Origin of the sequence: Sulfuricurvum sp. (assembly GCF_030691015.1) — a bacterium.
Classification (GTDB): domain Bacteria; phylum Campylobacterota; class Campylobacteria; order Campylobacterales; family Sulfurimonadaceae; genus Sulfuricurvum.
Map to the genome: position 1 here is coordinate 57517 of NZ_JAUYFF010000014.1, position 56101 is coordinate 113617.

Below are 56101 nucleotides of genomic sequence, written 5' to 3' on the forward strand. Positions count from 1 at the left end.
GCGGCACTCAAAGATGCGGTTGAGAAAAATGTCGTCGCGATTATCGATGTTGTCGTTAACCGATTCGAAAACGTTTTACCGATGGTTCCGGCGGGCGGATCGTTGTTTAATATGATGTTAGAGTACAAGGAGAAATAATGATGGAACAAACAGAACGTCGCGTTATTTCCGTAATTGTTATGAATGAAGCAAGCGTACTCTCACGCATCGCAGGATTATTCTCAGGTCGCGGCTACAATATCGAGTCTTTGACGGTAGCACCGATCCCTGAATCAAAATATTCTCGAATCACCATTGTTACGGCGGGTTCCGTTCGTGTGGTGGAACAGATTACCAAACAGCTGCATAAGTTGATTCCGGTACTCAGAGTGTATGAACATGCCGATTTGGTCGAAACAGAGATGGCATTAGTGAAAATTCCTATGAATGAATCTCTGGGTGATATTGAAGCGCTGACCCATGCATATAACGGACGTATCGTGAATGTCGGTAGTGATACGATGATTGTTATGATCTCAGATGAGCCGATGAGAGTGAATCACTTTCTCGAAGCGATTAAACGTTTTCATCCGAAAGAGATCGTTCGAAGCGGTTCTGTCGCGTTAGAGAGATAAGTGGATATGAAACTTTATGAAATAGCGGCATTCCTTGGATGCAAAGAGATCACTGACACTATCGAAATCAGCGGATTAAATACACTTCGTGAGGCAGTGGAGGGGCAAATATCGTTTCTCTCCGATTCCAAATACGAAAAAGAACTTTCAGATACGCGTGCCTCAGCCGTTGTTCTTCCTTTATCTAAAGCACATCTTCTTCCCAAAGGTGTTATCGCATTGGAATCGGATGAGCCGTATATGTCGGTAGCGCTCCTTTCTAAACATTTTGCGAAGCCGATACGCAGCAGTGACAGTGCTCCTGTGATCGGAGAGGGAACACATATTTATCCCACAGCGTATATCGAAAACGGAGCACGAATCGGTGCAAACTGTACGATTATGAGCGGTGTCTATATCGGCGCAGAGAGCGTTATAGGGGATAACGTTATACTCTATCCCAACGTCACGGTTTATCGCGATTGTGTGATCGGAAGTCGTGTCATGATTCACGCCGGAACGGTTATCGGAAGTGACGGGTTCGGATATGCACACACGAAAATGGGTGAGCATATCAAGCTTTACCAAAACGGTAACGTCCTCATCGAAGATGATGTGGAAATAGGGGCAAACTCAACGGTTGATTGTGCGGTATTCGGTTCAACGATTATCAAACAAGGCTCTAAAATAGATAATTTGGTTCAAATCGGGCATAACTGTGTGGTCGGAGAACACTCTATTTTAGTTTCACAATCCGGGCTTGCAGGCTCTACAACATTGGGTCGAAATGTTGTCATGGGAGGGCAAAGTGCTACGGCAGGTCATCTTAGTATAGCTCCGTTTACGACCCTTGCCGCACGCTCAGGTGTTACTAAAAGTATCACAAATAAAGGTGTCTATAGCGGCTTCCCGTTGATGGAACATAAATTGTGGCTGAGAATGCAGGCTAAATTGGCTAAAATAGTAGAATCTTAAACTAAGGGATAAGAAATGAGAATTATCATTGTAAGTTTATTTCTTGCTGTGTCACTGCTTCGTGCAGAGGGAGAGCTTACAACTGATATTCGAATGCCTGATATTGTTCTCGATGCGATTAAGCATTGTGAATGTCTCAAAGAAGAGGGGCAATGTATCCCTCATGTTATTCGTATCAATGCTATTGAAGAAGCGGAGCGAGCGAAAGCGGCAGGTTTTGCCGTTAACGGACACTTGATCAAATGCGGATCAACCGAACAATGCAGTGCTCAAGCTCAAGCCTTAATCGAAGGCGGGATTGTTAATCTCGATCTCGGACCCTACCAAATCAATTACAAATATCATCCTAATCCTATGGTCCATGAATATTTTGAAGAGAATTCCGCACGAGAAAAAGCCAATGCTATTTTAACCCGTTTGGTCAAAAGTTTTGGATATTCGTGGGAAACGTTAGGTCGTTACCACCATTTCAGCGCGGTTGATCGAACACGAAACGAGCGCTATTATCGTAAAATGTACGCGTATATTTACGGAAACAATGCGAGCGCTCAATAAAGGACTTTTTTAAGATTACTTTAGCCAAAATCGGCTAAACTCTTTACTATACAGTCAAATAGGAGAGAATATGAGTTCTGGTGTAACGGTAATAAAAGAGATCCCTTTGGATGGGACAAAAAAAGGGATTATTTCTATCAGTAAAGTAGATGAGCCTTATGGGACAGGAAGCGATAGTGTTGCGAGTATCGGAATTTCACTGGCAGGTGATGCTAAAAATCCTGAATGGAAAGTTCATTTACCGATGGGAAATATTGACGCTGTTATTGAAGCGTTAAAAAGCATTAAAAAGTAGTTTGTTTTTTTCCCCGCATAGCGGGGAAACGTCTAGAATCATTATTTTTTTGAAGCTACGAAAAGAGCAATACGTTTAATACCTTCACGAATACTCTCGATATCCGTTGCAAAACTAAATCTAAAATATCCCTCAGAACCGAATCCTACGCCCGGAACGACTGCAATCCCTTGCTCTTCAAGTAACTCTTTACAAAATTGCATTGAATCGTTGCTTACCTCTTTGATATTGACGAAGAGGTAAAAAGCACCTGCAGGGGAAAGTACGGAGAGACCGTCAATCTCATTAAACAATTTTACCGCTTCGTCTCGTCGAGCTTTGAATGCGACTCTCATTGCTTCGATGTCAGCATCTGCAGAGCCGTTAAGCCCTGCAATTGCCGCTTTTTGGGTAATACTATTGATGTTTGACGTACTTTGACTTTGTAGTTTTTTGGTTGCTTGGATGATTTCGGTATTGGCCGCGGCCATATACCCAAAACGCCATCCTGTCATGGCTACCGATTTTGAAAGGCCGTTGATGGTAATAGTGCGTTGGAACATATCATCACTGACCGCGGCTGCAGAGGTAAACTCACCGTCATAAATCAGTTTTTCATACATCTCATCACTGGCAACGATAACATTGCTCCCTTCCAGCACTTTACCAAGAGCGATAAGCTCTTCACGTGAGTAGACGGCACCTGTCGGATTAGACGGTGAAGTGAGGATTAACATTTTTGTTTTAGGCGTCAATGCCGCTTTGAGCTGCTCAGGGGTAATTTTAAACCCGCTTGCATCGTCTGTCATGATCTCTACTACCGTTCCGCCACAGTACATGACGAGTTCCGGGTAAGTGACCCAATAGGGTGCGGGAATGATCACTTCATCACCACCTTGGATGGTACATGCAAAAAGGTTGTACAACGAGTGCTTCGCACCGTTGTTTGTAATAATTTGGTTTGCTTTGTATTCAAGAGAGTTGTCACGTTTGAGTTTCAAAGCAATAGCAGCTTTTAGTTCAGGAATACCGTCAACGGCAGTATATTTGGTAAATCCCTCATTGATTGCTTTGATCGCAGCATCTTTGATCACTTGAGGAGTGTCAAAATCAGGTTCACCGGCGGAGAAGCTGAGGATGTTTTTTCCTTGTGCTTTAAGCTCTTGTGCTAACGTTGAGATAGCGATGGTAATCGATTCGGAGAGTATATTGACGCGATCGGTTAACATGGGTGTACCCTTATAAAAAATTTCGGAATTATAACATGCAAGGCTTTAAATTTTACATCAGTTGTTGATTTAAAAACTGTGGTTTTCCCGTATGAAATCCTTGGGCATAGGTAATGCCCAAATCGGTTACATTTTGTAAAATTTCTTCAGAAGATACAAACTCGGCTACCGTGTCGATTCCGATGCGGTGAGCAAAATCGACAATAGCCTCAACAACAATACGATTACGAGGATTTTCATTTATGGATTTAATGAGTGAACCGTCAATTTTTAGGATATCGACGTTCAGTTTGAGAATATTTTCAAAGTTAGAGTAGCCGGTTCCGAAATCATCGATGGCAAATTTTACTCCAAGGGCTTTCATTCGGGCTATAAACGATGCAGCTTCGTCAAAATTTTCAATCCCTTCCGATTCCAAAATTTCAAAAATAACTCGATTGGCCGTTCCGGTTTGACGGAGTATATTTTCAATAGTAGTAACGGTACGACCATCTAACATATCACTGATGGATAGATTGATCGAAAATTGTTCATTCCGTGTTATGAAGAGGTGGCAGGCCTGATAGACAACTTCTTGGGTAATGTGGTGATAGAGTTTGGTTTTTTGTGCAATTGGTAAAAAATCATAGGGTGCGATCAGCGAGCCGTCTTCATTTTGGATACGCACCAGCGTCTCATATTTTGCAATTTTCCCGCTTTCACATGAGACAATCGGTTGATATTGGCAGACAATACGGTGCTCAACTAAGGCTTGACGGATTTGAGCCGACATAGCAATATTGGTTTGGTATTGTTGTTCAATTCCTTCTGAGCGATCGTAAACAGAGTAGGGATGTTTGGCACTTCGTGCTTTGTTCAATGCAACATCGGCATGGATCAGCGGTTTGTCACTGTCTATCGCGATTCCTACGGTTGCCCTTACATGGACTGTCTCCTCTGCGATCATGAAGAACTTCTCGCTTAGTAAGGCGAGAAGCATTTCGATGTCATGACGAAATTCGGCGTGGCTGCTCTCTTCTCTCATCCGAAATGCGAATTCATCTCCGCCGATACGGTATGGTTTGAGTTTCATTTCACTGAGCCAATGGGCAATCTGGGTCAAGAGCCAATCTCCGGCATCAATACCGAAGAAATCATTGATCTCTTTAAAATCATCAATATTTAAAATTGCAACGGTATTTATATCTTTTAGCTGTAAATCTTCTTGGAGTTTGATTCGATTTGGGAGGGCGGTAAGATTGTCGTAATACAAATGGCGTATTGCTTCTCGGGTTTGTTCCGTAATTTTAATTTCAAGATTTTTGTTAATAGATTCAATTTCCTCTGCGTAGGTAATAACGCTCTCTTGCATGGCTTCAAATGAATGAATGATTTGGGTAAATTCTCGCTGAGTATAGGGGATATCAAAGATTATTTTTTTTCCGGGTTTAAAGTTTCGTACTTTTTGAGCAATCAATTTAATTGGCAATAAAAGACGATTTATCCATAGCATCATAAGCCAAAGAACCGTGAATACACTTAAAGTTATCCAGCCGTATAACGTATAGAAGCGATTCATTGTTTTAGTGAATTCTTCTCCGGAATAGGTGAGCGTGATGGTTCCGATTACTTTAAGGGAGGAAGGTTCCATAAGGTTTTCGGTAATTTGAATGGTATCATACGAGGAAGAGGCATCATATTGCTGATAGTTAAGAATTACTTTGCCTTTTGCATCGGAAACTTTTAATGCAATAACTTCATTTCGCTGAGTAATAGTTGAGAGTTTCTCTCCCAAGTCGTGTATTCCCAAGAACAAAGCAAGAGAAACCGTAGGATTAACCGTATCAATCAGGAGAGTAGCTTTCTCTTTTTGTGAAGTTATGGTCAAATCTCGAACAATAAAAAAAGTTACTAAGGTTATTGTCGTGAAAATAATGAGGGTTACAAGGGTAAGTGCCGCAAAAAGTTTAGTGGAAAGGCGGGCATTTTTAAAACGGTTCATTCGACAAGTCTCGCAATCTGAAATAAGGTATCATTAAAACGAAATTTACCCTCTTTTAGGGTGTTTTTATTGATATAAACAATGGTAGAGCGCTCAACGCTAATCGAGCCTAAAATACCGAATTCTAAATCATTGACATCATAGGAAAAGGTGGGAACGGTGTTAGCGATTCCCCAAGCAGCGACTTTTTTAACCGATTGAGAATTACATTGTTGAATGAGGTAAACAAATGCGGTCTCTTTACGAACCATCAGCTCTTCGACGGAAAGTGCGACGGCAGTAAAAGAGATAGTTGAAATTTTTCCGTTATGAACTCTATTCATTTCATCTGCTATTGATTGCGCATTAGCTTTTTTATTTGAATCGTATACAATCGCAAATATGATTTTAGAAGAAGCTGCTTTGGATGCTAAATGTGTATCCAGTGCCATAATTTTAGGGAGCATCCGAATATGGGTATTTACTAAAAAGGATTGATCGGCTTCCGCGATAAAAAATCCGATGAAGAAAAGAAACAAAATCCGCATCAAAATTTCCAACCGCTTCTTATCCAAAAAGTTCGACCCTCAATTGGATAGTCATCGGGATACGTAGCCGGAGTTGAGGGGTAACGGTAGGTGGCATTCGTAATATTTTTTAGGGCGCCTTGGAGATACAATCCGCTACTATCTTCCCACCCTAAAATCAAATCAAGAGCTGCGAAGGATTCCATTGCTTTTTTACGTGAATCATTAGGCCGTCGATCTTTTTCACTGCTGTAGCGCCCGACAACTCCTGCATTGATCTCGGGAGTAAGGGCATAGGAAAACGCCCCTTTAAGCATATGGGATGATGCGTAAGGGAGATAGTCGGTTATTTCAGAACCTTTGTATGTTTTCCCTCTGATATAGCTATAGGATAGGGCTATAAGATCATTTTCACCGATACTTCCTCGGAATTCCGTTTCAAATCCCAAGATATCGCGTTTACCGATGTTTTGATAGAGTTTAGTGGTCGTATTTGGGGCAATTTGATCTTTATTTTGAAGATAAAACAGATTGATCCCTAACGTAGTAGCCATTGTAGGTTTATAGAGGTACTGTGTTTCGTACGACATGACATGCTCGGGTTCTAAATTTGGATTTCCGATTTTTGCAGGATGATTTTGAGTATACATCTCTCTAAATGAGGGGAGTCTGAAGTTATTACCTACCATGAGTTTTAGGATATGTTGGCGATGGGGCTGATAGACTAATGCCCCTCTGGCATAAGATTGAAAATCGATATGGGAGGCTTTTGTCCCACCGAGATAAAGAGAAAAGGCTAATTGATCACTGATATCCATGGTATCATTGATGTAGACGTCATCCGTATGTCGGCATGCTGATCCGGCATCAATAAAGGGGGCAAGTTTCGTATAATCAACCAGTACCGTGCCGCCGGTTTTATTTGTCGTTACAGTCGACATATCAATAACATCTTCGTACTTAGCACTGTAACCGACAGTAATTTTATGATTTTTTATCCCGCTGTAGATGGCTGAAACATTGCCATAGAGTAAACGGGTATTAAAATCTAAATAGGCCCAAAAACCATCTGGAAAAGTAATGAGTCCGTACGTTCCGGGGGGAAGTAAACGGGACTCTTCATCCCATCCGTCTTCCATAATTCCCGCTTTGGCTTGAAGTGTTAAAGTGTCGGTGATTTTATGGCTATAAGCGCTTTCTAGGTACCAAGAAGGGAGTGACTGTTTTCCATCAATGTTAGGCAATGCATTCAAATTACCAAAGGCACTTCCTGTCGCAAATTCGTTGACTCTCCCTTTGAGAGAGAAAGCTCCATACACATAAGAGAGTCCAAATCCCACTTGGCGGCTCTTAAGTGACGCTAATCCGGTATTTCCGTATTTATCGGTGACATTAATGGGTGAGGTTGCATCATTGCTTTGATAAAAAAGATCCGTAGAGAGTTTCCAATTGGATGAGCGATGGGTATACCAAAATCCAGCTTGTTGTGAAGAGCTGCTTCCGAAGCTACCGAAAATAACGCCCTCAAGGGGTTCCCCTTCATCTTTGGCGTACGTGATGACATTGATAGATCCTGAATAACCGTTTACCCCTTCGATAAAACTTCCTGAACCGCGAACGACTTCGATTCGTTGTATAAGCTCAATAGGAAAATCCAAGTAAGCGCTATAGCTGTCAAAGCTGCGATCGTTGACGACGACACCGTCAATAGCCAATTTGGTTTGACCGAAAGCAAGCGGATTTGAGCCGCGTATAACGGGTGTACGATTATTGGTCGTATCTCCCATCATATCAATTCCGGGTATAAGCATAAGAGAATCTTTTAGAGTATGTGCTCCAAAAGAGACGAGATCTTTATGCTCCCATACCGATAAGATAAAAGGTTGATAATCGATGTTGCGGTTGGTTTGGGTTGCCACCTGTTCTGCATACGCCATCTCCTCTGTTAAAGAGGTTGTGAGGGGTGGTTCAGTCGCTAGAAGTGTAATGGGAATAAGTGAAAAGGAAACGACAAGGGGTAAAAAGTTCACAAATATCCTAAAATTTAAGTTTGCTATTTTGCAGAGAAAATGAATATGACATTTCTATTAGTCAAATAAAACCGTTCGGTTTTTACCCTCTTTTTTAGCACGATACAACGCATTGTCAGCCCGACCGACGAAATCATCATAGGTATCACCCGCGTGATGCATGGTAGCTCCCACACTGACAGTCATTTTAATCGTTTTTCCTGAGTAGATAAGATGGCTTTGTTCGATTTTAGAGCGAATCTTATCGGCAACCTCAAAAGCCTGTTCTCTGTCACATCGGCTTAATACTACGGTAAACTCTTCACCGCCGTAGCGATAGACTTTATCGCCGCCTCGAATGACGGATTTAATACTTTGTGCAAAGAAATAGAGGACTTTATCTCCTGCCAAATGTCCATGCTCATCATTAATACGTTTAAAATTATCGGCATCAATCATGAGCAATACCATCGGCAACGATTTATTTTCACCGGCTTCGATTGCGCCGTTCAAATCATCGATTAGCCCTTTACGATTGGTGACACGGGTGAGAGGATCGGTCGTGAGCTGTAAAACGGTTTCTTGCAACTCTGAGGTTAGATCATCTATTTTTTGCTGAGCTTTTTTTAGTTCAAGTGACATGTTTTTACCAAGTTCACTGAGCCCATCGACAAAATTAGCGCATCGTACGATTCCATCTTCCGATACTTTACTGATGTAACGTTCTTGCATCTCGGCAACGTGGGAAATATCGGCATGAGTTTCGATAAAAGAGGCAATTGATTTATGGGCAATATCGAGATAACGGCTTAAATCTTCATGTGTTTCAAGGGATGCTGAATTTTTTTCTTGTGCTTTTATTAGGGAAGTATCTGCTTGTGCAGTAAAAATTTCATCAAAATATTTTTTATAATTGTTGGGAAAAGGGGGAATATGCAAAGACCTAAGTGTACCAATGGTTTGATCATGAATCGAAAAGATTTTTTCATAAACTTTGGTATCAACCATTTTGCATCCCTATATTCATATAGGTAGATTGTAACATTTTAGTTTGAAGATTATACTAAGATTGGTGGATTTCAAGAGTACAGCTACACGCTTTTGAATAAATTCGGTACAGTTGATCGGCGGTTAGATTGATTTTAGGTGCTAAATGTTCGATAAGGGCTTGAATATGATTCGCTTTTTCGAGCTTTTCAGTAATCAACAATAATTTCCCAAAATACCCTTCACGTTTTAGTAAAGCATCCAGAAGAGGCTGCCCTAGGTGAATTTTTAGGATAATATCTTCCATCTTGACATGCAGATAGGTATCGATCAGAGAGAGACTGCCCGCGAGGAAAGCTTCATCGGAAAGTTCAGGCTTACCTAAAGCACTGACCAGTTCTCGCATCATATTGGCCCTAAATTTTGCAGCTTCAATAATGGCTTCTTGAAATCTTTCTTCATGATGTCCGGAATATAAAAAGAGCCCCAGCCATGAACGCAGTCGTGAAGGACCTAAAAGGTTGAGGATTTGTTTAATACTCGTTATTTCATGTCTAAAAGAAAATTCTGCAGAGTTAATGTAGCGTAGAAGATTAAAAGTGAGTTCGGGATAGTATGAAAATTTTTCACTGATGAGATTCATATCTGTCGTTGAATACAACGTGTTAATGACATCAATAGCATTGATAACGGACGGTTCAATCTTTACACCGCTGATGACGGTAGGTTTTTCGAAAAAATAGCCTTGGAAATAGTCAAATCCGGCTTTAATACATTGCTCAAATATCTCGATACTCTCCACTTTTTCAGCTAATAATTTAATATCATAAGAGGAAAATTTTGCAATAATTTCTTCTAATGTCATATTGTTGAGTGCAAGCAAATCTATTTTTATAACATCAATATAGGGGAAAAGTAATTTGAAATATTCGATGTTGTCATTTTCACACGAGAAATCATCCAGTGCAAATTTATAACCGAGTTCATGCAAATGACGTACTTTTTCGATCACTTCAGGGGTAACTTTAGTATATTCTAAGATTTCAAAAACAAATTGGGATTTTGGGAGGGATAAAAAGACATCACTGAGAATGATTTGCTCATCCACATTAACATAACCGATCTTATTGCCGAGAATGGATGAAAGTCCGATATTGTGGATGAGATTGATAATAACACGTGCGGTAGCATTGGCATTATTCGAAAAGACGGCTTCACTTGACTCATAGGTACTTCGATAAAGAAGTTCATACGAGACACATTTCCCATTTCTATCGAATATGGGTTGTCTTCCGATAAAAATGTCTGTTTCTAACATAGCAATGCCTACTATAAGTGTTTTAGAGTGTTCTATATTGTACGTTAGATATTATATATTTAATCTTATTCAAGTAAATTTTAATGAATTATATTTATTTTAATCCTTGTGAGCTGTAAACATTACGCGGATTCCAAAGTATCCATCCGCAGCTGCCGAACGCTTCACTGGCGGCGATCTGTTCTCGAATCTCTTTGGCTCCGTAAATACGGCGATCAAATGCATAATCTCGAAATGCTTGCAGCCATGGGCGGTAGGCGAGAGGAGATGTCCCCGATTTTTCAAGTGCTTTATCGAGAGATTGTTTGACCACTTCATAATTGGCTTTCACAGGATCGGGATGTCCGGGAATACCCGCATTAAAACCTGATGGGTAGAGCATCGGTGAGAGATAATCGACGTAAGGAGAGAGGGCATCGACCCGTTGACCGATCTCGATATCGGCGTTATGCCAGCTGACGTATCCGAAAATATCGGCAGAGATAAAGACGTTGTACGGAGTGAGACGGGTACGAGCTGCTTCTAAAAAACCTGAAATGGCTTTTACCCGTTCCGCTTGGGTGTTCTCGACAGAAAATTTGACCCCTTTGGCATCAGGAAAACGGACATAATCGAATTGGATTTCATCAAAACCCGCTTTGGCCGTCTCTTCGGCAATGGAGATCATATAGTCCCACGACTTTTTTTGTGAAGGATCAATCCAGTAAAGTCCCTCTTTGTCCTTAAACAGGCTACCGTCACTTTTACGAACACCCCATTGAGGGTAAGCCGTGATAAGTGGAGTATCTTTAAACGTAACGATGCGTGCTATGGAATAGATTCCCTCTTTACGAAGATCCGAAGTGAACTTTTTAATGTCCTTAAACAAAATCAACTCTTGGGCACCGATTTTATTGGCGATAGGATTGGTTGTGGCAAAAGCAATTTGACCGCGATCCATTTTAATATCGATTACCAGAGCATTAATCTCGGTATTTTTGATAATTTCTTTGGCATTACCCATGATTTTTCCATGAGTAGCTCCGAAGCTGGAAAGATAGAGTGCTTTTGGTTGAAACGGCTGAAGATACATTCTTCCGCCGCTTTTATAAAATTTTCGTTCATACCCGATTGCACGTGCCCCGATAATGGGGGATGATGGTACTTTAAAAGCACCGTTGCAATCGGTACGGTACTCTTTTGAACCGGAGATAATGATAGCGTTTGGAATAGGTTTTTGGGTTGTTTTATCGAATACGGTACCGATTGTGCTCGCTCCCCATGTTAGCGTAGCTAATGTTACTAAAAGCGTCAATGCTTTCACTCTGTTCTCCCTGTTGAATCAATTGCCGTATCGTAGCAAAAAATAGTCCAAAATGGGGAGGTTTGAAGCGATTAAATGTTAAAATGTATTAATACAATACCAAAAAGGTAATATCCATATGTCATTTACGACTTTAGGGCTTAGTGCCCACCTTCTAGATACCCTTGCAGAATTAGGGTACACGGAGCCGACACCTATTCAAACACAGATCATCCCGCTCGTTTTACGTGGACGTGATGTTCTCGGAGCGGCACAAACGGGAACCGGAAAAACAGCGGCATTTGCCCTCCCTATCCTCCATAAACTCATTAGTGCAACCGATGCCAAACAATCGAGTGCACGCGCGCTCGTAATTGTTCCGACGCGCGAACTCGCTTCTCAAGTCGCATCCGCGATTGAAACCTATGCCGAGGGTCTTGAAATTACGTGTATCGCCCTCTATGGCGGAGCCAATATGGCACGTCAGGCAAAAGAGCTAGGGGAGGGGGTTGATATCATCGTCGCCACGCCGGGACGTCTTATCGAACTCAACAAACAAGGGCATGTTCCCCTCTCACGCATTGAATATCTGGTTTTTGATGAAGCCGATACGATTTTTGACATGGGATTTATCCGTGAAGTGGGACAGATCATCGATCTTCTCCCGCTGAATCGTCAAAATATGCTTTTTTCGGCAACGATGACCCCTGCTGTAAAACAACTAAGCGAAAAGATTCTCAAAAAACCGCTATTGATTGAGATCGACAACCTCAAAGCGGCCGATATGACCCTTCGTCAAGTGGTTCATCCGGTTGAGAAAGAGCGCAAAAAAGAGTTGTTGTCATTCCTGATCGGCTCAAACAACTATCCGCAAGTCCTCGTCTTTACCCGAACCAAGGCTGAAGCGGATGAAGTGAGCAACGATCTCACCGCCAGCGGTTTGAAAAATGTCGTGATCCACGGTGACAAAAAACACGGTGCACGCGATCGCGCCCTCACAGAATTTCGAGAAGGCTCTGCCCGTATCCTCGTAGCGACCGACATCGCGGCACGCGGACTGGATATCGAGGGGCTGGATGTCGTGATCAACTACGATATTCCTCACATCAGTACCGATTATCTCCACCGTATAGGACGTACGGGACGTGCGGGAAATGACGGTCTTGCTATCACGCTTCTCTCCTCCGCTGAGCATATTTCGTGGTCAAAAATCATCACGATGCTCGGCAAAAACGTCGAGACGATCTTGGTTCCGGGATTTGAACCCCCAGCCGATAACGCACTGGTAAAAACACGCGGCAAAAGTCTTTCCAAAGAGGGTGAGAAGAAAGAAAAAACGGCAGGTGCATTCGGCAATAAGCGTAAAAAAGCTCCCGTTCAGCCGAAATTTGTCGGTAAACGCGGCCCTCGTGTCGCACGCGAAGAACTCCCCGGAAAAAGTAATTCGGCCAGAGACAGCGCCTTTGGCAATACGAAAAAGCCTTCCCCTAAAAAATCGGGCGGACGGGGGAGATAATTTCTCTCCTAGAAATCTGACATGCTGCAAATCTCCCACACCGTTAGTATTCCCGACTCTGAAATCGAGATAACTGCTATCCGTTCTCAGGGTTCTGGTGGGCAAAATGTCAACAAAGTCTCCACAGCGATCCATCTGCGCTTCGATATCAACGCCTCATCACTCCCCGATTTTTACAAAGAACGCCTCCTTGAGATCACCGACCACCGTATTACGAAAGATGGCGTTATCAACATCAAATCCCAAGAATCACGCTCTCAAGAAGAGAACAAAGAAGCGGCGATAGAGAGGCTCAAAGAACTCATCAAAAGCGTCACCATCGTTCAAAAAAAGCGCAGACCGACCAAACCGACCCGCAACTCACAGAAACGGCGGATGGACAGTAAGACGAAGCATGGGAATACTAAGAAGATGCGGGGGAAAGTGGATAAAGGGGAGGGGTGAATTAGGATGCGAAATAACTCTATGCTACAATCACACGAATAAAACCACCTCTACAGGATTTCTTATGAGCACTATCGATTTCTCTCTTTTACCCCATACTCCGTGTTATATCTGCGAAGAGGCTCTTTTAGAGAAAAACCTCCAAGTGATGGAGCGGGTACAGAGGGAATCGGGTGCGAAGATCATCCTTGCCCTCAAAGGGTTTGCGATGTGGTCGACGTTTCCCCTCGTGGCTCAATACCTTCAAGGGTGTACCGCCAGCGGATTGCATGAGGCCAAGCTTGCCCGTGAGAAGATGAACAAAGAGGTTCATACGTATTCACCTGCGTTTAAAGATGAAGATATTGACGAAATCGCTCGAATCTCCGATGATATCGTATTTAACTCGCCTGCGCAGTTTCACCGCTATTATGAGCGTGTTAAATCAATCAATCCGAATATTTCGGTATCACTCCGTATCAACCCTGAATATTCTTCTTCCCCTGTCGATCTCTACAACCCGTGCGGTCTTTATAGCCGTTTAGGAACAACCCTCGCAAATTTTGATGATTCGATTGTCTCAAAACTTGACGGGCTTAACTTTCATGCCCTTTGTGAACAAAACGTTGATGCGTTGGAAGGGGTACTCGAAGCATTTGAAGCGAAGTTCGGCCAGTATATCGATGGGATGAAGTATGTCAATTTCGGAGGAGGGCATCATATTACCCGCGTCGATTATGATGTGGATCGTTTGATCGAAGTGATTCGCACCTTCAAAAACCGCCATAATAATATCACCGTCTATCTCGAACCGGGTGAAGCGATAGGATGGCAAACGGGACCTTTGGTCGCATCGGTACTCGATATTGTCCATAACGGGATGGCTATTGCGATCCTCGATACCTCTGCGGAAGCGCACATGCCCGATACACTCGCGATGCCGTACCGTGCTATGATACGCGGTTCGGGTGAAGCGGGAGAGAAAGCGTATACCTATCGATTCGGCGGCAATACGTGTCTCGCTGGGGATATTATGGGGGATTATTCGTTCGATGAACCGCTCAACGTGGGGGATAAGATTATCTTCGAAGATCAGATTCATTATACGTTTGTTAAAAACACGACATTCAACGGAATTAAGCTCCCATCACTCGCGATCTGGACGAAAGAGGGAAAACTCGATATTGTCCATGAATTCGGCTACGAGGATTATCGTAACCGCCTCTCTTAGCGTTTGGTTAAGACTGTCGCTAAGGCTTCTGCAACGTTTTCATAGGTTTCTAAAATGGTAGCCATCTGCTCCAGCAATGTTTGCATAGATTTTTTCTCATAATCGAGCTTTCGCTGCCGTCGTGTAAGTTCGCTGATTTTATTGGCGATCTTGTTTTTACTGAGTTCAAGTTGATTGAGGGTCTTTTTTTTCAACTCAAAAAGCTCGGTTTGATGGTAATTAAGTCTATTAATCTGTGATTTCAAGGAGACGGTCTCTTCCGGCGTTGCTCCTGTTTTATTTTTGAGTCGTAGAATTGCCGCATCATTTTCAGAGATAGTTTCTTGAAAATCAGTCACTTTATCTGTGATGATGTCCTTATTGTTCTTTTCGACGGTTAACTCATTTTGAGCATCGTTGAACTCTTTTTCTGCGATAATTATGGCCTCTTTTTGGGTTGCAATTTTCAGTTTTACCTGTTTATATTGCATCATAATAGAGACGACAGCGCTAAAATTCCATTTTTGTTGTTTAGAATCGGTTATAGCATATTTTTGAATTTTGTTACCGTTGGCATCTATGACGATTTCATCCGAAAAATATTTGATAAAAGCTTCCGCATTTTTATCACGGTTTTCGACAAACTGCAAAAGATTTTTGGCCGTATAGAGAAAAATTCGGTGAAAATGCTCCCGTAATACATAGCCGGTAAACCCTTCGATTTTATTTCTATCCTCTTTTTTCAGAAATTCAAGCAAAAGAATTTCAATCATAGAACGAAAGACGGGTATGAATGTTTTAGTGAAAGTGAGATTGTCTATGATGCTAAAATTCAGTTTTTCTGCGATAACTTCACCCAAAATTGGTTCGATATGTTCCCATGCCCCTGTGGGGAAATAGGCATGATACATAGCCTCCATATCTTCCACCGATTCACCGCCGAAGCGTTTGTCAGCACCTTCAGCAAATTTTTTAGGGGGAGTGTAATGGCGTATAGTAATTCGTCCCCGTAAGAAAAAGATTATATCCCGCATGTCCAGAGTGAAGATTTGCTCAATTTGCCGTCTCGTCATTTGCCGCGCATTATCGAGGTCTTCATCAAATTTAAGAAAATTTTCTAATATAGGTTTTCGCATCTCTTCAGGTATGGAGATGAGATAGGGAAGCGGTGAAAAATCGGCTTTACGCTCAAAAATATCGATTAATAGGACATTGTTTTTATGGAGCATCCGATCATACGCTTCGGGTTTTGAAGGGTCGATAAATTGTTTTTTAAGGGCGAAAGATACTAAGGTAACCTGTACCTCTATTTCTTGAAAACTTTTAGCAAAATATTTGATAATCGCCTTTTGAATAGCCCCTTTTTTATCATTGAAAAGAGTTTCATTGTTGGTGATTGTGAGCTTTTCAAGCAGTGCTCTATACTGCTCGGTTGTGAAGTCGAGAGCATAGAGGTGTTTTGGTAAACTTTCTTCCAGCATAGTGACAATATCTAAAATAATACGGGGATTCAAGACTCACCCCTGTCTGTCGAAGTAAATCCTACCGCGGCTGTAACGGCATTTTTATAACTTAACAGTGACGCTTTATTTTGGTAAGCAATGTCAAAGGCGGTTCCATGATCAACAGAGGTACGAATAATCGGCAGACCTAAGGAAATATTGATCCCTTCATCGAAATAGAGGGCTTTGAGCGGAGCAAGACCTTGATCGTGATACATTGCCGCAATCATCGAGTAGCGTTCACGAAAACGGGGAGTAAAAGCAATGTCAGGGACGATAGGACCGACAAAAATCTCTTTGCCGATGGTCTGATTGGCTTGATTGATAGCGATTTCGATAAATCGTTCTTCATCTCCCAGCACACCATGATCTCCTGCGTGGGGATTGAGTCCCAGTACGGCAATAGGTTCATGGGCAGTTGTCTGATAGAGTTTGAGTAAAAAGGGGAGTAATGTGGCAGATGCGATATGAGAAGCCACTTCGCGCAGCGGGATATGTTCGGTATAGAGTGCGACATAAAGCTTCTCGCATCCGAGCATCATAATCGCATCGCTTTTGAAAATATCGCGTAGAGCATCCGTATGCCCTACATAGTTAATTCCCGCCATCATCCATGCTTCTTTATGGATGGGGAGGGTGACTATCCCATCGACATGATTGTTTTTTGCAAGTTCTACAGCGGCGATAAAGGAGTCATAACTGTATTGACCGCTTTGTGCAGATACTTTTCCGGCTTCAATGACAAATTCGCCGGAAACATTGAATATGTGAAAGTCGTTTGGAATTTGAGTATGCAATAAATTAGCTGCTTGATGTGCCATTGTATAACTAATACAATACAGTGGAACACAGAGCTGTTTAATGGTATTGTGGGCTTTTAGGATAATTTCGAACCCTACACCGTTAAGATCACCGACACTGATGGCTAGTCGTTTTAGCGCTGACATAATGCTTTCATATCACTTACTGCGGTAGCTAATCCGGTAAATACGGATCGGGCAATGATACTTTGACCGATATTGAGCTCTTCGATAGTATCGATGTTAACAATAGGTGCTATGTTTTGATAATTCAAACCATGCCCTGCTGCAACTTTGAGTCCGAGTGAACGGGCATAATTAGCCGCATCGACAAGTGCACCGTACGCATTTTCCAATAGACTGTCCAACTCACGTCGTGATAGGTTTAATGATTCAATCGCATGGTGGGTGTGTGGCAAGGCACTGTGGCGCATGGCATAGAGGTTTGCATAGCTTCCGGTATGGAGTTCCACCCACTGTGCACCTAGACGCTCTGAAGCTTCTATTGCTTCACGGGTTGGATCGATGAAGAGAGAAACCTCAACTTCAGCGGTGTTTAATTTCTTAATAGCATCTAATATTGATTGGTAATTCCCTGTAACGTCGAGTCCCCCTTCGGTGGTCACTTCTTCCCTTTTCTCAGGAACAAGTGTCGCACGATGAGGACGCAGAGCACAGACGATGTCGATAATGGAAGGTTCAATCGCACACTCTAGATTGACAGGAAGAGCCGATGCGGCAACGATACGGCGGGCATCTTCATCGTGGATGTGGCGGCGATCTTCTCGTAAGTGGATTGTGATTTGATCCGCACCGCTTTGGGCACAGATCGCGAGTGCCATAAGGGGATCGGGATCGTTGATTTTTCGAGCTTCCCGCAAGACCGCGATATGATCGATATTGACTCCAAGGGTCATTTTAGCTTTGGCGACGTGCATAAAAGTCCTTTTTGAATTCTACAAATTTCCCCGCAAGGATCGCTTCACGTGCTTGGCGTACCAGCCAGAGATAATAGTGAAGGTTATGGAGTGATGCGAGGCGAAAATAGGTAAGCTCTCGTGAACGGAACAAATGGTTCAGATAAGCACGGCTATAGCGACGGCATGTGTAGCATGTACACGCAGGATCGATCGGTTCCGAGTCAAATTTATAGCGAGCCCCTTTGATGTTCACTTTTCCAAACGTCGTAAACAATGTTCCGTTACGAGCATTACGAGTCGGCATAACGCAGTCGAACATATCGACGCCCCGTTCGATGTTCTCGACCAAATCCTCAGGCGTACCGACCCCCATCAAATAGCGGGGTTTGTCGCTCGGCATGAGCGGTGTCGTGTGCTCTACGGTATCGTACATCAGATTATTCGCTTCTCCGACGGAGAGTCCTCCGATGGCAAATCCGTCATAGTCCATTGCGCACAGCTCTTCAGCCGATTGGGTACGGAAATTAAAGTCCGTCCCCCCTTGGATGATGGCAAAGATATTTTGGTTGACACCGATCCCTTTGGTTTGGTTATTGCGATGGTAGTCGATCGACTGTTGCGCCCACTGGGTAGTTCTCTGAATCGAGGTTTTGATACGCTCCTGCGTTGCGGGCAACGCCACGAGATCATCGAGGATCATCATAATGTCGCTGTTCAGATTGTTTTGGATGTCGATCACTTTTTCAGGGGTGAAAAAGTGTTTGCTACCGTCGATGTGGCTGCGAAATTCGATCCCCGTCTCTGTCGGTTTGGAGATGTCGCTGAGACTAAATGCCTGAAAGCCGCCGCTGTCGGTCAAAAAGCTGTTAGGATAGGTGGTAAATTCGTGCAATCCCCCAAGCTTTGCGATGGTTTCATCACCGGGACGCAAATAGGTATGGTAAGTATTGGCTAAAATAATTTGGGTATCCAAAAGCTCTGTCATATCGGCCATATCGAGTGATTTGACACTTCCCACGGTTCCCACAGGCATAAAAATAGGGGTTTGTATCGTTGAATGAGCCGTGGTAATGGTGCACGCTCTGGCATTGCCGCACGTAGCATCGACATGAAATTGCATAAATGACCTTGCTTAATTGTTTTTGCTATTTTAGCGCATTACGAGCCGTTTGAACAACCCAATCTTTGCTATAATTGCGTAAAGATTATAAATTAGGATTATGAATGAGCATTGAACACTCCCTAGCAGCCTTTGAAAAAGCCCAACATCTTATCCCAGGGGGTGTAAACTCTCCCGTACGTGCCTTTAAAAGTGTCGGTGGAATTCCCCGTTTTATCGCACGGGGCGAGGGTGGATACTTGGTCGATATCGATGAGAACCGTTACGTCGATTATGTTCAGAGCTGGGGGCCGTTGATTTTCGGGCATCGTGATGAGTCTATCGAAAATGCGGTGATTGAAGCGGTTAAACACGGTCTTAGTTTCGGTGCGCCGACCGAAGCGGAATCGGAGCTTGCGGAGTTGATTATTTCTATTTATGACTCGATTGAAAAGATCCGTTTTGTCAGCAGCGGAACGGAAGCGGTGATGAGCGCGATCCGCCTTGCTCGTGGATTTACGGGTCGTGATGACATCGTTAAATTCACCGGATGCTACCACGGACACAGTGACGCACTTCTCGTTCAAGCGGGTTCGGGTGCGGCTACATTCGGAACTCCTAGCTCTCCGGGGGTACCTGCCGATTTTACGAAACATACGTTGCTGGCGGAATACAACAATATCGAGAGTGTAAAAGCGTGCTTCAAAGATAGTCCGGGGATCGCGTGTGTGATTATCGAGCCGATTGCGGGAAATATGGGACTCGTTCCCGCGACCAAAGATTTTCTCGCCGAATTACGCGCCGTGTGTGACGAATACGGCGCATTGCTGATTTTCGACGAAGTGATGAGCGGTTTTCGTGCCTGTTTGCATGGGGCGGAGAGCATTACGGGAACCAAACCCGACCTTGTAACCTTGGGTAAAGTGATCGGTGGCGGTATGCCTGTCGGTGCTTTCGGCGGTCGTCGTGAGATTATGGCACACCTCTCTCCTGAGGGGGGAGTCTATCAAGCGGGAACCCTCAGCGGGAATCCTGTCGCAATGGCTGCTGGTCTTGCTTCGATCAATAAACTCAAAACCAACGCACGTGTATTTAGTGTTCTCGAAGCACGTGCTGTACGTTTGATGAGTGGTTTTGCTGAAGCGGCAAAAAAACATAATATCGGATTACAAACCGATGTACGCGGTTCGATGTTCGGATTTTTCTTCTCAAACGAGTCAGTCGGTAATTTTGCGGAAGCGTTGAAAAGTGATACGGCACGCTTTGCCCGTTTTCATGCGGCAATGTTGGATGCGGGATTCTATTTTGCGTGCTCGCAGTTTGAGACAGGCTTTATCTCTACCGCTACGACCGATGCGATGATCGAAGAGACCATTGCTGCGGCGGATAAAATTTTTGGAGAGATACAATGAGTGCAGAAGAGGAAAAACCGAGACTAAAACCGATCATCGAGGGGGCTGAAACTCTTTCTCTCGGTATTTCGATGGTGGTTGCTATCTTGATCGGTGTCGCTATCGGATTGGGGCTTAAAAAACTTACAGGAATCACGTGGTTGCTGTGGATTGGTGTTGCTATAGGTATTTTAGCGGCAATTTTAAATGTCTATAAAGCCTACAGTAAGCAATACAAAGAGTTCGAAAAGTTAGCGAAAGACCCACGTTATAACATGGGAAAATCCCAAAAAGATGACGATGATGAGGATGAAGATTGATGGTCAGCAGTTTTCTAGTTGCGATGCTCTCGTCGATGCTTATCGTTACGGGATCACTCTATTCGTATCGAAACATGATCCAAAGCCGTGTCGAAAACAGCGAAATTGATGATTTCAAAGATGTAATTGATGAGATGGATGATCCGTATGATTTGTACGAAGAGGAACGTGAATCTGAGATCACTGATATCAAGCAGATGATCAAAGAGGAAAAAGCGCGTCAAAAGAGCAATATTATCGAAAATACGACCAAAAATGCATCGGCCATGGTTTCGCTCTATCGCTTACTACCGTACGCTTTTTTAATACTCGGCTTTATTGGATTGGAAAACAGCCGTACATTAGAAATTTTGCCGTATTTGGTAGGGCTTGCAGTGGGAATGCCGATGGGGTATCTAATCGCTAAAAAATTGTTTATTTCACAATCATAAGATATTGAATGTATTAACTGTGTGTTAACGCAAATAGATTTACAATGCGTATGTTATATTTATTAAAAAAAGTGATAAAAGGGTTAACATGCAGATTTCAAAATTAATCGTATCATCGGTACTTAGCGTAACACTGTTTGCTCAAGTGTCATGGGGGCAAATCGCTTCGACAGAATTGGTTTTAGGCTCTCCTTCGACGGTATCTTCACAAGCTAAAGTGTCTCAATTTGTTGCACGAGAGGATGTCGCTAAAGCATTTGAAGAGATGGGAGTAGACCCTAAAACGGTCGAACTGAAACTTGCATCATTGAGTGATGATGAAGTAAATACCATTGCATCAAATATTGATACGTTACCGGCCGGCGGTGACGGTGGAAGCATCATCGGTGCGATTGTCTTTATCTTTATCGTTTTATTGATTACCGATATTCTCGGATTAACAAAAGTGTTTAATTTTACCCGTTCAGTACGTTAGAAGTGGCAACGAGAGACTACCTTTTCTTTTTATGTGCAACTGCCGCTTTATTTATATTAAGCGGTTGTGTTGCTAAAGATCCTCTCCCTCAGGGGAAAGTGTATCCTTCAACTTCTATAAATGTCCCTTTTATTTCCCCACGTCAAGATTTATGCGGTTCAACATCCATTCAAATGGTTGCGCAGTATTGGCAGGCTAACAGCAATTATTCCCCTAAATTATCTCTGCAGGAACTTGATCAACGGACATTGCTTCCCCTCAAAGGAGGGACGTTGCAACTAGAACTGGTGAGTGCCGCGCGTGCAAACGGACTTATAGCCTATCCACTGGAGCCGAATTTTGATGCTTTATTGAGTGAGCTTGCCGCTCATCATCCGGTTATTGTTTTGATCAATCGGAGTTATTCGTGGTATCCCCTGTGGCATTATATTCCTGTGAACGGATACGACATAACGAGGAAGGAATTTTTAACCCATTTTTCAGATCAGCCGAACGAGCCGATAGGGATTAAAACTTTTGCCGAGTTGTGGAAACGGAGTGAGTATTGGGGGATTGTCCTTCTTCCTCCGGGAGAGATACCTGCATCGGCTACGTCAAAAAAATTCTTGCGATCCGTGTATGAATTGGAAAAAGTAGGTATGGTTGAGGAAGCAATCCGAAGCTATCAAAGTGCTCTTATACGGTGGCCGGAAGATTCGGATATCCATTTTATTTTAGGCAACAGTTATTACCGTGTGGATCGTCTTAGCGAAGCAGAGGAGAGTTATCGCCGTTTTTTGTTGAGTCATCCTACTCATCCGCTTGCTCTCAATAATTTGGCACTGCTTTTATCGAAAACAGGGAGAAAAACAGAAGGGTTAGCGTTGTTGGATAATGCAGCAAGCAAAGATCCTGAAATTCAAAAAATACTCCGAGATACACGTGAAGAAATTATGAAAAAATAATTATTTCACAATCATCGGAACATTGATTATTATTTTATTCTCTTTTATATCGACGAAGAGATTATTTTCTTCGGATAAATGAGTGATCTCAGGGAGAAACTTACGTATCATTTTATCGGATGATATTTCGATGGAAAAAAGTGAATATTTTTCCCCCTCAAATTTGATATGCTCTCCGACACGGAAAAATAACCGAGTTAGAATTTTTTCGTTTCCACCCATTGAGATGTAAATTTTATTGAGAAGTTTGATAAATATCTCAGTTTGGAGGCGAATTTCAGGGATAGTCGGATCGAGTTCTTTGAGATATTTTGTGGATGATCCGATTGAGTTGGAACTAATACATAAATCGATCAGAGTATAAACATTAATCAGCTGACCGTCCGGCTTTTGTGCTGTAAACTGAAAAGAGGGGAGTTGATAGAGTCGAATCCCGATTTGTTCTTCATCTTCATAGCCTACGGTGATACCGAAAAATTTAAAACGTCCGAATTCGAGTTCTAAAAAAGTGGTTTTGAATCCAAAGGATGAGTTCGCGTAGGTAGTAGCTATTTTATAGATAGCAGAGGCCTCTATCGCACCGAGAAGATATTGTGCCTCGGTGTTGAGAGATACGATTTTCCCTCCGGAATTAAAAAGGATAAATGGATTAAAGTCGTATTCAATCCACTGCTGATCAAACGTCATCAGTCCTCGATATAGTTTTTAAGTTTACGACCCACTTTAGGGTGTTTTAGTTTTTTGATCGCACTGCTTTCAATCTGACGGACACGCTCACGGGTAACATTGAGTTCTTTACCGATCTCTTCAAGGGTACGGTCACTCTCATCGTCCATAATTCCGAAACGCATTTTGATAACCGCTTTTTCACGCTCATTGAGCTGTTCTAAGACACTTTCGATTTGAACTTTTAAATCGTCTTTTAAAATGGCATCACTTGGGGAGAGTGACATTTTATCTTCGATGAAATCACCGAAACGACCATCCTCTTCATTCCCGATAGGGGCTTCAAGAGAGATAGGCTCTTTGGTAATTTTAATAACGTTTTTAACTTTCTCAACCGACAAGCCCACTTCTTCTGCGATGGTTTCGACATCCGGCTCTTTTCCGTGTTCTTGGAGATGTTTACGCATAATTTTATTAATACGGTTGATCGTCTCGATCATATGGATCGGAATACGGATGGTACGTGCCTGATCGGCAATTGCTCGGCTGATCGCCTGACGGATCCACCATGTCGCATAGGTCGAAAATTTATACCCTTTTTGGTATTCGAATTTATCGACTGCTTTCATCAACCCGATATTTCCCTCTTGGATCAAATCGAGGAATGGGAGACCACGGTTGGTATAGCGTTTCGCGATGGAGACAACGAGACGGAGGTTCGATTTCGCCATACGGGTTTTAGAAACTTCGGAGATGTTTTTACCCCGTTTGATCTGTTCCAAGATATCGGCAAGTTTATCGGGTTCCATGTTGAACCCACCTTTGGAAGCCTCTTTGGTCTGGATCAGTTTTTTGATCTCCATATAGGTGCTGACCATCGTTGCCTCAGGAACTTTGGTCGCAATCTCTTCTTTGGTCAAATCGCAAATTTTGTTCAAAATCAACGTGTGATTCTTTTTAAGCTGATCGTTGAAAAGGGGAAGTTTGTACTCAAGACGTTTCAACTCGCGATCAAATCCCTCATCACTGCGCAATGCCGTTTCCATTGAACGGACAAGCTCATTGATAAGTTTAGAGGTTGGCCCGAGATCCAACAATGCTTCTTTGAGCATTTTTTTCTTGAAGCTGACATTGAGGAAGAAAAGGACGTAATCGGCATCCATCTCTTCAATCGAGCACTCTTCCAACATTTTTTCAGTTGCTTTTACCCACTCTTTTTTCGCTTTTTCAAGCGCTTTAAAAGAGGTTACGACTTTTTCAACCCGTTTTTTATCTTTTACAGAAGGGGCTTTTTCATTTGTTTCCTCTTCATCAGCATCATCATCGCTATCGTCATCGCTCTCTTCTTCTTCTGCCTCTTCAAAACTTTTGAAAAGTTCTTTTACGCGGCGTTCACGGTTGATAAGCGGGTCTTTATAATCAAGGATAAAATCGATCAAATAAGGGACGGAACAGATTGCATCGATAATAATCCCTTCCCCCATCTCCATACGTTTGGAGATTTCAACTTCTTCTTCTTTGGTAAGAAGGGGAATTTGACCCATTTCACGAAGGTACATACGTACCGGTGAATCAGAACGTGACCACTCAAGAAGTTCGTGTTGTTTGAGAATATCAAACTCATCACCGCTTGCTTCTTCGATGTATTTAAGCTGAGCGGCACGTTTGGCGGCAGCTTCTTGTTGATTGAGCATTTTGGCATGTTCAGAAGAGGTAAAGAGGCAGATTTTATGTTTCTGAGCCAATTTAAGGATGTTTTTTGCTTGCGCAAGGGTAGGTTGCTTGTCAAATGGATCGACAATTGTTTCATAAGTGAGACAATTTTTAGATTTATGTTCGGCAAATAGGGTTTCGAGATGTTTATTTAGATCTTTGACACTCATACGAGGAGGACTCCCTTAACGTTAAAAAGAGGTGGATTATACCGAAATTTTTCTTAAATAGCTTTCCACTATTTTTATATTTCCTACTTTTACAGTATGGAACACTTGTTGCTCACTAAGTCTCAATACTCCACAAGGATGATAAATGCAGACCGGATATTATGCGGCAACAGGGGGAATGGTAGCGCAGTTTAATCGTATGGATACGATCGCTTCCAACCTTGCCAATGCCAATACTGCGGGATACAAACGGGATCAGTTGATAACGGGAGATTTTGCGCGTCTCTATAAAACGGTGCAAAGCGAGCTTCCGATTGCGAACAATACGGAAGAAGCGGCGCAGTACTTTAACCGTTCCCTTTCACGTGTCCCGCAAATAACCGATGCCTATACCGATCACAGTCTGGGTTCAATGCAGCGAACCGATAATACCTTTGATATGGCACTCTCAAAAGAGGGGCAGTTTTTTGCGGTTCGTACGCCGCAAGGGGTTCGTTTGACCCGTGATGGGATTTTCACCATTAATGATGAGGGGAAATTGGTCAACAAGCAAGGGCATGAAGTTCTCTCTGCCGATAAAACCCCGATTACATTCACCCCGCAAGACAGTGTTATCACCATTGATAAAAACGGCCAAGTTTCTACCAATGTCCCCGGAACCACTCAAATGGTAGCCAATAAGAAACTTTTGGTAATTGAACCGCAAAATATCCGAGCACTGAATAAAGAGGGTGAAAATCTCTATATTCCAGATCCTGCCGATCCGCTAGTGCCGTTAGCCGAAAGCGGAAGCGTTATGCAAGGGTTCGTAGAAAAAAGCAATGTGAACGCCGTCAATGAAATGATTGCTCTTGTTGAAGCAAACCGTCTTGTCGGTATGTATCAAAAAGCGATGGATTCACAAATGAACGATCTAAATAAAGACGCGATTGAAAAACTCGCAGTAACTCGTCGATAAGTTAAGGAGATAAAACTATGATGCAATCACTCTATACCAGCTCTACCGGGATGCTGGCTATGCAAACTCAGATCGATACGACGGCGAATAATATTGCCAACGTTAACACCATGGGATATAAAAAGTCCCGTGCCGAATTTGCCGATTTGATGTACAAGGTTATGACTTATGCGGGAACTTCTACCAGTGATACAACGAAGTCTCCGACAGGGATTGAAGTGGGTCTTGGGGTACGTCCGACCGCGATCAATAAAATCTTTACCGAGGGGAGTTTGAAGCAAACCGATAACACTCTCGATACGGCGATTACAGGAAAAGGTTTTTACAAACTTGAACTTCCAAACGGAACCGAAGTGTATACCCGTAACGGCTCTTTTAAAATTGATGAAAACGGTACAATCGTCAATTCAGACGGCTATAAATTGGTTCCGGAAGTCGTTATCCCTGAAGACGCTATCAATATCAGTATCGGAACCGACGGTATCGTCAGTGTTACCCAATCAGGTCAGGCACAAGCAACTCAAGTGGGACAGATTTCATTGACTAACTTTATTAATCCGGCGGGATTGCATGCGATGGGAGATAACCTTTTTGTGGAGACCGACAGTTCGGGTCAGCCGGTTGAGGGGACTCCTGGTGTTGATGGATTAGGGAATATCCGCCAAGGTTTTGTAGAGCTTTCAAACGTTCAATTGGTTGTCGAGCTTACCGATTTGATTACGGGTCAGCGCGCGTATGATGCCAACTCCAAAGTTATTACGACCAGTGATGAAATGTTGGCAACAACGAACAGCTTGAAACGTTAAATAGCACGTACTCTTAAATCCTTTTTCGGGGATTTAAAACTCTTTCAACACATCTTTGCTATAATCCAACCAATTTTACGTACCATAGGATTTTTGATGCAAAAAATTGAAGGGAAAGTTTGGAATTTCGGTAAAGATATCGATACAGACTTGATTATTGCTGCCCGCTATCTCAACACTTCAGACCCAAAAGAGCTTGCTAAGCACGTTATGGAGGATGCCGATCCGTCATTTGTAACTAAAATGACTCCGGGTGATATCATCGTCGCGGATGAAAACTTCGGATGCGGTTCGTCTCGCGAACACGCCCCGATCGCCCTTAAAGCGGCGGGAGTTGCAGCGGTTATCGCACCCACATTTGCCCGTATTTTTTACCGTAACGCTTTTAACATGGGACTACCGATTTTGGAACTTCCCGAAAGCTTAGAGATCAAAGAGGGTGAGTCCGTTAGCATCGATATGGATGCGGGAACGATTACCAATACAACCAACGGTAAAGTCTATAACTTTATCCCCATTCCGCCGTTTATGCAAGAACTTATTGCCGCAGGCGGTTTGATGAATTATGCAGAAGCGGAAATTGCCGCACAGGAGAAATAAGTGATGAAAAGTTACAACATTGCCTTGATAAAAGGGGACGGAATCGGTCCTGAGATTATTGATGAAGCGGTAAAAGTACTCGATGCGGTCGCAGCGTGTGAGAATTTAGAGTTTAACTACCAAGAAGCCCTTATGGGGGGATGCGCTTACGATGTGACAGGCGATCCGTTGCCGCAAGAGACGATTAATATCTCTTTAGCGAGCGATGCCGTACTTTTCGGTGCTATCGGCGGAACCAAATGGGATACCCTCCCGAGAGAAAAACGCCCTGAGAGCGGATTACTCCGTTTCCGTAAAGAACTCGGTGTATTCGCCAATCTCCGTCCTGCAAACGTCTATGATGAACTTGTCAATGCCAGCTCTCTCAAACCTGAAATCGTCAAAGGGGTCGATTTGATGGTCGTCCGTGAACTTATCGGCGGTATCTATTTCGGTGAACCGAAAGGGCGTGATGAGAATCGCGGATGGAACACGATGGTCTACACTCGTGATGAAGTGGTTCGTATCGCTCACGTCGCGTTTAAAATCGCGATGGATCGCTCAAAAAAAGTATGTTCGGTTGATAAAGCGAATGTTCTTGATGTCAGTCAGTTGTGGCGTGAAGTGGTCGAAGAGGTGGCAAAGGAATATCCTGAAGTAGAACTTTCCCATATGTATGTCGACAATGCGGCAATGCAGTTGATTCGTGATCCGAAACAATTTGACGTTATTTTGACCGGAAATATTTTCGGAGATATCCTCAGTGATGAAGCAAGTATGCTCTCAGGTTCTATCGGTTTGCTCCCTTCTGCTTCTGTCGGCGCTAAAATCGGCGTATATGAGCCGATTCACGGTTCGGCTCCTGACATCGCAGGGCAAGGGATTGCCAACCCGATTGCTACCATCGCAAGCGCATCTATGATGCTCCGATTTGCATTGGGCGAACACAAAGCGGCGGATCGTATTGATTACGGCATCAAGCAAGCACTTGCTGAAGGGTATCGAACTAAAGATATCGCCGGATTTGATGCAAAAGAAGTGTGTTCAACCAGCGAGATGGGTTCCATCATCGCTAATTTTGCTGCCAAATGCAAACTCTAACTCTCGCCAATATTTATGAACTTCAAGGGCTCAAAGAAGATGCTCTTGAAATCTATAAAGAGATTTTGAAAAAAGACCCTTCCAATGCAGATGCAAAAATCGCGATTCGACGCCTCTCCGGAATGCGAAAAAAGTTTTTAGGGGTTAATAACGAAATGAAAACTTTTTTTATACAGATGGAAGAAGAGGCAGAATTTATTCAATTTGAAAGGTGGTTGTTGCGCGCATGGAACTAAAAGATGTCATTTTATCCACATTAGCCGAAATTGAAGAGTTGTCGATACCTTCTGAAAGTGCAGAACAGGTTGCAGTGGTTAGAGAAGAAAAATTTATTTCTAAAGAAGAACCGCTCACTCATAAAGAACCGCTTATTGAGAGCGTTCAAACCGTGATAGAGACGGTTCATGCAGTTCGTGATGACGAAGCTCGGATGTTGGAGGGGATTAGAGAGCGTTTACTTGTCCTTTTTGAAGGATTTCAATCCCCTAATAATACGCAAATAGAAGCTAAAGTCGATTTGACACTTAATTTCTTCGAATATCTTTTAGCAACCATCGACAATCGCTTAGAGACGATTAAAGAGTCTTAAGCGCTCTCAAACAGAGGAAATAGAATGAATGAACACTATAGGGTATTAATCCATTGCAATGATGAAAAAGGGCTTGTATACAAAGTATCAAGTATCTTTTTTCATCGCAATCTTAATATTATTTCCAATAATGAATTTGTAGACAAAGCACACAATAAATTTTTTATGCGCAGTGTCGTCGCCGGTGAGATCGCTCCGGATGTACTTAAAAGTGAATTGGCTGCGATATTGCCTCATCATGCGCATCTCGAAGTGATAGCTCCCCGTAAAAAACGGGTTGTCTTAATGGCAACAAAAGAGTCTCATGCCTTGGGCGATATTTTAATTCGATACGAAGCGGGTGAACTGGATTGTCATATCGTCGGGGTAGTTTCCAACTATAACTTGCTTGAACCGTTAGTTTCAAAATTTGATATCCCTTTTTATACTGTATCGCATGAGGGGTGTGATCGGGATGAACATGAAAAGCGTGTTCTTGCACAGCTCTCAGAACTCGGTGACATCGACTATATCGTCCTTGCCAAATACATGCGTATTTTGACACCGCGATTTGTTGAGGCATACGAAGACAAAATTATTAATATCCACCATTCATTTTTACCTGCCTTTATCGGAGCAAATCCCTATAAGCAAGCATACGAACGTGGTGTGAAGATTATCGGTGCAACAGCCCATTTTGTCAACAATCATCTTGATGAAGGGCCGATTATAGCTCAGGATGTTATCCACGTCAATCATGCCTTCGGATGGGAAGAGATGCAACGATTGGGACGGGATGTGGAGAAAATCGTTTTATCTAAAGCATTAAAACTTGCATTGGAAGATCGAATATTTGTTCATACCAATAAAACGATCATTTTTTAAATGTTTAACATGGTTTTAGTTCATCCGCAAATTCCCAATAATACCGGTGCTATCGGGCGGCTTTGTGTGAATACAGGTTCCTCTCTTCATCTTATCAAACCGATCGGATTTGATATTGACGAGAAAGCGGTTCGCCGTGCAGGGCTCGATTATTGGCATAAAATCGATTTGCACGTTTGGGAGAGTCTGGAAGAGTTTATGGAAGCTCATCCGGATAGGAAGCGTTTTTTCTTTGCCACGACAAAAACCGATCATCCCTATTTTGAACACGAGTTTCAAGAGGGGGACTACCTCTTTTTCGGAAGTGAAACGGCAGGAATACCTTCTGAAGTTTTGGAAGCGTATCCAAATCAGACAATGACTATCCCTATGACAAAAGAGGGACGGAGTCTCAATCTTGCGATTAGTAGCGGAATAATCCTCTACGAGGCAATCAAACAAAATTTTAATTCGTACCGAAAGATGATGTAATGATGATGCAAATACTTGATACGGCAGTTATTGTACTGTTGGTTCTCTTTTTAGTTTATATCTTCCGTGGATATCATCTCTCACGACTTGAACGGGATAATAAAGAGGACTAAAACAGTCTCTCTGCCCACTCTCCCATTTTTGTCTCTAATTTATCCATCCAACCGTTTGCTTGAGTAATTACCTTTGCCATTGTCAACTCCTTGAATTATATTAGGCAAATAGTAAGTTATTTTAATGAATCTTCTAAAAAATATTTCATTTTGTCATATATTCTGAAAAACTATGTCATAATTCCTACAATACGCTATCGATATATCAAAAGGATTTCATAATGAAAACATTCAGTGATATTGTTGAGACGATTAAAGATATTGTCTCTTCCGACTTTCCAGAAAAAAAAGTATTTGATAAAGACGTAGCCGATTTGTTGGATATTACGCAGATGAATTTTGCTACAATGAAAAAACGGAATAAAATTCCCTTTAATGAATTACTCGATTTTTGTGCAAAACGCTCAATAGCAATCAACTGGCTTTTATATAATCAATCGCCCGAAAGTTTGATTGAACCGACCAACCGCTTTTACATGGTACGTTATTTCTCTTCGGTTAACGCCTCTGCAGGGGGAGGCGCCGATAATGAAGAGTTAGAATTTGAACCTCTGATGCTAGAAGATAATTTTGTCCTCTCTTTGGGTGGTGAAAAAGAGTTGCGTCACATTGAAGCGATTAATGTATCAGGTGATTCTATGGAACCCTCTTTTAGCTATAACGACATCATTTTTATAAATCGATCTAAAACCGATATTAGTCGTGGCGGTATATTTACTATTCGAACCGAACATGGCCTTTTTATCAAACGATTGCAAGTTCGGATTGATGGTAAACTTGATATTATTTCAGATAATAAAGACTATCCGACCTATGTTGCCCCTAAAGATGAAGTCGAAATCATCGGAAGAGTTGTCGGGCGCTTTGGCGGAGTTGAATAATATTGGATTGAATATGAATACGACAGTATGGATGGGTGGATTGTTATTGGTGTTGGGAGGGTGTAGTACCCATACACCAATCGCTGCACCTTCCTCTAAACCTCTTAACGTTATTCCGCAATTAGAGACAAATCAGAGTCAATTAGCCGATCCTTTTTGTTGTATGCTTCCTCAAGATCTTGGATTTAAACTTCCTGAATACGGTCCGAAAGTCAATGATTTAGAGCGATTTGAGCAATCTATAGCTCCTTATGTAGCGCGAAACGGATTGGATCGTGAGGATTTGCTTGAAGTACAAACGACCTTTGAAGGGCGTTATTTTTCTCCGTGGAACTACAGGGCTCCTCCTCAAAAAGTTCAGGAGGTGACATGGCCGCTTCGTGCCTACAAAGGTGGATATGGAAGCAATCTCAGACCGGTAGTTCCGGCATGGTTTGAATCCATAAAAAACACCAGCAATTTTGAGGCTTACGGATCACTAAACCAAAAAGCGATTGCCCTTAAACGGATGGATATACGTGCACTTCCAACCGATAAGCCTCTATACAAAGATCCTTCCCTTCCGGGTGAGGGGTATCCGTTCGATCTTCTCCAAAATAGCAGTGTCAATTACAATGAACCGATATTTGTTTCCCATAGAACTAAAGATGGTGCGTGGAGTTATATTTTTACAAACAATGCCTCAGGTTGGGTTCCATCTGATGGAATTACCTTAATCGATGATTCGACGGCTTTGTCGATCCAAAAGTCAGAAAAAGTTTTTATTATTGAAGATAACATTGCTTTAACCGACAGTGTAAAAGGATTTGTAGCCTATTCACGAATAGGGATGGTTTTACCATTGGATCGCGTGGAGGGTGATTATTATTATGTTAAAACGGTTGATAGCAATAGTTCAATCAAAACTTTATCCATACCCAAGCGTTCAGCACACGTCGGTGTGAGCCGATTAAATAAAAATGATATGATCGCTATCGGAACGGATATGCTCAAAAATACCTACGGTTGGGGCGGTATGTATGGAGAACGTGATTGCTCTTCTATGATACGTGACATGATGACCCCTTTTGGTATTTGGCTTCCTCGAAACTCTTCGTCGCAATCGAAAAAAGGGGAAGTTATCTCTTTTCTAGGACTTAACGATGATGAAAAACTCTCTCTGATCAAAGAAAAAGGGGTTCCTTTTGAGACAATTATTTATCTCAAAGGGCATGTTCTTCTTTATGTAGGAAGCTATCAAGAAAGTGTTATGGTGATGCATAATATTTGGGGTATTCGTACCATTGATAAAGCGGGAAACAAAGGAAGACATATTATAGGAAAAGCGGTTATCAGTACTCTGGAATTGGGTGCAGACCTAGAAAATTATGATCCTGAAATGAAACTACTGACGCGCGTTGAGAGTATGAATATTTTTACAAAAATTCCTCTAACTCTGGCGCGGGAAAATAAGAATAAGTCAAAGAAAAAACCTCTTTAAGGCTTTCTTATCCTCGAATGTCGAGAAGCGAACCGTACATTTCATCCTGCGTTTTGATAGCTTGAACATTGGTTTGTGTCGCTTTTTCAATAATCATTTGATCGGTCAGCTCTTTTGAAAGATCGGTTTGAGATTTTTCACTGCCGTTAGATGAAGACATTGAGGTATTGGCTTTTGTCCCGCCATTGCTTGTTTCACTGATTGTCGTATCTTGCGGAACAAACTTATCCGTATTTACATTTGCGACATTATTCGCATTATTATTCATCCACGTTTGGTGAGAAGCGATTGAAGAGACATTTGAGCTTATCATAGAGAGCTCCTTTGTTTAAATACCATCAGTATAGGTTCCATCACCTTAAACGGTGATAGAAAATAGAGATTAGTGCAGATCAGCATTAAGTTTGACTTCACGGGTTGAACGGCGGATGAGCAATTGACCCGTTGTTGAGTCTTGACGATAGTGAATTCCGTTCAGCGCTACAAGGTCTTTTCCTTTGAAACTTGTTCCGTTGAGTGTTTTTGACGGGTTGGCTTCTTGGATTTTGGAAAGTTCCTCAGCACTGACCGCAAACTTGGTTCCCGCCAATACGGCGATCCCTGCATCGACGATACATCCATCACCCAAAGCGATACCGGTAACTGAGTTTGCACCTAAAAGGGTGTTTTTTCCGATCGTAACAGGGATTCCGTCTGTTCCGCTGAGAACACCGAGGATCGAAGCCCCTCCGCCGACGTCTGAACCATCACCTACAACCGCAGAGCTAGAGATGCGTCCCTCAACCATGCTAACACCCGTAGTTCCCGCATTGAAGTTGACATAACTTGCGCCCGGCATGATGGTTGTCCCTGCATGGAGCTGTGCACCGAAGCGGACTTTTGAATCGTCCAATACGCGGGTATTGTTAGCAGGAATGATGTGTTGGAGGTAGCGAGGGAATTTATCGACGAAATCGACTTTCGGATATTCGTTGGCAAATTTGAGTTCGATCTCGTTTTCACGGAGCCATTCGAGCTCGATCGGCTGGCCGTCTGACCATGCGACGTTGTGCAATGCACCGAACGCACCGTTAAGATTGAGGGAGCGAAGAGCCGCTTTGGAGGTAGAGAGGGCGTAGAGTTTGAGGTAGGTTCCCTCGACGCTCGTGCAGGCAACATCGTTGAAAAGGATGACAAGTCGGAACTCGCCATCACGCATACCGCGCTCTTTAATTTGGTTATAGAGGGCGGAGATCACTTGGATATTTTTATGTGCATCACCGAATGCTTCATCAGAATAAGGGGTAAATGCGTTTAAACACCCTTCTAAAAATTTGAGGGTTACAGGGATAATTACTTCATCGGCGTTAAAATCGATTACAAATCCTTGCTCTTGTGCACTTTTGATAAAGATTGCCGCGCTGCCGAAGTTTTCGTTCCAGTTAATATGCGGATAGGTCGCTTGCAGGATTTTAGAACCATCAAGCTGACCGAAATCAACACGGCAGATACCGAATCCAAGAGGATTTTTATATCCTGAGGTGTTTTGAATCTCTTGAACACATGCTTTAAAAGCGGCTTCGGTCTCTAAAATTTCCATATTTTCTCTCTTGGTGTAAAATTAATAGAGAATTTTACCATAAGAGCCTATGTATGGGTTGAATGTTGCGTGTTATACTACGATCATATTTTTAAATGGATTTATTATGGAACAGTGGATTACCTTATTAAAAGCAAATGACTATCTCGGAATAAAAAAATACCTCGCAAGCGGGGGGAATCCGAATGCGGTAGAAGAGAACGGTGAATCGGTTATTTGTTTCGCGATGCGTTACCATTGTGACGGGGAGATTTTAGATATTTTGATCGAGAACGGTGCCGATTTGTATCAAATAGATAATGAGGGGGTGAGTGTTTTTGATGTAGCGGTCACCTATAATAATCTCTCTATCATTGAGCGACTGATTGAGAGCGGATTTGATGTCAATCATCCGACACGCCGTAGCGGATTTACTCCGTTGATGGGGGCTGTTTGTTATGGGCGAGTTGAAGTGATACAAAAACTGCTGGATAAAGGGGTGGATGTAACGGCCAGAGATCAACACGGGCTTAGTGCCATAGATTTTGCCCGTAAAATGCATAAAAAATCGATTTTAGCTCTGTTAGAAGGAGAAAAGAGTGGAACAGATTAAAACCTTTTTATTACTTGGTTCTCTCTCCGTTTTATTGGTATTTATCGGAGGCTATTTTGGGGGGCAGGGGGGAATGCTCATCGCTCTACTCATAGCGGGGGGGATGAATTTTTACGCCTACTATTTTTCGGATACGATGATATTGAAACATTATAATGCACAGGAAGTTGACCCGCGTGAGGCACCGATGCTCTATCGTGTTGTAGAGCGATTGGTTGAGCGTGCCGATATACCGATGCCGAAAGTCTATATTATTCACGATCATATCCCCAATGCGTTTGCGACAGGGCGCAATCCCTCTCATGCGGCGGTAGCGATAACGACGGGATTGCTTGAATTGCTGAATGAGGATGAAGTGGAGGGGGTAATGGCACATGAACTCTCTCACGTAGCCCATCGCGATATTCTGATTGCTACGGTTGCCGCAACAATCGCAGGTGCGGTAGCGTTTATCGCCAATATGTTGCAGTTTGGGGCAATGTTCGGCAGTCGTAATAATCGTGGAAATCCGATTTTGATGATCGCGATGGCTATTTTATTACCGATTGCGGCGAGTGTCATTCAAATGACTATCAGCCGTTCACGAGAGTTTATGGCGGATGCGGGGGCGGCACATCTTACGGGGCATCCGGAGTGGCTTCAAAATGCGCTAATTAAGCTCTCGAACTATAATACGCGAGGAGAAGTGCATGGGGCTACACCTGAGAATGCGCATATGTTTATTATTAGTCCGTTTGACGGCAAAAACTTTTCATTTTCCAATCTTTTTCGTACACATCCTACGACAGAACAGAGATTGGAGCGTTTGGAAGCTTTAAAAGAAGAATTATCAACTGCGAATGAACAAAATAAACTTTACGACCGCCATTACGTTTAATGTGCGTTATTATTCCGGCTCTATTTTAAGGGTAAAATGCGGTTTACGAGGCAACTTTTTCTTCGGTGTTTTCAAAAAAGTATGACGATAAACAATATAAACAATCAAACTGATTCCCAATCCGATAATTAAGAAACTCATTTTGCCCATCCCCTCTCCTTATTCCTTTATGCGAGTAAAATCGGCAGTTTTAAAAAAATGTTTATTTTTAATTATTTTTGATCATCTCGTAGGAAATTGATTTTGCTTTTAATGCCTCTATAAAGAGGTGAAAACTGTACTCACAAAGTTCCTCTTCCTCAGAGGCAACCGATATTTCAACCATAGGATTTCCTCCGTTTATCATCGGCAAGGAAGAGAAATCAACACGCGTATCCATTTTTTCCATGACATCAATCAGTGTATTTTCTGACGTTTGGGCGATTAGGGTGCGGCGATAGGTTTTAGTGGCTTGGGGGTAAAATTTTGTTAATGCCTCTTCCACCATCGGATGGGACATTTCGGGAAATCCCGGCATAAAAAAGTAGCGATCCTCTAGATAAAATCCTGACATATTATTGACAACATTAGGGAGGAGGAGAGAATTTTTTGGAAGATCAGCCATGTGGATACGGTGGGGATAGGCCGCGTCACCGAATCGTTCCATAATATCACGTGTAAATTGCTCATGGGGGACTAAAATCCCATCGCTAAAAACGTCGGCGGCGATTTGGCGTGTCAGATCATCAGGGGTGGAGCCGATTCCACCGAAGCTGAACATGACTGCATCGGAATCGTTTTTGATCATTGTAAAGGTATTATGGATCAAAAGAGGATCATCTTTGATTGTAAAAGAGGAGAAGAGGGTGTGTCCAAGACGCAGCAGTGCATCGCGAATATAGAGAAAGTGTTTGTCTTCACGACGGCCGTTTAGTATCTCAGAACCGATGATGACGGCATAAAAGTGGGGAGTTTTCATAAGAGGATTATAACACGAGATTCCCCGCTAAGGGGAGAAGGAAAATTATTTGAGTTTTTCCAAAATTTCTTTTTCAACTGCATCGATTTTTTGGGTTCCGTCGATGGTGATGTATTTGACGGTGCTATCAGCAGCGGCTACACCTTGGTAGTAGTTGACAAGCGGAGCGGTTTGCTCGTGGTAGACACGGAGACGGTCAAGTACCACTTCGGCTTTATCATCAGCACGTTGCACGAGTTCTTCACCCGTTTCGTCATCTTTATCTTCCACTTTCGGCGGATTGAAAACGACGTGATAGGTTCGGCCTGATGCAAGGTGGGCACGACGTCCTGACATACGCTCAACGATAACGCTGTCGGCTACATCGATTTCGATGACGGCATCGATAGCAACACCCGCTTCTTTGAGTGCGTCGGCTTGAGGAACGGTACGAGGGAAGCCGTCAAGGAGAAAACCGTTGCGGCAGTCATCTTCCAAAATCCGCTCTTTAACAAGACCGATAATGATCTCATCGGTAACAAGTTTGCCTGAATCCATAAACGATTTCGCCAATGTCCCCAGCTCAGTTCCCGCTTTAATTGCGGCACGGAGCATATCACCCGTAGAGATTTGCGGGATATCAAACGTTTTTGTCAAAAACTGTGCTTGTGTCCCTTTTCCGGCACCCGGAGCGCCTAAAAGAATAATTTTCATATTAATTCCTATTAATTAGATTTTGGATTCGATATAGAGCTCTAACTCATCCACAATAGCGTCGATGGAGCGTTCGCCGTCGATTTTTTTGAGAAGGTTTTTACCCTCATAAAAGCTTTGGATCACCGCTAACGGCTCTGTATAGACACTCATACGGTTGTTAAACACTTCGACTTTGTCATCGGCTCCGCGAGAGCGTCCGAGAACACGATCACGTGCTACCTCTTCACTCACAACGACCTCGATGACACTCACAAGTTCTACCTCGGTATCGGTAGCGAGAAATTTCTCGAGTTCATTCATTTGCTCAAATGAGCGAGGATAGCCGTCGAACAAAATAACATCAGCAGGGGCTGATTTGATTGCGCTAGTAATCGTGTCGATTGCGATCTCAATCGGAACAATAAGCCCTTTACTGATAAAGCTATCAATCAAATGACCCCGTTCACTGCCGCTGGAGACTTCTGCGCGGAGGAGATCACCGGTCGAGTAGTGGACGATTGCATCGTCGTTGCGTTCGGCTATAATCTCCGCATCAGTCGTTTTTCCTGAACCGGGAGCACCAATAATAAGGAAAAGTTTCTTCATTGCTTACTTGGCACTTTCGCGTAGGCGGATGTGAAGCTCGCGGAGTTGTGTCAACTCAACCGGACTTGGCGCCTGCGTCATAATACAAGAGGCTTTTTGGGTTTTCGGGAACGCGATAACGTCACGAATGGAATCTTTTTTAGATAACAACATCATGAAACGGTCAAACCCGATAGCGAATCCGCCGTGCGGCGGTGCTCCGAATTTGAGCGCATCGAGTAGAAAGCCGAATTTCTCCTGAGCCTCCTCTTCACCGATACCGAGAAGGGTGAAGATTTGCTCTTGGAGTGCTTGTTTGTGGATACGGATCGATCCGCCGCCGAGCTCAGTTCCGTTGAGAACGATATCGTAGGCAATCGATTCGATGTCTTCGAGATGCTCATGGTTCAAATCACGCGGCATCGTAAACGGATGGTGAAGTGCTTTGACACGTCCCTCTTCGATTTCGAACATCGGGAAGTCAACAACCCAGACAAATTCGAAGCGATCTTTGTCGATCAGGTTCATTTTTTCATGTTCGGCGATGAAGATACGGAAACGTCCCATATAATCCCACACGGTTTTTTTATCTCCCGCACCGAAGAAGACGACGTCGCCCACTTCCATTCCGGTACGTTCTATCAGGAGCTGTAAATCTTCAGGGGCGAAGAATTTTTCCAATGGTCCTTTGAGGCCGTCCTCTTTCATTTGGAAGTAACCGAGGCCTTTTGCCCCGAATTTGCGAACATAATCTTCGAAGCTTTTCATTTCACGTTTAGAGAATGCCAAATCGGCACCCGGAACGCGAAGCGCTTTGATACGGTTCATTTTAGGGTTAGCGGCGATCCCTGTGAAAATTTCGTTGTCACAGCGTGCGAAGATGTCGATCACATCAACCATCTTAAGATCATAACGGAGGTCGGGCTTGTCAGAGCCGTACCATTCCATTGCATCGGAGTATTTGATACGGTTGAACGGAGTGTGGACTTCGTGACCTGCGGCAGCAAACATTCCCGTAATCAACTCTTCGGCGACACGGATAACATCTTCTTGGTTACAGAAGCTCATTTCGACGTCGATTTGGGTGAATTCGGGTTGACGATCAGCACGCAAGTCTTCATCACGGAAACATTTCGCGATTTGGAAATAACGATCAAATCCTCCCACCATCAAGAGCTGTTTGAAAAGCTGAGGCGATTGAGGGAGGGCGTAGAATTCACCTTCGTGTACACGGCTCGGTACGAGATAGTCACGTGCACCCTCAGGGGTCGATTTGGTCAAAATCGGGGTTTCAACTTCCAAAAATCCAAGTTTGTCGAGTACGTTACGTGCTGCAATCGCCGCTTTTGAGCGGAGCATAAAGGTGTTGTACATCAATGGATTACGTAAATCGAGGTAGCGGTATTTCAGACGGATCTCTTCTCCGACATTGTTGTCGCCGATACCGAAAGGGACAGGCTCGGAGCGGTTTTCGATGATCAACTCTTCGACGACTACTTCGATAGCACCTGTTTTGAGACGCGGATTAACGAGACCTTCGCCACGGCTACGAACACGTCCGTGTGCGATCAAGACGAATTCGTCACGCACTTCGCTGGCAAGTTTATGCGCATGGGCATTGTCGGCAGGGTCACAAACGAGTTGAATCAGGCCGCTTTTATCGCGCAAGTCGATGAAAACAATTCCTCCGTGGTCGCGGTAGCTGTTCGACCAACCGCATAGGACGACGTTATCGCCTACGTTTGCTTCACTTAAATCGGTACAAAAATGACTTCTCAATGCAAAGTCCTTAGGTTATATTTTTCGCAATTATAGCGGGTAGAAACTTTTGGTTTGATAATAGTGTTGAGTACACGCCTAAAAGGGTGTACTGAAATTAGGCAGATTAGCTGGAAGGTGTATCGACGGCAGTGAAAAAAGTGTTGCTTTTAACCGTTGCGCGCGGGATTGGTTGAGTAAGAGCCGTTTCATCTTTTTCTCCCGTACGGATACGCTCGACTTCAAGTACCGGAGTGACCCACATTTTACCGGCACCGTGACCTAAATCCTGGGTATGGGCGCGGATCGCTTCCATTGTAACTTCTTTGGTTTTATCGTTGGATACGACGATGATGAGCATTACTTTCGGATACAAATCGGGAGCGTTGTTTTTTTCGGCAATACCGAGTGAACCTTTTCCGATGACATCGGTTACGGTTACCCCCTCGATTTCATTATCGAACAGTTCTCGAAGAACATCATTTAAACAGTGACGGTTGAATACAGCGGTAATTTGAACCATTTTGAACCCCTTTTATGGTTTTGATAGTGTCATTATAAATTGAATCGAGGTGAGCAATCACCACTAAGCTGATTATTAAATAAGCAACTCCTATCAAACCAACTGCATATTTAGTTCTCATACACCAATGTAACAAAAATGTAGTTCTTTGACTAGAACACCATTTGCAATTGTGGAGTTAATATCATCCATCAAGGAGCAATCATGGCACGAGACACACTGATCGGCGGAGCATTATGGGAAGAGTACTCAAGTGAAGTACAACGACGTATGAACGATCCGATCAATATGGGTGAGATTACTCAAGAAGAGGCCGATGCAGCAGAGAAACAATTGATTATTGCCGATTTCGGTGCGGAGAGCTGTGGGGATGCGGTACGACTCTATTGGATGATCGATCCGAAAAACGACGTTATCATTAAAAGCCGATTCAAGAGTTTCGGATGCGGTACGGCAATCGCCAGTTCGGATATGATGGCGGAACTTTGCATGGATAAAACGGTGGATGAAGCACTCAAAATCACCAACATCGATGTGGAAAAAGCGCTTCGTGATGAGGAAGATATTCCTGCGGTTCCGGGGCAGAAAATGCACTGTTCGGTTATGGCGTACGACGTAATTAAAAAAGCGGCATCGATCTATAAAGGGGTCGATATGTCCGAGTTCGAGACGGAATTTATCGTGTGTGAATGTGCCCGTGTCAGCCTCGATACCCTCAAAGAGGTGATCCGTCTTAACAAACTCGACTCTATCGAAAGTATCACTGATTACACGAAAGCTGGCGGTTTTTGTAAATCGTGTATTAAACCGGGTGGTCATGAAAAAAAAGATGTCTATCTCATTGATATGCTCGCAGAAGTGACCGCGGAGCTTCAAAAAGAGGCGATCAGCAAAAAAATCAAAGAGGCCAAAGGGGACGGAAACTTTAATGCGATGAGTTTGGTTCAAAAACTCCGCAGTATCGAATCGATTCTCGAAGAGTATATCCGTCCGACCCTCAAAGCCGACCATGGAGATGTCGAAGTGATCGATCTTAAAGAGGTAGAGGGAGAACACGAACTTTACATCCAGTACAAAGGTGAGTGTATGAGCTGTTCCATGAACACGACAACGACGCTTGCGGGAATGCAGGATATGCTCAACTTCAAACTTAAATCAAATTTGCGAGTGATGGTGGTCTAAAATGGGACACGCAACCAAAGAGGGGACCTTCGGATATCTCAAAAAATTCGGTAATTATTCGAAAGATTTTTACCGTTTTAACGGAGAACTCTTTTTTCCTTCGCTGGGTATCGGAACCTATAAAGCTGAACCCTACAAAGAAGATAATTATATTATCAACTATGCCGAGGCAATCAAAACGGCACTACGTCGAGGGATTAATCTGATCGACACGGCGATCAATTACCGTTATCAGATGAGTGAACGCGAAATTGCGGAAGCGTTGAATGAGATGATCCAATCGGGTGAGATTAAACGCGAAGAGGTTATTATCGCTTCTAAAGGGGGATTTATACCTCTTGATTTCCCCTTTCCCGATAATCCGTACGGTTGGATACAAGAAAATATGATTGATCAAGGGTTGGCCTCGAAAGAGGAGATTGTGATCGATCAGCACTGTATGACACCCGAATATCTACGCTGGAGCTGTGAGCAGTCACTCCGAAATCTTGAGATAGATACGATCGATATTTTCTATTTGCACAATCCTGAGACACAGTTGGGATATATCGATCAAGCAACGTTTTACGAGCGTATTGAAGCAGCTTTTGCTCTCTTTGAGGAACTGCGCAGTGAAAAAAAGATTGTGAGCTATGGAATCGCGGCGTGGAACGGGTTTTTATACGAAGCGGATCATCTGGAATACGTCTCTTTGGGAAAAGTCGCCGACATCGCCCAACGTGTCGGTGGGGAGAATCATGGCTTTAAATATATCCAAAGTCCGTTCAATCTCGCGAAACCGCATGCGTACGGATATGCAAATCAAGAGTGTGAAGACGGACTGTTTTATCCTCTAATGCATGCGTGTGCACGCTACGGACTAACCTATATCGGTTCATCTTCGCTATTGCAAACGAATCTTTTTAAGCGTCCGTTTGCTTCGAATGTAGCGGAACTGATGAAAACGGGTGAGTTGAGTGATGTGGCTAGCGCATTGCAGTTCGCCCGAAGTGCGGGAGGGATTTCTGCCTTATTCGGTGCTGTCGATCCTTCTCATGTCGTGGATAATGCCTTTTTGGGGTATCTCCCTGAGGCTTCGGTTGAGTCGGTAAATACGTTGATGCGAGGTGCTTATGCTGTATGATGTTATTGTAGTCGGGAGCGGAATATCAGGACTGTATGCGGCACTGTATGCACGCCGAGCAGGACTGAATGTCGCCCTGATCTGTAAAAGCAATCCTCTACGTTCCAACTCTGCCGTAGCTTCGGGTGGGATAAATGCCGTACTTAAAACAACACGACAAGATTCAATCCGTGAACATATTTCCGACACCCTCAAAGGTGCCGATAAATTAGGACGTTTTTCGGCTGTCAGCGCTATGGTTGCGGGTGCGGAAGAGATTGTTAACGAACTCCAAGCCATGGGTGTGGTGTTTGATACCACGGATGAGGGTACTATCGCTCAACGCCCTTTTGGCGGAACCAAAGCTTCGCGAACCTGTTACATTGCGGATAAAACGGGAGCCTCGATTACCCAAACGCTTCTCGTACAGTGTCGCAAAGAGGGGGTGAACATATTACAAAATCATGTGATGCTCTCTATCGCTACTTATAAAGATCAACTCTCAGGGATAACACTCTTGCGCCGACGCGATTCACAGGTGATAGCGTTTGCGTGTAAATCACTGATTTTGGCGGGGGGCGGATATGCGGGGATCTATCGCGGTCATTCGACTAACTCTCAAGAATCCAGCGGTGATGTGATTGCCATAGCACTGAGAGCCAAAATGCGTCTGTCCAATATGGAATTTGTACAGTTTCATCCGACAACATTGGCGAATAGCGGAACGCTGATAAGTGAAGCGGCACGCGGAGAGGGTGCTTACATAGTTGATGAAAACGGGGAACGCTTTACCGATGAACTTTTGACACGCGATAAACTTTCCCGCGATATCGTTAAACATCAGCTTGCAGGACACAGTGTTTATCTCGATTTTAGACATTTGGGGGAAGAGTTGATCGATAAAAAACTCCCCTCAGCCCGCAAGCATGCCCTAAACGGTGCCGGAATCGATATCCTTAGCGAACTTCTCCCTATCACCCCCTCAGCCCACTATACCATGGGTGGGATATGGGTAAGAGATAATACCTCTACCGATATACCTAATGTATTTGCATGTGGAGAGTGTGCCTATAGCGGTGTTCATGGGGCAAATCGTTTAGGGGGAAACAGTCTGCTTGAGGCTGCCTATTTTGGCAGACTTGCGGGTATTGAAGCTTCTCGTGCAGCGAAAAAAGGGGAGTTTCATCCGATCGACTATGCACTGGTCGATAAAGAGGCTCGCTATGTGGAGGCGATTTTGGAGGGTGAAAACCGATTTAACATCAACACGATGCGTCGTAACTTTGGAAACAATCTCTACAAAAATGCAGGGGTGTTTCGAACCCATGACTCACTCGCCCATGCACTAGAATATGTACACTATTTGATGAAAATGTCGTCAGGACTATGCTGTGTCAATAAAGAGCGCAGCGATAATGTTGAACTGATGTCGATTATCGAATTTCGTAATGCGCTCACGGTTGCTGAATCAATGGTGATGTCTGCATTGGCACGAGAAGAGAGCCGAGGTGTCCATTTCCGAGATGATTTTCCTACCTGCGATGGCCGTAATTATGAGGTCAATACGATCATTCGCCGCCTTGCAGGGACATTTCTACGGATCAGTTTCGAAGGTCATCTCTCATCGGATTGGTGGTATAGGATACGTCAGTTTTTTCATGCGTAAGTGCGCAGTGAATTCATACTATTAAATAATATTAAGGAGTTTGTTATGGCAAAGGTTATGTTACGTTACGATTCAAAGGGATCAATCTCATTTTATGTCGCCAAAAAAGATATGGAAGAGACAATAGTAAGCTCGGAGTTTGATAGCGAAGAAAAATGGGGCGGTGAAGTAAAGCTCTCTAACGGTGAAACGTGGTTTATCGAACCGGGTGCAAAAAAATTTCCATCTGAAGTTGTAGCTATTCGTCGGGGAGAATAATTCACCAATTATTATTTCTGTATATTTCTGTGCTATAATATTATAATTAAATTTTAAGTGGCGCATGAGGCTAAATGATTTCAGAAATATCAGCAGTAACCCATTCTACCGCTATTGGTCATTTATTTTCTGATCATCCTCCTTGCGGTGTGTTTGAGAGCGATGTTATAGTGCACAAAGTACTTGAATATTTTGCTTCTGACAGTGCTGATGCTGTAATAATTACCCAAAGTGGATTACCGATAGGGATACTGACAGTAAAAGATATCGTACGAGTACTTTATCATTGTGATAATTCAGGGCTTCCTGTCAAAGAATTTATGATAACTCCTGTGAATACTTTCGATGCCTCGAAAAAGATATCGGAAGTACTTGATGAAATGGAAAATACTCCCTATAATAAAATTGTCGCGGTAAAAGAAAATAGGGTTGTCGGTATTATCGATAAGCATCATCTTCTCTCTATCTGCTATGCCCAATTAACTCCTATGATTAAACACGAATATAATATGGTTCACTCTTTAATGGGGATGGTCGGTGAGGGTGAACGGGGTTTATTAAAAATGGCGACAACCGATGCGTTGACGGGGATCGGCAACAGACGTTTGTTTGAAGAGATTTTTCAAGCGCATCAAACACTTGGACGGGATTATGATGTTACCTTGTTTCTACTACTCTTTGATATTGATAATTTCAAAAGTATCAACGATACCTTCGGTCATAACGTCGGCGATTCCGTACTCAAAGAGTTAACTGCTCTCGTGGGTCGATCGATTAGGAAATCGGATATTTTTATTCGTTGGGGTGGGGAAGAGTTCGCTATTTTACTCCGTTATTCTGATCCGATTACGGTAATGAAAATTGCGGAACAAATTCGTCAGCGTATCGACAAAAATAGTTTTGAAACTATTGTTCATGTCACATGCAGTTTTGGTTTAACCTCTATTTTGCCTGGTGAGACGCTAGATGAGGTATTTGAACGGGCGGATAGAGCACTTTACCGAGCGAAATCGGATGGAAAAAATAGTGTACGGATGGAGATCCCTTAAATCTCAATACCGTATTGTTTAATTTTATATCCGATTTGACGTGCACTCATACCTAGCGCTCGTGCCGCTTTTGTTTGAATACCGTGTGAGTCAGACAGTGCTTGAAGTATTGCTTCACGTTCTAACTCTTGAAGCGTTTTTTTCGTCATCGGTCCGGATCCATATCCATCGTGCTGAGGCATCGGATGCGGAGTTGTTTGAACTGCACTGACCGCCACAGGAACGGGTTCGCTTTGCATATAGAGCTTTTGATAGTTGAACGGTAAAACATGGCTGAGCATCTCCGGTTGGATCTCACCGTCAGGACAGATGAGAACAATCCTCTCCATTGTATTTTGAAGTTCGCGGATATTCCCCGGCCACGGATAATCGAGGAGGAGTTCCATCGCCCCCTTGGTGAAGTGCATATTCTTGCGATGCTCTTTCATAAAACGGTGGAGATAGTGCTCTATGAGAAGTTTAACATCTTCATACCGTTCACGTAACGGCGGAAGATTGATCGGAATAACGTTGAGTCGATAAAAAAGATCCTCTCGAAATTCTCCCTTGCGTACCATCTCTTCTAAGTTACGGTTGGTCGCGGCAACGAGGCGAACATTGGTTTTAATCGTCTTATTTCCTCCGACCCGCTCAAACTCCTGTTCTTGCAAAATTCGCAGTAGCTTGACTTGAAGTGATGGGGTAATGTCTCCGATCTCATCGAGGAAGAGTGTTCCCCCATCTGCCAGTTCAAAACGCCCCTTTCTCATCTCTCTCGCATCGGTAAAGGCTCCCTTCTCGTGTCCGAAGAGTTCACTTTCCAGCAACGTTTCACTGATAGCGGCACAGTTGAGTTTGATAAACGGACCATTTTGTCGGCGGCTGAGGTTGTGTACCGCTGTAGCGATCAGCTCTTTACCCGTACCTGTCTCTCCGCGAATCAAAATAGTCGCATCGGTCGGTGCAACGGTGTTAATCATTCCGAATACCTGTTGCATTCGTGTAGAGCGTCCGACGATGTTTTCAAATTTGTAATCTTTTTGGAGCTCTTCTTTGTAGTAGGTCTTGAGTTCGCTAAGTGATTCTTTCTCTTTTGTAATGGTCTGTTGTGCTTTGAGTGCACCGACAAAAAGTGATCCGACGATGGTGAGCATCCGAACAATTTCGTCAAAATTTAGGGGACTATTTTTACCGATATTGGCGGAGATAACCCCGATTACATCTTCATCTTGTAAGAGGGGAACGGCAACATACGATACCATCTGCGTCGAAATATTTCCCATTTTGTTGAGATAATTGATGTTATTATGAATATTTTCGATGACGATCGGTTCACGGCTTTTAGCGGCTAAACCTGTCGCACCTTCCCCGAAGCGGTAGGTTGCCATCTTCTTTTGGTAGGGTTCAAGATCAATTGAACTTAGCAACTCCAGTTCATCGGCATCTTCTTTCTTTCGAAAGAGAGCACAACGTTCCAAATATCCGTGCTGTTTCAATTTACGCATCGCTTTTTCGACGCTATCCATGATCTCGGTGGTGCTGGTGAGCATCACCGCAATGTCATAGAGCAGATTGATCTCTTTATACGCAAAAGTGAGACTACAGGTATGACACTCTTCACGATTGGGGATGTTGGCTTCATAGGTCATCATTTTCTAATCTTTTGTATAAGTTGTCTAGCATTTTAATACAAAAATGTCCAATGAGTCAGTATTTGTATGTACAAAAAATAGGCAATAATGAGAACTAATTTTGCACTGTCATTATAAAAATATCCCTATTTAGGAGAGAATATGCAGATTACAGTACATGGGACACCGGTCAACTTGGAGGGAAAAGAGATGTCTATCTGGCGAGAAGCACCTGCTGCTCGTGTCACCAATCTGGACGGGAGTCAAAACGTTATCGGGATGATTGCTCCTACTGCACAGCTGCTTATTGCTATTCCGTCGCTTAAAACGGAAGTGTGTTCCTTGGGTGCTAAAAAGTTCAATGACCTCATCAAACAATTCAAAAAACTCAAAACGGTAATGGTAACAACCGATGATGCTGAATTTGTAAATGATTTTGTCACACGTGAGGGGATAGACAGTGCGGAACTAGTGATCGACACGAATCGCGATTTTGCTAAAAAGTTTGGACTTCTCATCACTGAGGGAAAACTAAAAGACCGTCTTGCTCGCGCGGTATTCGTCATCGATCAGGAAGGGATGATCAGCTATGTTGAAGTGGTACCTGAGATCACCGACGAAGTCGATTATGATAAATGTATTGAAGCGGTGGATAAAGCGGCCAACTTCAAGAAAAAAGGGCACGACCACGAAAATTGGATGGGTGTTTAAAAATTCTCCTAAGGGGTTTGTGATGGTCGAACAGTATATTATATGGCTACAAAGCCGCGGTTTTCACCCTGATGATCTTGAGTGCAGAGGATTGAACGGTAATACCCCGTTGCTCCTTGCCGCATTGGAGGGTAATGCGATGATGGTTGCACGATTGATCGAAGCGGGGGCTAATCTTTATGCAATCAATACTGATTATAACGGTGTCCTTTTTAATGCCTGTTATGCCTCCTCATCCGAAGTAATCCGTTTACTCGTCGAAGCGGGAGCCGATATAAACGATACCAACGAAGAAGGAACCACAGCCCTTATGTACGCCGCATCGGCTTCGCGTGTGGAATGTGTGAAGATGCTCCTATCCTTGGGCGCGGATACAACGCTTCATAATGAAGACGGCTTTAGTGCGATTGAGCTGACCAGTAATCGCGACGTATTTAACCAACTTCGCAGTGCGTGAACAAACCCTTCTAACCCGTGAATGGGTGGAAAATAAACAAACCTTTTTGGATTGGGATTCGCAGCCCGCCTCATTTAAACACTATCCCCATTTTTGCTATCGTATAAAGCTCTCCGATTTCCCTTCTCTACAATGGCTAGAAGAGACACGTTGTATTACCGATAAAGCGATTATTGCCCAAAGAGCGTATTATCGTCTTAATGTCCCCTCAGCCGGAAATCTTCACCCGATTGAGATGTATGTCCAGCTGCGCAATATGGAAGGGATTCTCAGTGGAATCTATCACCTTGATGCAGTGCATCGCGAGTTGGTGATGATTGCAGAGATCGCAGGGGAGGGGGTAGAACCCTATTTGGGATTGACGAGCCGTTTTGAGGGTGTATTGGTGATGATCTCATTGGTTCCGTTTCGCTCATCATGGAAATATTCCCTAAGAGCATGGAGATATCTCTACCTCGATTTGGGTCATCAGATCGGTGCGCTCGGTCTCTCAGCAGAATATTTTGGAGTGAAATTGACAAAAATGTCTCCGACTCAGCCTCTAAATAAGATTATGGGAATGAGTGAAGATGAGGTGATTGCGGCAGTGTATGGGATCGGCGAAATATCAGCACGGAGTGTGAGAGCGCTGAAAAAATCTCTGATGCGAGTACACCCTACCGATTACAGTGAAAGCGATGAGATGTTAGGACGGGAACTCGCAGAGAATCCACCCTATACCGCTCTTCCCGTGATGGAAAAATACGGAGATTTTTTAAAACTTAATGCGACACGTCGAAGCGGACGCGAATTTGATGCAGCAATGATGAGTGATGAGGTGATAAAGATACTGCTTGATCGTGCGCCACCCTCGAGATTAGAAATCGTCTCTATCGTATTACAGGCACAGTGTATGCATTTAGGTGTGTATCGAAGCGGAGTATGTACTGAGAAGGGGGAATTCATCTCTGAATGTGTCCGATTACTTTTGGATCAGAGATTTATTTCAGGGGCGAATATGGTACTATTTATCCATGCAGAGAATTTTTGCGCCTCTTCTCATATTGAAGCAGGGATAGTTACGCAGGAACTCTATATGGTGTGTGAAGAGCACAATGTTACGTGCAGCGGAATCGGAGCTTTTTATGATGAAGAGAGTTTTCGCTGGTCAACCAATCCACTAATATACGCAGTGGCTATAGGGGGAAAAAGATGATTATCGGTATTCCAAAAGAGATTAAAACGGATGAATTCCGGGTCGGTATGACCCCTTCGGGAGTGTTAGAACTGACGAAAGCAGGGCATAGTGTATTGGTTGAGCAAGGAGCAGGTGAGGGGAGCGGTTTTGACGATGCACTTTATGTGAGTGCGGGAGCCGTTATCTGGGAAAGTGCCGATGATATTTACGGCGGAGCAGAGATGATTATCAAGGTAAAAGAACCGATAGAGATTGAATACGATCGGTTGAAAGAGTCTCAAATACTTTTCACCTATCTGCATCTTGCCGCCGATAAACGACTCACTGAAATACTTTGTGCCAAACAAATTACTGCTTTTGCCTATGAGACGCTTCGTGTAGGGCGCAGGCTTCCTCTGTTAGAGCCGATGAGTGAGATTGCCGGACGGATGGCGACACTGTTCGGTGCTATTCATCTGGGACGCTATAACGGCGGAAGCGGTCGGTTATTAGGGGGAGCGGTCGGGGTAGAGCGTAATCGTGTTGTGGTTCTCGGTGCAGGGGTAGCAGGTAAATCGGCAGCGGATGCTGCTGCCGGTTTAGGTGCTGAAGTTACGATGCTTGATATCAACACCGAGCGGCTTACTTATTTGCGGGATGTTATGCCTGCAAATGTCACGATGCTTACATCAACGCATGCTTCTATATTAAATAGTATTAAAGAGGCTGATTTGATTATAGGAACGGTGCTGGTCGCCGGAGCCAAAGCACCTAAACTTATTACGAAAGATATGCTTGAAATCATGAAAAAAGGTTCAGTGATTGTAGATGTTTCTATCGATCAAGGGGGGTGCTTTGAAACCTCTCACGCCACTACCCACTCAGATCCGACATTCGAGGTAGGGGGGATCGTCCATTACTGTGTTGCCAACATGCCGGGGATGTATCCTCGCACTTCGACCATTGCTCTGACGAATGCAACACTTCCTTATGCGATTAAGATTGCTTCTACACCTCTGAATACACTGTTAAAAGATGAAATGTATTTGAGTGCATTGAACACGTATGACGGATATGTGACCAATGAGGCGGTAGCTCTTGCCCACTCTATCTCTTTCGGATCTTGCAAATGAGTGAACTGGACAAAGCTGAGGAAATATTGGCAATTTACCGTTTTTACAAAATGGACGGCAAACTCTATCACATAAATGACGATGAACGACTCGATGAGCTTTTTGACGCAGTCGTAATGGCAATTAATGATTGCGGTATTCTAAAACCGCTTCTTCCACTGGAGGAGTTTGTTGTACCGTGTCGGGGGATACTCAATCAAGAGAAAGCATGGCTTCAGCGGTTTGAGCATCAGGATACCCGCGCTTTTTTTTTGAGTGATATTTATGACTTTTTGAAGCTCTTTACGGGACGGACGAAGTTACGGGTGAATTGAGAGCCGTTCAAATCACAAAGGCCCCGTCTCTATAGATCACTTCATCCCCAAGCGAAAAGGTATGGGTATCGGCAAAAACATCGACGTGGTAGAGTCCGTCTCGACGTTTAAAACCCGGTTTGCCGTAAGTACCGTGTTTCGCCCCCAACGATATGTGAACCCCGCACATTCGCTCATAGGTTCCCGTGTCGGCAACGGTACGTGTCTTACTAAAGGCTCTATTGAGTCCGAATCCGAGTTCCCGTATCCAAACGACTCCCCCCTCATCTCGGCGTATATTAGATAATATTAGATCAAATGCAGGCGTCGAGTTTTCGCACGCTACGACTTTCCCCTCTTCGATGATAAGGGTGATAGGCGTTTCAGGGGTGTTGATTTTGTACGTCACGTCTCCGAAACAATAGATTTTCACCCGTCCGTGAACGGCTCTTAGATCTTGAGCTTCGGTAAACACTTCCCCTAGCGGGAACTGACCGCCCCAGTTAGGTAACCCCGTATAATCTCCGATATTGACTTTGGCAGACTCGAACGGTGAACCGTAGATTAACAGATCTCCGCCGCTGTCGAGTACCCCCATAGGAGCGCTGTCTATTTTAGACTGGAGCGCACGACCGAGAGGACGGTAATAGCCCTTATCGTATTCAAGCGAGTCGATGAAATACGATGCCTCATCGTCCGACATACGGCTGAGATGGGGATGTTCAATTACTTTTAATTTGAGTTTAAATAACTCGACACGCAAGCGAAACGCATCGAGACGAAAGTTGGTCGATTGGATCAATACGACCAAATCTGAGGGGTTTAGAGCTTCTAACTGTGATCGAACCTCTTCAGGAGAGTGTGCATCAAAATCGATTAATCGTGCATGGGGGAGGGCGCGTTTATACCCCTCCATCAAAAGTGTTGCTATCAGACACCGTGTGTCATACACCACGACGGCATTCTCTGCATCAGTGTGATGAAATGCCTCACGTAAAAGAGTGCTTAAGTGTCGTTGCGTCTTTTCAATCAATGCTTCGGTATCCATTCTTCCTCACGATCTATAATTGGTATTAATCTTATACGCGAATTATAGCTTACCCGCTTAAGAAAACACTACACTTGCATACCCTACAACTCTAGAAGTATCTCCGCTTGCATCGGCACTGGTGCGGTAATCGAGGATAGTACTCTGCAAATTTCTCTTTTTGGCTACGTTTAACATCGCTTCTACCCCTATCATTCCGCACGCTTCACACCCTTGATGCAGCGCATGGGGATTTTCATCCCGTATCGCTTCCAAACAGATGGAATCGAGCTGTTTTGCCCTATCGAGCGAGTAGTAATGGCTCAGATCGGTACTTATGACGACGGCGGTGTCCCTCAGAGCTAAACAGCGCTCTATGATGGGTTCCAGCATCGAGGGCTCAGCATAGGCGTAGACAAGCTCTATGACTTTAGCCTGCGGGAAATAGTGTTTGATAAAAGGGATCTGCACTTCGGTACTGTGCTCGTGATGAGCCCCAACGATACAGGGGAGGGCGAATCGTTGCATCAATTCTTTTACCCCCGCATGATCTATCTCTACATCCCCCAGAGGTGTTTCATAAAAGTGTGCATCGGAAATACTTACCCCCTCAAAGCCGATGCGGTGGGAGGGGCCGATGACGACAAACGTTTTTGGAGGAGAAGCACTCAAAACACGAAACGCGATATTGGCGGTAAAACCTGAATAGATCCATCCGGCATGGGGGACTATAACGGCATTTCCATGTAGTGCAGTAAACTTTTTAAGTGCATCGGGGTGGGATTCAAGAATAGCGTTAAAATGCTCTATCATATTCTCAATCTCGCGCGCAGACGAGGGATAAAAACTACCCGCAACACTCATTGTACGTTTAGGCATGGGATTGCTCCTCATATTTTTGAACCTGATAGGTATAAATCTCGGGATGATACGAGAGGGGATCATTACCGATTCCCGCTTTCATTCCCAAATGTGAAAAAAACGACTCAAAATCACTGAGTTCATCCCACACTTGAGGTAAAAAAGTAGCCTGATACTTCCCTAGACGCAAGATGACACCATCAACATAGGGACGAATGATGCGCGCAAGGTCGACTCTATCACCGTATTCTACCGGCTCGGGATGGGTTAATAGGGATACTTCTATCGATAGTTGAGAAAATTCCTCTTTACTCAATGGGGGAAAACGGGGATCATGAAATGCTGCTGATCGGGCATTCGATATCAAATCATCTAGGAGGCTTTGATGGGCAATAATCGACCCGATACATCCTCGTAAGCGGTTATTGAGCGTTAAGGTAACAAAGGACGCTTTCTCTTGTGAGAGTTCAGGATACGTTGAGAGATAGAAATCCCTATCAATACTAGTCCCCTCATAATGTTCTTGAATGGCATTTCTTGCAATTTGAGTATAAATCGAACCGTTCATCTTTCGCCTCCAGTAGAGTTTTTAGAAAAAAATCCTGTTAAGAACAATTTTACACCATTTTTTTAGGAAGATTCTTTCAAAATCAGGTAAGATTGTACGATATAGAGATTAAGATTTAGTGAACAAAGAAACACAATGGACAGAAGATCGTTTTTATCGCTAGCTGTTGCTTGCAGCAGTACACTGGTTCTGGGTGCGAATCAAGAGGTTATCCCTTCTGCTGTTACAACAAAAAATAGTTCTCTTATGGTTAAGAATTTATTGGATAAGTTGAATACGGTCCAAAACCATGTTGGGTATGTTCGATTTAATACCATGAGTTTTGATGAAATGTTAAAGACGGCAGTTCATTGTAATAAACCATTGACTCCGTATGAAGTTGGATATGTTGAAACCATTTTTTACGGTGATCCCCGTCGCTACGGATTTTACGGGGAGAGAACGGTACCGAGACTGACCGCTATTACCTCTGAAAAAGATCTTGTCTACATTAAAAAATCGGGGCATTTCCTTCTAAGAGGTGCCGCAACCGAAAAATATGCAACGATCAAAAAGTTGATAGGTAATGAACTGATATTGACATCCGGTGTTCGTGCTCCCGTTAAGCAGCTCCATCTTTTTTTAAAAAAAATAGTGAGTGAGGGGGGAGATTTGCGTCTGGCATCTACCTCTATCGCCCCTCCCGGATTCACCTTTCACAGTGTCGGAGATTTTGATATCGGTAAAGTGGGCTACGGGCATGGAAATTTCAGTACAAAATTTCAAGAGACCGATGTCTTTAAAAAGCTCTACGATGGCGGGTACATTACAATACGCTATACGAAAGGGAACCCTTACGGTGTCCGCTATGAACCGTGGCATATCAAAGTAACGGGCGGGAATGAAACAGCCTAATATTCTGCCATGAATTCGAGGAGAGTCTGTCGATGAAATTATCGGGAATCGCTGCATTTGTACTCGTCGTACTCTCATCGCATGCTCAAGATGATACGTGGTTTGGAAAAGTTCAAGGTCAAATTCGTATTTTTACGATGATGGAAGACAATCAAGAACCCTTGAATGATTATGAAGCGACTGCGGTTGGGGGGAAACTTCTTTATCTTACACCCAACTGGAACCGATTCCAAGGGGCTGTTGGCCTTTATACGACACACTTTATCAAAGATAATATCTCCTCCGGGAATGTTGAACCCTTAGCCTCCAATAAAAATTCCCGCTATGCCGTCGGCTTGGTCGATTCAATCAATTATGATGCTTCAAGCGTCACCAATATAGGTGAAGCCTATGTGCGTTACCACTATGAAAAAAATTCTATTACACTGGGGCGGATGAAGCTGGATACCCCCTTTGTAAATCCGCAAGATGGCCGTATGATTCCGACATTTGAGCAAGGAGTATGGATTACTTCCGCTTTCTCAAATAAATGGAGTGCACAAGCCGGCTATATCAATGCTTTTTGGAACCGAAATACTCCTGAATGGAAAAGCGTCGAAGATTCCTTGGGCTACGGATATGAAATGGGAAATAGTTCCCTCGAAACAACGGTTGCCGGAAATTATCGCGGTAATACGTCATCGGATGGCCTTTTTATAGCCAATATACGTTATGGCATTCCTAAAGAATTTACTATTGATGTATGGGATTACTATTTGGAAAATGTTTTTAATCTCTCTTATGCCGATGTGAGCTATACCCATCCCTACGGCTCTGTTGAGCTTTCGTACGGTGCTCAATATGTTTACCAGCGTCAATCGGGTGATGGAGGAAATGGTGAAGATAATAGTGTATCAACCAATGCGATCAAAGCAAAATCGTACATGCAAGAGGGAGAAAAGAGTACAACTTACGGAGTTAAAACAGCCATTAAGTATCGGAGTTCAAAGCTGACATTTGCCTACAATCAGACAACGGACGATGGGCGATTTTTATTTCCGAGAGAGTGGGGGAAAGAACCTCTTTATACCTTTCAAAAACGCGAACGCAGTGATGGAAGCGGTAACTCTCATGCATGGCTTACGAGCGTTGAACATAATTTTGCCGCTCAGGGGTTGAGTGGATTGGATGTGATGGCAGGTTATGGAGAATACAAAAAAACGGACGCCAAAGAGTGGAAATACAATAAATACGGCCATCCAAGCTATGCTCAATGGAATATTGATGTTTTTTATCGATTCGGAGGCGCACTAAAAGGGCTTCGTGCGGAATACCTTTTGGCACGCAAAGTAGCTCGAGGTGAGACATATCAAATTCCCGGAGCTTCGGAATACAATTTTATTTTCCGAAAAAACGGAATAACGCAGCAGAACTTTATACTCAATTATGATTTTTGAGAATCTGTTTCGTGACAGTT

General features: G+C 43.5%; 63 protein-coding genes (2 of these 63 running past the window's edge). 37 read left to right on the forward strand and 26 right to left on the reverse strand.

The genetic code is table 11. The features are described from left to right. The 5 genes from Q8O20_RS09750 to Q8O20_RS09770 all read left to right on the forward strand — a co-directional run. Positions 1-138, forward strand: partial view of an acetolactate synthase large subunit gene (locus Q8O20_RS09750; RefSeq protein WP_305531004.1) — the final stretch only. It extends 1557 nt beyond the left edge of the window; 138 of the gene's 1695 nt are visible here — the last part of the coding sequence; its start codon lies off the left edge, out of view; the stop codon is at positions 136-138. Beyond that, entirely contained in the window at positions 138-614 is a 477-nt protein-coding gene (ilvN, locus tag Q8O20_RS09755; protein ID WP_304742666.1) for an acetolactate synthase small subunit, read from the forward strand. Before Q8O20_RS09750 ends, ilvN begins: the two co-directional genes overlap by 1 nt. A 6-nt stretch (positions 615-620) precedes the next feature. Then, complete coding sequence (gene lpxD, locus Q8O20_RS09760) at positions 621-1568, forward strand: UDP-3-O-(3-hydroxymyristoyl)glucosamine N-acyltransferase (RefSeq protein WP_305531005.1); 948 nt, start codon at positions 621-623, stop codon at positions 1566-1568. A 15-nt stretch (positions 1569-1583) separates the two neighbouring features. Then, positions 1584-2123 (forward strand): hypothetical protein, encoded by a 540-nt coding sequence (locus tag Q8O20_RS09765; protein WP_305531006.1) that lies wholly within the window; start codon positions 1584-1586, stop codon positions 2121-2123. Between the two features lie 70 nt (positions 2124-2193). Then, the gene (locus tag Q8O20_RS09770) at positions 2194-2418 is read left to right on the forward strand and encodes a hypothetical protein (RefSeq protein ID WP_304742672.1); all 225 of its coding nucleotides are present in this window, start codon (positions 2194-2196) and stop codon (positions 2416-2418) included. Between the two features lie 41 nt (positions 2419-2459). On the opposite strand, the gene Q8O20_RS09775 is transcribed toward Q8O20_RS09770, so the two are convergent. The 7 genes from Q8O20_RS09775 to Q8O20_RS09805 form a co-directional block, all read right to left on the reverse strand. Next, positions 2460-3626, reverse strand: coding sequence for a pyridoxal phosphate-dependent aminotransferase (locus tag Q8O20_RS09775; RefSeq protein ID WP_305531007.1), 1167 nt, complete (start codon positions 3624-3626; stop codon positions 2460-2462). Between the two features lie 52 nt (positions 3627-3678). Continuing rightward, entirely contained in the window at positions 3679-5607 is a 1929-nt protein-coding gene (locus tag Q8O20_RS09780) for a bifunctional diguanylate cyclase/phosphodiesterase (RefSeq protein WP_305531008.1), read from the reverse strand. Then, positions 5604-6134, reverse strand: coding sequence for a hypothetical protein (locus Q8O20_RS09785; RefSeq protein WP_305531009.1), 531 nt, complete (start codon positions 6132-6134; stop codon positions 5604-5606). Before Q8O20_RS09785 ends, Q8O20_RS09780 begins: the two co-directional genes overlap by 4 nt. After that, positions 6134-8143, reverse strand: coding sequence for a TonB-dependent siderophore receptor (locus Q8O20_RS09790; RefSeq protein ID WP_305531010.1), 2010 nt, complete (start codon positions 8141-8143; stop codon positions 6134-6136). Before Q8O20_RS09790 ends, Q8O20_RS09785 begins: the two co-directional genes overlap by 1 nt. 57 nt (positions 8144-8200) lie before the next feature. After that, positions 8201-9130 carry a GGDEF domain-containing protein gene (locus Q8O20_RS09795; RefSeq protein ID WP_305531011.1) on the reverse strand — a complete coding sequence of 310 codons (930 nt, stop codon included), beginning with the start codon at positions 9128-9130 and terminating at the stop codon, positions 8201-8203. Positions 9131-9185: 55 nt separating this feature from the next. Beyond that, positions 9186-10427: an EAL and HDOD domain-containing protein gene (locus Q8O20_RS09800; protein ID WP_305531012.1), complete on the reverse strand. Its 1242-nt coding sequence runs from the start codon at positions 10425-10427 to the stop codon at positions 9186-9188. A 94-nt stretch (positions 10428-10521) separates the two neighbouring features. Then, a complete protein-coding gene (locus Q8O20_RS09805; protein ID WP_305531013.1) occupies positions 10522-11730 on the reverse strand; it encodes a putative glycoside hydrolase in 1209 nt (402 codons plus the stop codon). A gap of 118 nt (positions 11731-11848) precedes the next feature. Between Q8O20_RS09805 and Q8O20_RS09810 the strand changes: the two genes are divergently transcribed. The 3 genes from Q8O20_RS09810 (at position 11849) to nspC (ending at position 14879) form a co-directional block, all read left to right on the forward strand. Further along, complete coding sequence (locus tag Q8O20_RS09810; protein WP_305531014.1) at positions 11849-13225, forward strand: DEAD/DEAH box helicase; 1377 nt, start codon at positions 11849-11851, stop codon at positions 13223-13225. Between the two features lie 21 nt (positions 13226-13246). Next, positions 13247-13669, forward strand: coding sequence for an alternative ribosome rescue aminoacyl-tRNA hydrolase ArfB (arfB, locus tag Q8O20_RS09815; RefSeq protein ID WP_305531015.1), 423 nt, complete (start codon positions 13247-13249; stop codon positions 13667-13669). 64 nt (positions 13670-13733) lie between these two features. Then, the gene (gene nspC / locus Q8O20_RS09820) at positions 13734-14879 is read left to right on the forward strand and encodes a carboxynorspermidine decarboxylase (RefSeq protein ID WP_305531016.1); all 1146 of its coding nucleotides are present in this window, start codon (positions 13734-13736) and stop codon (positions 14877-14879) included. Here the strand turns inward: nspC and Q8O20_RS09825 are convergent. The 4 genes from Q8O20_RS09825 to tgt are packed head-to-tail and all read right to left on the reverse strand — an operon-like array spanning position 14876 to position 19200. Beyond that, positions 14876-16372: a hypothetical protein gene (locus tag Q8O20_RS09825; RefSeq protein ID WP_304739392.1), complete on the reverse strand. Its 1497-nt coding sequence runs from the start codon at positions 16370-16372 to the stop codon at positions 14876-14878. The two genes, nspC and Q8O20_RS09825, sit on opposite strands and share 4 nt — an antisense overlap. Beyond that, positions 16369-17307, reverse strand: a complete 939-nt coding sequence (gene pdxA / locus Q8O20_RS09830; RefSeq protein WP_305531017.1) for a 4-hydroxythreonine-4-phosphate dehydrogenase — start codon at positions 17305-17307, stop codon at positions 16369-16371. The genes Q8O20_RS09825 and pdxA overlap by 4 nt, the downstream gene beginning before the upstream one ends. Next, positions 17295-18077, reverse strand: coding sequence for a pyridoxine 5'-phosphate synthase (locus Q8O20_RS09835; protein ID WP_305531059.1), 783 nt, complete (start codon positions 18075-18077; stop codon positions 17295-17297). The genes pdxA and Q8O20_RS09835 overlap by 13 nt, the downstream gene beginning before the upstream one ends. 1 nt (position 18078) lies before the next feature. Then, positions 18079-19200 carry a tRNA guanosine(34) transglycosylase Tgt gene (gene tgt / locus Q8O20_RS09840; protein WP_305531018.1) on the reverse strand — a complete coding sequence of 374 codons (1122 nt, stop codon included), beginning with the start codon at positions 19198-19200 and terminating at the stop codon, positions 18079-18081. 104 nt (positions 19201-19304) lie between these two features. Between tgt and hemL the strand changes: the two genes are divergently transcribed. The 5 genes from hemL (at position 19305) to Q8O20_RS09865 (ending at position 22740) form a co-directional block, all read left to right on the forward strand. Continuing rightward, entirely contained in the window at positions 19305-20591 is a 1287-nt protein-coding gene (hemL, locus tag Q8O20_RS09845; RefSeq protein WP_305531019.1) for a glutamate-1-semialdehyde 2,1-aminomutase, read from the forward strand. Then, positions 20588-20890, forward strand: a complete 303-nt coding sequence (locus tag Q8O20_RS09850; RefSeq protein ID WP_294895429.1) for an AtpZ/AtpI family protein — start codon at positions 20588-20590, stop codon at positions 20888-20890. Before hemL ends, Q8O20_RS09850 begins: the two co-directional genes overlap by 4 nt. After that, positions 20890-21321 carry a hypothetical protein gene (locus Q8O20_RS09855; protein ID WP_305531020.1) on the forward strand — a complete coding sequence of 144 codons (432 nt, stop codon included), beginning with the start codon at positions 20890-20892 and terminating at the stop codon, positions 21319-21321. Before Q8O20_RS09850 ends, Q8O20_RS09855 begins: the two co-directional genes overlap by 1 nt. An 88-nt stretch (positions 21322-21409) precedes the next feature. After that, complete coding sequence (locus Q8O20_RS09860; RefSeq protein ID WP_305531021.1) at positions 21410-21796, forward strand: PA2779 family protein; 387 nt, start codon at positions 21410-21412, stop codon at positions 21794-21796. Positions 21797-21798: 2 nt separating this feature from the next. Beyond that, positions 21799-22740 (forward strand): PA2778 family cysteine peptidase, encoded by a 942-nt coding sequence (locus Q8O20_RS09865; protein ID WP_305531022.1) that lies wholly within the window; start codon positions 21799-21801, stop codon positions 22738-22740. Here the strand turns inward: Q8O20_RS09865 and Q8O20_RS09870 are convergent, their stop codons facing one another. Next, positions 22741-23427: a hypothetical protein gene (locus tag Q8O20_RS09870; protein WP_304739376.1), complete on the reverse strand. Its 687-nt coding sequence runs from the start codon at positions 23425-23427 to the stop codon at positions 22741-22743. After that, complete coding sequence (gene rpoD / locus Q8O20_RS09875) at positions 23427-25289, reverse strand: RNA polymerase sigma factor RpoD (protein ID WP_305531023.1); 1863 nt, start codon at positions 25287-25289, stop codon at positions 23427-23429. Before rpoD ends, Q8O20_RS09870 begins: the two co-directional genes overlap by 1 nt. A 145-nt stretch (positions 25290-25434) precedes the next feature. On the opposite strand from rpoD, the gene Q8O20_RS09880 reads away from it, so the two are divergent. The 10 genes from Q8O20_RS09880 (at position 25435) to Q8O20_RS09925 (ending at position 33131) form a co-directional block, all read left to right on the forward strand. Next, entirely contained in the window at positions 25435-26247 is an 813-nt protein-coding gene (locus tag Q8O20_RS09880; RefSeq protein WP_304739372.1) for a flagellar hook-basal body protein, read from the forward strand. Positions 26248-26264: 17 nt separating this feature from the next. Then, complete coding sequence (gene flgG, locus Q8O20_RS09885) at positions 26265-27053, forward strand: flagellar basal-body rod protein FlgG (RefSeq protein ID WP_294895420.1); 789 nt, start codon at positions 26265-26267, stop codon at positions 27051-27053. A 96-nt stretch (positions 27054-27149) separates the two neighbouring features. Continuing rightward, a complete protein-coding gene (locus Q8O20_RS09890; protein WP_303663014.1) occupies positions 27150-27653 on the forward strand; it encodes a 3-isopropylmalate dehydratase small subunit in 504 nt (167 codons plus the stop codon). Positions 27654-27656: 3 nt separating this feature from the next. After that, positions 27657-28733: a 3-isopropylmalate dehydrogenase gene (gene leuB / locus Q8O20_RS09895; protein WP_305531060.1), complete on the forward strand. Its 1077-nt coding sequence runs from the start codon at positions 27657-27659 to the stop codon at positions 28731-28733. Next, positions 28721-28969: a tetratricopeptide repeat protein gene (locus Q8O20_RS09900; protein WP_304742794.1), complete on the forward strand. Its 249-nt coding sequence runs from the start codon at positions 28721-28723 to the stop codon at positions 28967-28969. The genes leuB and Q8O20_RS09900 overlap by 13 nt, the downstream gene beginning before the upstream one ends. After that, a complete protein-coding gene (locus tag Q8O20_RS09905) occupies positions 28960-29322 on the forward strand; it encodes a hypothetical protein (protein ID WP_305531024.1) in 363 nt (120 codons plus the stop codon). Before Q8O20_RS09900 ends, Q8O20_RS09905 begins: the two co-directional genes overlap by 10 nt. A 24-nt stretch (positions 29323-29346) precedes the next feature. Next, a complete protein-coding gene (gene purU, locus Q8O20_RS09910; RefSeq protein ID WP_304742790.1) occupies positions 29347-30186 on the forward strand; it encodes a formyltetrahydrofolate deformylase in 840 nt (279 codons plus the stop codon). Next, positions 30187-30657, forward strand: a complete 471-nt coding sequence (locus Q8O20_RS09915) for a tRNA (cytidine(34)-2'-O)-methyltransferase (RefSeq protein ID WP_305531025.1) — start codon at positions 30187-30189, stop codon at positions 30655-30657. Between the two features lie 334 nt (positions 30658-30991). Continuing rightward, positions 30992-31651, forward strand: a complete 660-nt coding sequence (locus tag Q8O20_RS09920) for a S24 family peptidase (RefSeq protein ID WP_294893458.1) — start codon at positions 30992-30994, stop codon at positions 31649-31651. After that, complete coding sequence (locus Q8O20_RS09925) at positions 31599-33131, forward strand: SH3 domain-containing C40 family peptidase (RefSeq protein ID WP_305531026.1); 1533 nt, start codon at positions 31599-31601, stop codon at positions 33129-33131. Before Q8O20_RS09920 ends, Q8O20_RS09925 begins: the two co-directional genes overlap by 53 nt. 7 nt (positions 33132-33138) lie before the next feature. Here the strand turns inward: Q8O20_RS09925 and Q8O20_RS09930 are convergent, their stop codons facing one another. Further along, positions 33139-33444 carry a flagellar basal body rod C-terminal domain-containing protein gene (locus Q8O20_RS09930; RefSeq protein ID WP_304742782.1) on the reverse strand — a complete coding sequence of 102 codons (306 nt, stop codon included), beginning with the start codon at positions 33442-33444 and terminating at the stop codon, positions 33139-33141. A 69-nt stretch (positions 33445-33513) separates the two neighbouring features. Then, complete coding sequence (locus Q8O20_RS09935; RefSeq protein WP_305531027.1) at positions 33514-34710, reverse strand: tetrahydrodipicolinate N-succinyltransferase N-terminal domain-containing protein; 1197 nt, start codon at positions 34708-34710, stop codon at positions 33514-33516. A 106-nt stretch (positions 34711-34816) separates the two neighbouring features. Between Q8O20_RS09935 and Q8O20_RS09940 the strand changes: the two genes are divergently transcribed. Then, complete coding sequence (locus tag Q8O20_RS09940) at positions 34817-35302, forward strand: ankyrin repeat domain-containing protein (RefSeq protein WP_305531028.1); 486 nt, start codon at positions 34817-34819, stop codon at positions 35300-35302. Beyond that, positions 35289-36179, forward strand: a complete 891-nt coding sequence (gene htpX / locus Q8O20_RS09945) for a zinc metalloprotease HtpX (RefSeq protein ID WP_305531029.1) — start codon at positions 35289-35291, stop codon at positions 36177-36179. The genes Q8O20_RS09940 and htpX overlap by 14 nt, the downstream gene beginning before the upstream one ends. A 9-nt stretch (positions 36180-36188) precedes the next feature. On the opposite strand, the gene Q8O20_RS09950 is transcribed toward htpX, so the two are convergent. The 6 genes from Q8O20_RS09950 to Q8O20_RS09975 all read right to left on the reverse strand — a co-directional run bounded on the left by Q8O20_RS09950 (position 36189) and on the right by Q8O20_RS09975 (position 40678). Beyond that, a complete protein-coding gene (locus Q8O20_RS09950) occupies positions 36189-36320 on the reverse strand; it encodes a hypothetical protein (RefSeq protein WP_304742768.1) in 132 nt (43 codons plus the stop codon). 67 nt (positions 36321-36387) lie between these two features. Then, entirely contained in the window at positions 36388-37137 is a 750-nt protein-coding gene (locus tag Q8O20_RS09955; protein ID WP_305531030.1) for a molybdopterin-binding protein, read from the reverse strand. Between the two features lie 45 nt (positions 37138-37182). After that, a complete protein-coding gene (adk, locus tag Q8O20_RS09960; protein WP_305531031.1) occupies positions 37183-37830 on the reverse strand; it encodes an adenylate kinase in 648 nt (215 codons plus the stop codon). 15 nt (positions 37831-37845) lie between these two features. Next, positions 37846-38418 (reverse strand): adenylate kinase, encoded by a 573-nt coding sequence (locus Q8O20_RS09965; RefSeq protein ID WP_305531032.1) that lies wholly within the window; start codon positions 38416-38418, stop codon positions 37846-37848. 3 nt (positions 38419-38421) lie between these two features. After that, the gene (aspS, locus tag Q8O20_RS09970) at positions 38422-40176 is read right to left on the reverse strand and encodes an aspartate--tRNA ligase (protein WP_305531033.1); all 1755 of its coding nucleotides are present in this window, start codon (positions 40174-40176) and stop codon (positions 38422-38424) included. 106 nt (positions 40177-40282) lie between these two features. Next, the gene (locus tag Q8O20_RS09975) at positions 40283-40678 is read right to left on the reverse strand and encodes a P-II family nitrogen regulator (RefSeq protein WP_304742757.1); all 396 of its coding nucleotides are present in this window, start codon (positions 40676-40678) and stop codon (positions 40283-40285) included. A 204-nt stretch (positions 40679-40882) separates the two neighbouring features. Here Q8O20_RS09975 and Q8O20_RS09980 point away from each other — a divergent pair, with 204 nt between their 5' ends. From Q8O20_RS09980 to Q8O20_RS10000, 5 genes are all read left to right on the forward strand, one after another. Next, positions 40883-41860: an iron-sulfur cluster assembly scaffold protein gene (locus tag Q8O20_RS09980; RefSeq protein ID WP_305531034.1), complete on the forward strand. Its 978-nt coding sequence runs from the start codon at positions 40883-40885 to the stop codon at positions 41858-41860. 1 nt (position 41861) lies between these two features. Beyond that, entirely contained in the window at positions 41862-42983 is a 1122-nt protein-coding gene (locus tag Q8O20_RS09985) for an aldo/keto reductase (RefSeq protein ID WP_305531035.1), read from the forward strand. Then, on the forward strand, positions 42973-44628 hold the full coding sequence (locus Q8O20_RS09990; protein WP_305531036.1) for an FAD-dependent oxidoreductase: 1656 nt from the start codon (positions 42973-42975) through the stop codon (positions 44626-44628). Before Q8O20_RS09985 ends, Q8O20_RS09990 begins: the two co-directional genes overlap by 11 nt. Positions 44629-44673: 45 nt before the next feature. Then, positions 44674-44886 carry a putative nitrogen fixation protein NifT gene (gene nifT / locus Q8O20_RS09995; protein ID WP_305531037.1) on the forward strand — a complete coding sequence of 71 codons (213 nt, stop codon included), beginning with the start codon at positions 44674-44676 and terminating at the stop codon, positions 44884-44886. A 74-nt stretch (positions 44887-44960) separates the two neighbouring features. Then, positions 44961-45935: a GGDEF domain-containing protein gene (locus Q8O20_RS10000; RefSeq protein WP_305531038.1), complete on the forward strand. Its 975-nt coding sequence runs from the start codon at positions 44961-44963 to the stop codon at positions 45933-45935. On the opposite strand, the gene Q8O20_RS10005 is transcribed toward Q8O20_RS10000, so the two are convergent. After that, the gene (locus tag Q8O20_RS10005) at positions 45932-47566 is read right to left on the reverse strand and encodes a sigma-54-dependent Fis family transcriptional regulator (RefSeq protein ID WP_305531039.1); all 1635 of its coding nucleotides are present in this window, start codon (positions 47564-47566) and stop codon (positions 45932-45934) included. The genes Q8O20_RS10000 and Q8O20_RS10005 overlap by 4 nt on opposite strands. A gap of 141 nt (positions 47567-47707) precedes the next feature. Between Q8O20_RS10005 and Q8O20_RS10010 the strand changes: the two genes are divergently transcribed. From Q8O20_RS10010 to Q8O20_RS10030, 5 genes are read left to right on the forward strand one after another with little or no spacing between them, the layout of a single operon-like run. Next, positions 47708-48256 carry a peroxiredoxin gene (locus Q8O20_RS10010; protein ID WP_304742742.1) on the forward strand — a complete coding sequence of 183 codons (549 nt, stop codon included), beginning with the start codon at positions 47708-47710 and terminating at the stop codon, positions 48254-48256. A 22-nt stretch (positions 48257-48278) separates the two neighbouring features. Then, positions 48279-48713 carry an ankyrin repeat domain-containing protein gene (locus Q8O20_RS10015; protein ID WP_305531040.1) on the forward strand — a complete coding sequence of 145 codons (435 nt, stop codon included), beginning with the start codon at positions 48279-48281 and terminating at the stop codon, positions 48711-48713. Further along, on the forward strand, positions 48706-49908 hold the full coding sequence (locus tag Q8O20_RS10020; RefSeq protein WP_305531041.1) for a nitroreductase family protein: 1203 nt from the start codon (positions 48706-48708) through the stop codon (positions 49906-49908). Before Q8O20_RS10015 ends, Q8O20_RS10020 begins: the two co-directional genes overlap by 8 nt. Continuing rightward, positions 49905-51002 (forward strand): alanine dehydrogenase, encoded by a 1098-nt coding sequence (ald, locus tag Q8O20_RS10025; protein ID WP_305531042.1) that lies wholly within the window; start codon positions 49905-49907, stop codon positions 51000-51002. Before Q8O20_RS10020 ends, ald begins: the two co-directional genes overlap by 4 nt. Continuing rightward, positions 50999-51316 (forward strand): hypothetical protein, encoded by a 318-nt coding sequence (locus Q8O20_RS10030; RefSeq protein WP_304742734.1) that lies wholly within the window; start codon positions 50999-51001, stop codon positions 51314-51316. The genes ald and Q8O20_RS10030 overlap by 4 nt, the downstream gene beginning before the upstream one ends. 7 nt (positions 51317-51323) lie before the next feature. Here Q8O20_RS10030 and Q8O20_RS10035 read toward each other — a convergent pair whose 3' ends face one another. From Q8O20_RS10035 to amrA, 3 genes are read right to left on the reverse strand one after another with little or no spacing between them, the layout of a single operon-like run. Then, complete coding sequence (locus Q8O20_RS10035) at positions 51324-52343, reverse strand: hypothetical protein (RefSeq protein WP_305531043.1); 1020 nt, start codon at positions 52341-52343, stop codon at positions 51324-51326. 57 nt (positions 52344-52400) lie between these two features. Next, positions 52401-53201: an AmmeMemoRadiSam system protein B gene (gene amrB, locus Q8O20_RS10040; protein WP_305531044.1), complete on the reverse strand. Its 801-nt coding sequence runs from the start codon at positions 53199-53201 to the stop codon at positions 52401-52403. After that, positions 53194-53751 (reverse strand): AmmeMemoRadiSam system protein A, encoded by a 558-nt coding sequence (gene amrA / locus Q8O20_RS10045; RefSeq protein WP_305531045.1) that lies wholly within the window; start codon positions 53749-53751, stop codon positions 53194-53196. Before amrA ends, amrB begins: the two co-directional genes overlap by 8 nt. A gap of 135 nt (positions 53752-53886) precedes the next feature. Here amrA and Q8O20_RS10050 point away from each other — a divergent pair, with 135 nt between their 5' ends. After that, complete coding sequence (locus Q8O20_RS10050) at positions 53887-54645, forward strand: D-alanyl-D-alanine carboxypeptidase family protein (protein ID WP_305531046.1); 759 nt, start codon at positions 53887-53889, stop codon at positions 54643-54645. A 32-nt stretch (positions 54646-54677) separates the two neighbouring features. Next, a complete protein-coding gene (locus tag Q8O20_RS10055) occupies positions 54678-56081 on the forward strand; it encodes an OprD family outer membrane porin (RefSeq protein WP_305531047.1) in 1404 nt (467 codons plus the stop codon). 18 nt (positions 56082-56099) lie between these two features. Here the strand turns inward: Q8O20_RS10055 and Q8O20_RS10060 are convergent, their stop codons facing one another. After that, positions 56100-56101 carry a 2-nt sliver of an EAL domain-containing protein gene (locus tag Q8O20_RS10060; RefSeq protein ID WP_305531048.1) on the reverse strand. The gene runs 2194 nt beyond the window's last position, so just 2 of its 2196 coding nucleotides fall inside the window; the start codon falls outside the window, past its right edge — the gene reads right to left on this strand; only part of the stop codon is in view: it crosses the right edge, with 2 bases visible at positions 56100-56101.

Excerpts from the sequence above, each read along its gene's own strand:
- Q8O20_RS09810 (WP_305531014.1), top strand. The coding sequence starts at position 11,849 with ATGTCATTTACGACTTTAGGGCTTAGTGCCCACCTTCTAGATACCCTT.
- flgG (WP_294895420.1), top strand. The coding sequence starts at position 26,265 with ATGATGCAATCACTCTATACCAGCTCTACCGGGATGCTGGCTATGCAA.
- Q8O20_RS09935 (WP_305531027.1), bottom strand. The coding sequence starts at position 34,710 with ATGGAAATTTTAGAGACCGAAGCCGCTTTTAAAGCATGTGTTCAAGAG.
- Q8O20_RS09900 (WP_304742794.1), top strand. The coding sequence starts at position 28,721 with ATGCAAACTCTAACTCTCGCCAATATTTATGAACTTCAAGGGCTCAAA.
- nspC (WP_305531016.1), top strand. The coding sequence starts at position 13,734 with ATGAGCACTATCGATTTCTCTCTTTTACCCCATACTCCGTGTTATATC.
- amrA (WP_305531045.1), bottom strand. The coding sequence starts at position 53,751 with ATGAACGGTTCGATTTATACTCAAATTGCAAGAAATGCCATTCAAGAA.
- Q8O20_RS09985 (WP_305531035.1), top strand. The coding sequence starts at position 41,862 with ATGGGACACGCAACCAAAGAGGGGACCTTCGGATATCTCAAAAAATTC.
- purU (WP_304742790.1), top strand. The coding sequence starts at position 29,347 with ATGAATGAACACTATAGGGTATTAATCCATTGCAATGATGAAAAAGGG.
- Q8O20_RS09855 (WP_305531020.1), top strand. The coding sequence starts at position 20,890 with ATGGTCAGCAGTTTTCTAGTTGCGATGCTCTCGTCGATGCTTATCGTT.
- Q8O20_RS09940 (WP_305531028.1), top strand. The coding sequence starts at position 34,817 with ATGGAACAGTGGATTACCTTATTAAAAGCAAATGACTATCTCGGAATA.
- Q8O20_RS09950 (WP_304742768.1), bottom strand. The coding sequence starts at position 36,320 with ATGAGTTTCTTAATTATCGGATTGGGAATCAGTTTGATTGTTTATATT.
- Q8O20_RS09850 (WP_294895429.1), top strand. The coding sequence starts at position 20,588 with ATGAGTGCAGAAGAGGAAAAACCGAGACTAAAACCGATCATCGAGGGG.
- hemL (WP_305531019.1), top strand. The coding sequence starts at position 19,305 with ATGAGCATTGAACACTCCCTAGCAGCCTTTGAAAAAGCCCAACATCTT.
- Q8O20_RS09925 (WP_305531026.1), top strand. The coding sequence starts at position 31,599 with ATGAAGTCGAAATCATCGGAAGAGTTGTCGGGCGCTTTGGCGGAGTTG.
- Q8O20_RS09980 (WP_305531034.1), top strand. The coding sequence starts at position 40,883 with ATGGCACGAGACACACTGATCGGCGGAGCATTATGGGAAGAGTACTCA.
- Q8O20_RS09920 (WP_294893458.1), top strand. The coding sequence starts at position 30,992 with ATGAAAACATTCAGTGATATTGTTGAGACGATTAAAGATATTGTCTCT.
- Q8O20_RS09795 (WP_305531011.1), bottom strand. The coding sequence starts at position 9,130 with ATGGTTGATACCAAAGTTTATGAAAAAATCTTTTCGATTCATGATCAA.
- Q8O20_RS10055 (WP_305531047.1), top strand. The coding sequence starts at position 54,678 with ATGAAATTATCGGGAATCGCTGCATTTGTACTCGTCGTACTCTCATCG.
- Q8O20_RS09880 (WP_304739372.1), top strand. The coding sequence starts at position 25,435 with ATGCAGACCGGATATTATGCGGCAACAGGGGGAATGGTAGCGCAGTTT.
- amrB (WP_305531044.1), bottom strand. The coding sequence starts at position 53,201 with ATGCCTAAACGTACAATGAGTGTTGCGGGTAGTTTTTATCCCTCGTCT.
- Q8O20_RS09905 (WP_305531024.1), top strand. The coding sequence starts at position 28,960 with ATGGAACTAAAAGATGTCATTTTATCCACATTAGCCGAAATTGAAGAG.
- arfB (WP_305531015.1), top strand. The coding sequence starts at position 13,247 with ATGCTGCAAATCTCCCACACCGTTAGTATTCCCGACTCTGAAATCGAG.
- Q8O20_RS09770 (WP_304742672.1), top strand. The coding sequence starts at position 2,194 with ATGAGTTCTGGTGTAACGGTAATAAAAGAGATCCCTTTGGATGGGACA.
- Q8O20_RS10035 (WP_305531043.1), bottom strand. The coding sequence starts at position 52,343 with ATGGATACCGAAGCATTGATTGAAAAGACGCAACGACACTTAAGCACT.
- Q8O20_RS09990 (WP_305531036.1), top strand. The coding sequence starts at position 42,973 with ATGCTGTATGATGTTATTGTAGTCGGGAGCGGAATATCAGGACTGTAT.
- Q8O20_RS10005 (WP_305531039.1), bottom strand. The coding sequence starts at position 47,566 with ATGATGACCTATGAAGCCAACATCCCCAATCGTGAAGAGTGTCATACC.
- nifT (WP_305531037.1), top strand. The coding sequence starts at position 44,674 with ATGGCAAAGGTTATGTTACGTTACGATTCAAAGGGATCAATCTCATTT.
- Q8O20_RS10010 (WP_304742742.1), top strand. The coding sequence starts at position 47,708 with ATGCAGATTACAGTACATGGGACACCGGTCAACTTGGAGGGAAAAGAG.
- leuB (WP_305531060.1), top strand. The coding sequence starts at position 27,657 with ATGAAAAGTTACAACATTGCCTTGATAAAAGGGGACGGAATCGGTCCT.
- Q8O20_RS09765 (WP_305531006.1), top strand. The coding sequence starts at position 1,584 with ATGAGAATTATCATTGTAAGTTTATTTCTTGCTGTGTCACTGCTTCGT.
- Q8O20_RS09930 (WP_304742782.1), bottom strand. The coding sequence starts at position 33,444 with ATGATAAGCTCAAATGTCTCTTCAATCGCTTCTCACCAAACGTGGATG.
- rpoD (WP_305531023.1), bottom strand. The coding sequence starts at position 25,289 with ATGAGTGTCAAAGATCTAAATAAACATCTCGAAACCCTATTTGCCGAA.
- tgt (WP_305531018.1), bottom strand. The coding sequence starts at position 19,200 with ATGCAATTTCATGTCGATGCTACGTGCGGCAATGCCAGAGCGTGCACC.
- Q8O20_RS09890 (WP_303663014.1), top strand. The coding sequence starts at position 27,150 with ATGCAAAAAATTGAAGGGAAAGTTTGGAATTTCGGTAAAGATATCGAT.
- Q8O20_RS09955 (WP_305531030.1), bottom strand. The coding sequence starts at position 37,137 with ATGAAAACTCCCCACTTTTATGCCGTCATCATCGGTTCTGAGATACTA.
- Q8O20_RS09915 (WP_305531025.1), top strand. The coding sequence starts at position 30,187 with ATGTTTAACATGGTTTTAGTTCATCCGCAAATTCCCAATAATACCGGT.
- adk (WP_305531031.1), bottom strand. The coding sequence starts at position 37,830 with ATGAAAATTATTCTTTTAGGCGCTCCGGGTGCCGGAAAAGGGACACAA.
- ald (WP_305531042.1), top strand. The coding sequence starts at position 49,905 with ATGATTATCGGTATTCCAAAAGAGATTAAAACGGATGAATTCCGGGTC.
- Q8O20_RS09775 (WP_305531007.1), bottom strand. The coding sequence starts at position 3,626 with ATGTTAACCGATCGCGTCAATATACTCTCCGAATCGATTACCATCGCT.
- Q8O20_RS09780 (WP_305531008.1), bottom strand. The coding sequence starts at position 5,607 with ATGAACCGTTTTAAAAATGCCCGCCTTTCCACTAAACTTTTTGCGGCA.
- Q8O20_RS09870 (WP_304739376.1), bottom strand. The coding sequence starts at position 23,427 with ATGACGTTTGATCAGCAGTGGATTGAATACGACTTTAATCCATTTATC.
- Q8O20_RS09860 (WP_305531021.1), top strand. The coding sequence starts at position 21,410 with ATGCAGATTTCAAAATTAATCGTATCATCGGTACTTAGCGTAACACTG.
- lpxD (WP_305531005.1), top strand. The coding sequence starts at position 621 with ATGAAACTTTATGAAATAGCGGCATTCCTTGGATGCAAAGAGATCACT.
- Q8O20_RS09785 (WP_305531009.1), bottom strand. The coding sequence starts at position 6,134 with ATGCGGATTTTGTTTCTTTTCTTCATCGGATTTTTTATCGCGGAAGCC.
- Q8O20_RS09835 (WP_305531059.1), bottom strand. The coding sequence starts at position 18,077 with ATGACCCTTGGAGTCAATATCGATCATATCGCGGTCTTGCGGGAAGCT.
- Q8O20_RS10030 (WP_304742734.1), top strand. The coding sequence starts at position 50,999 with ATGAGTGAACTGGACAAAGCTGAGGAAATATTGGCAATTTACCGTTTT.
- Q8O20_RS09965 (WP_305531032.1), bottom strand. The coding sequence starts at position 38,418 with ATGAAGAAACTTTTCCTTATTATTGGTGCTCCCGGTTCAGGAAAAACG.
- ilvN (WP_304742666.1), top strand. The coding sequence starts at position 138 with ATGATGGAACAAACAGAACGTCGCGTTATTTCCGTAATTGTTATGAAT.
- Q8O20_RS09975 (WP_304742757.1), bottom strand. The coding sequence starts at position 40,678 with ATGGTTCAAATTACCGCTGTATTCAACCGTCACTGTTTAAATGATGTT.
- Q8O20_RS10000 (WP_305531038.1), top strand. The coding sequence starts at position 44,961 with ATGATTTCAGAAATATCAGCAGTAACCCATTCTACCGCTATTGGTCAT.
- pdxA (WP_305531017.1), bottom strand. The coding sequence starts at position 17,307 with ATGTCAGCGCTAAAACGACTAGCCATCAGTGTCGGTGATCTTAACGGT.
- Q8O20_RS09800 (WP_305531012.1), bottom strand. The coding sequence starts at position 10,427 with ATGTTAGAAACAGACATTTTTATCGGAAGACAACCCATATTCGATAGA.
- Q8O20_RS10050 (WP_305531046.1), top strand. The coding sequence starts at position 53,887 with ATGGACAGAAGATCGTTTTTATCGCTAGCTGTTGCTTGCAGCAGTACA.
- Q8O20_RS10015 (WP_305531040.1), top strand. The coding sequence starts at position 48,279 with ATGGTCGAACAGTATATTATATGGCTACAAAGCCGCGGTTTTCACCCT.